Here is a 45,280-nt window from a genome sequence, read left to right as displayed (position 1 = left end):
TGCTCCACACCCATGTCGATAATGCCGCCCTCGCGGGAAATACCCTGACCATAGATGATGTCGAACTCGGCAATCTTGAAGGGCGGGGCCATCTTGTTCTTGACGATCTTCGCCTTGGTCCTATTGCCCACGGAGTCCGCGCCCTCCTTGAGAGTCTGGATACGACGCACATCGATACGCACCGAGGCGTAGAACTTCAAGGCCTTTCCACCCGTGGTGGTTTCCGGACTACCGAAGAAGACGCCGATCTTTTCACGCAACTGGTTAATGAAGATCGCCGTGGTTTTGGTCTGGTTGAGTCGTCCGGTGATTTTACGCAGTGCCTGGCTCATCAAACGAGCTTGTAGACCGACGTGACTATCACCCATCTCGCCTTCAATTTCGGCGCGGGGTACCAGTGCGGCTACCGAGTCGATCACCACGATGTCGAGCGAGCCGGAGCCGATCAGCATGTCCATGATCTCTAGAGCCTGCTCGCCGGTATCCGGCTGGGAGACCAAAAGCGAGTCCACATCGACCCCGAGTTTGGCAGCATATTCCGGATCCAAGGCATGCTCCGCGTCGATGAAGGCAGCGATGCCACCATTGCGCTGAGCGTTAGCCACCGCATGCAAAGCCACCGTGGTCTTACCGGAAGACTCCGGACCATAAATCTCCACCACGCGTCCACGCGGCAAGCCACCAATACCCAGCGCGACATCCAAGGCAATTGAACCGGTAGGAATGGTTTCGATCGGTGCCCGGACTTCATCGCCCAGCCGCATAATCGAACCCTTGCCGTACTGCTTGTCGATCTGGGCTAGCGCTGCTTCTAGCGCCTTCTCGCGATCTGGTGATGCTGCCATGCTGACACCTCAGTGCTTTCTTTTCAGTGCTCGTCTGCTTTTCCTGCGGCTCGGCTATCCGTCGAACCCGTTACCCTCGACGCTACGACCGAGCACCGACAATATTCGTTTCGTCGTCCGGAAACCGGTCGAATGTGGATAATTCGGCCTTGTCACCCAACAGCCATCCAAGTGACGAATGGAGGGCAAAACCGTACCTCAGGAGAAGCTATTTTTCTCTGCTTCAAAGCCTACAGTTATCCGAACAGATATTCGAATACTTCTTCGGCGTGTCCACGATAGAAAGCGAAGGAGCTAAGCCTTCGGTGCAACATCCTTACCCAGCCTGCGCGCCATCGGCACACCCTGAATCTCACAAACTGCATGCCAAATCGCCTTAGGCGACACCCCGGCGTCGAGCGCCTCCTTAGCACTGCGCCCACCAACTTTTGCCAATACCAAATCCTCGGCTAACGATCGCGCGTATCCCACACCAAACTCGTCATCCATCAGTCGCCAAAACTCGCTCACCCGCATTATTCGATCCTCCCACTAGAATGTTCCAATGACGACCCCGCAACCAGGACCAGCTGAGCCCGCCGCTCAGAATCGTCCCGACGAAGAGGCCATCAAAGCCGCCGAAGAACAATTGAGTCTGCTTTGGCGTCGCTCCCGTGCGGCTTCCTATCAACTTGCTCGTGCCGTACACCCAGACCTTGAGCCTTCGGCCTATGGTTTATTGGCTATTTTGTTCAATGACGGCCCCATGCGGCTGACCGATCTGGCCGCAAATATCGGAGTTGGCAAGCCCTCGGTAAGCCGCCAGATCGCTTTTCTGCAAGATATCGGTCTGGTCCACAAACTCGACGATCCACAAGACGGTCGCGCCCAGCTCATCCACCTGACGGAAAAGGGAACACATCAGGTCAAGCAGAGCCAGACCGCTCGAAAGCAAGCCCTGGATGATCGTTTGGCGGCCTGGTCCCCTGCGGATGTCCGGGAGTTTGCCCGACTATTGCGTAAATTCAGCGAGAACTATTACGAAAACTAGCCGGTAGCACTGAGTCCGGGCATGGCGATGCCCGGCACCACCGCAGTGCCGGGCATCGGTTAAGTTATTAGTTGTAGGCGGGCGACGGGAACTCTGCAGAGAATTCGTCGTCTAGCGTGCGCCCATAGCGAGCGGCGAAATCTTGCGGAACGGTGTCCGGCACTGCCAATCCTTCGGCCACTGCCAACCGGTCGCTGACCTCGCGTAGCATCATCGACAACGGGACATCAAGAGCCCCGCAGATCGATGAAAGCAGCTCGGAAGAAGCTTCCTTCTGACCACGCTCGACTTCACTCAAATAGCCCAGTGAGACCCGAGCGTTATGCGAAACTTCGCGCAAAGTACGTCCTTGACGCTGACGCAGGTCTCGCAGAACGTCCCCAATTTCATGACGGATAACTACCAGCTTCTTGCCGCTGCCGGAATCCGCCTTGGCCTCGTTTGCCAAACCCACATCACGCCAGCGCACCACGCCGTTTACGGATACGGGTTGTTTCACCATTTACTCCCTTTGGCTCTCCCCTGACGGGGAACTTATGCTTCCATCTTAGGCGGTTATCTGCCGCCCGGATATATTGACCAACTAACGATCAAATTGTTTTGTTCCCGGTTGCTTCCCGAAAGTTTGCTGTGAGGAGTTTACGACGTCGGCCAGCAGGCTCAGCGCGCTATGCCGGGCTTGCGCTCTAATCGCCTCACGGTCGCCGTCGAAGTGATATTCCCGGTATTGGGCGACACCATTTAGAGCGACTGCCAGGAACACCGTGCCAACGGCTTTACCGTCGTGGGCCTCGGGACCTGCGGCGCCGGTGGTGGCGAGCCCGACGTTCGCACCGGTGATCCGGCAAACGCCAAGGGCCATCTGCACGGCGACTTCTCCATCGACCGAGCCAACGCGTTCCAGCAGTTCCTCGGAGACACCGAGCACAGAGGCTTTGACGCTGTTCTGATAAGCCACCACTCCGCCCTGGAAGGTTGCGGAGACCCCGGGCACGCCCACCAGTTCCGTAGCCACTGCACCACCGGTGAGGGATTCCGCCGTGGCTAGGCTCAGCCCGCGTTCAATCAGCGAGGCAACCAACTCGGCGGTACTCGGCCCGGTGCTCATTCGGAGCCTGTTCCTTGTGTTCCTTGGTTTCCGGCTCGCCGCAGCCGCACTGCTTGAACAATGTAATCGAGGCCCGTGACCAGGGTGACGATCAGTGCGGCCAGCATCATGATGAGCGCCACCAAGCTAAGCCAAGGCCACTGCGGGGTAAACGGAAGAAGATACAGCAGGATGGCTGCGGTCTGCAGCACGGTCTTGATTTTGCCGCCTCGGGAAGCCGGGATGACCCCGTACCTGATCACCACGAAGCGCAACACCGTGATACCCAGTTCACGGACCAGCATCAGCACGGTGATCCACCAGGGCAACTCCCCCAGGCCGGAAAGTAGCAGCAGCGCCGCACCGATCAGTAGTTTGTCCGCAATCGGATCGGCAATCTTGCCGAAATCGGTGATCAGGCCGCGGCTGCGAGCCAGATCGCCGTCGAGCTTATCGGTGTAAATGGCTACCGCAAAGGTAAGCACACCAGCCCAGCGCCACCAGGAGTATTGGGCCGAATCGGCGAGCATAAACCACACAAAAAAGGGCACCAGCAAAATTCGCAGCACGGTCAGTACATTGGCAATATTCAGTGCCGGCACTGGCTGGGTTTCCGAATTAGTCACAACAACTACCTTAGCCCGGAGCCACCGTTAAACGTCGAGTAAACGGCGAGTGTGGAGATCTGCACCTTATTCGTGCTTCATAAGATGCAGATCTCCACACTCGAAAAGGGGAACGGTGTCCCTGAGGGGAAACGGGAGCCTCGGAGGGAAACGGCTCGAAGGCGATGCTTAGCGGCCGGTCAGACTCCAGGCGTCCTCGCCATCATCATCATCGCCGTCGTGATAATCCACTGCCTGAGCCCGTGCATCTAAGTCTTCAGCCACCAAGTCCACGCCGAAGCCCTGATTGACATTGGCGTTCGCAGCCAGCGCCTCCGTGGTCGGGCTGACCGGGGCGGCGGGTCCATCACCACGGATGGCAGCCAGGGTGGCCGCCAGATCATCGGGCTTGACCAGCACATCTCGCGCTTTGGAACCCTCAGAGGGGCCAACCACGCCACGCGATTCCAGCAGGTCCATCAGGCGACCGGCTTTAGCGAATCCGACGCGCAGCTTACGCTGCAACATCGAGGTGGAGCCGAATTGAGTGGTCACCACTAATTCGGTGGCTTGCAACAACACATCCAGATCGTCGCCGATCTCCTCGTCCACCTGTTTCTTGGGTGCTTCCACCGCGACGTCGTCGCGATAGACAGCTTGCAACTGACCCTTGACGTGCTCCACCACCTGGCGGATCTCCGACTCAGTCACCCAGGCACCCTGCACACGAATTGCCTTTGAGGCGCCCATCGGCAGGAACAAAGCATCACCCTGACCCAAGAGCTTCTCCGCACCCGGCTGGTCCAAGACCACTCGGGAATCGGTCACCGAGGAGGTGGCGAAGGCCATCCGGGAAGGCACATTGGCCTTGATTAGGCCGGTCACCACATCAACCGAAGGTCGCTGGGTAGCGAGCACCAGGTGGATACCGGCGGCACGGGCCAACTGGGTGATTCGGACAATGGAATCTTCCACGTCACGCGGCGCAACCATCATCAAATCGGCAAGCTCGTCCACAATCACCAAGAGGTACGGATAGGGCTTGAGCACCCGCTTGGAATCCACCGGCAGCTTGACCTTGCCGGCCCGCACCGCCTTATTGAAATCATCGATGTGCTTGAAACCAAAGTTGGACAGATCGTCGTAGCGAGTGTCCATCTCTCGTACCACCCACTGCAAGGCCTCGGCAGCCTTCTTGGGGTTGGTGATGATCGGCGTTATCAAGTGCGGCACACCTTCATAGGCGGTGAGCTCCACGCGCTTCGGATCGACCATCACCATCCGGACCTCATCCGGGGTGGCCCGCATCAGGATCGAGGTGATCATCGAGTTCACAAACGAGGACTTACCGGCACCGGTTGCACCGGCCACCAGCAAGTGCGGCATCTTGGCCAGGTTGGCCACCACGAAGCCGCCCTCAACATCCTTACCCACGCCCATCACCATCGGATGGTCGGTGCGTCGGGCGTTCTGCGAACGCAGCACATCGCCGAGCGAAACAATTTCCTTGTCCACATTCGGAATTTCAATGCCGATCGCACTCTTGCCGGGGATCGGCGAGAGGATCCGGACATCGGCGCTGGCCACCGCATAGGAGATGTTCTTGCTCAGCGCGGTAACCCGCTCCACCTTGGTACCCGGACCGAGTTCGATTTCATAGCGGGTCACGGTCGGTCCGCGGGAGAAACCTGTCACCTGGGCGTCGACCTTGAACTGGTCAAGCACCTCGGTCAACCGGGCCACCACGGCATCATTCGCCTCGGTACGCTCCTTCGGGGCAGATCCCGGGGTCAGTACCTCGTTATTCGGCAGGGTGTAAGTGACATCCCCGGCCAGGCTGAGTTGCTCGGAACGCTGCGGGATCGGAGTGGTCGGCGCTTGCGGAGCCACGTGATGGACGGCAATCGTTGGATTGGCCATCGGCTTCGGCGGTGCGTCCGCCAGGGCAGCCACGGTCGAAATGGCCTCGGTGACCGGTTCCGTGGGGTTCAAATCGGTGGGCAGACCCTGCGCGGATTTGAGTTCGTTGACAGCAATCTCCGCTTTGGTCGGTCGCCGTACGCCCGGCGGGATCAATGGAGTAGTCTGCGCGGCAGCAGCCGATTCATCATCGACCAAGGCGTGCTCGAAGGCCTCGTCACCGGTAAAGCCGTCAAGCAGTGAGCCGTCTTCCTCGTCCTTCTTGCGACCGAATAGACCGCGTTTGCTGTGCTCTTTTTTAGGCTTCGGGCTGCTATCCCGATCATATAAGTAGCTCTGGTCGTGGCCGTCACGATCTGCATCTGGATGCAGGTCTTGACCCATCAAATGCTCGTAGAGATGCCGAAGCCGGGAAGGGATAGCCCGGAAGGGAGTCGCCGTGACAATCAGCAGACTGATGAAAGCCACCAGCGCATAGACCAAAACAGCAAGCCAGAGGTTGAGCGCGGCAATTGGCGCGGCGGCCAGGAAACCGATCGTTCCGCCCGCGCCACTAACCCCGGCGAAGCCACTGGACAGGCTGGGCTGACCGCCCGCCAGATGCGCAATCGCAGCACCGGCAACGGTCATAATGGAAAACCCGATGGCCACCCGATTATTTGCTCGGACATTTTCGGGATAGCGGAACTGGCCTATCGAGCAAATCACCAGCATGAGCGGCAAAAGCAGCCCCATCCAACCGAAAGTTCCGGCCACAATTCCGTGCACGCCGTCGGCGAACCATCCGGTCAATCCCCACCATTCGAAGGTGGCAATGCCCACCGCGAGCAGTAGCAATAAGAACGCACTGCCGTCGCGACGTGTGGCCGGGTCCAGGCCAGAGACATCGTGGCCAATCCGGCGGAAGCCAGCGCCGATGGCATGGGCAATGCCCTGCCACAGCCCAGCGATGGCCCGAACGGGCCAGGGCTGCACCTCGGGTTCGGGTTGTTTGCGCGTGCGAGTAGAGCTAGCCGTTGTCTTACTCTTCGCCTGGGGGGCGCGACTAGCTGCGGGGCGCACGGGGGAAGTACGAGTCGCCATAGCTTCACGCTACCTGTGCAAAGGCTGTTTTCCTGGGATTTGGAGGCTTTTCCGGCCAAACAGCTTGAGAAGGACGCTTAAATGTTCGACGGCGGTGCCTCCCCTCGCTCTGTCATCCCCCGGCCCAGGCCCAGGGATCGCGTTAGTTCAATGACCTCGGGATAGCCCAATGACGAGTCAGTGGGCTATCCCGAAGCTAATGGGCTATCCCGAACAGAAAGCACCGGACAGCAAGGAAAACAGCGACGAAGGAACCGGATCGCAGAAGATGCTTAGCTATTTGAGCCCGGCCATCTTGATGTTGCCAATGATCTGCCGTTGGAAGGCTAGGAACAGGATGATCACTGGAGCCGCGGCAAGTACGGACCCTGCCATTAGCAGCCCCAACTCGGTATTGCGCTCCGATCGGAAGGTCGCCAGGTACTGCTGGACCACAAAACGCTCCGGGCTGGTAATGGTCATAATTGGCCAAACATAGGAGTTCCAGTACCCCAGAAAAGCCGCGATTCCCATCACGATGAAGGGCGGCTTCGACAGCGGCAGGAAGAGCCGCCAGAAAATCGTAAAACGACCACAGCCATCGAGCATTGCGGCCTCTTCAAGGCTGACCGGAATGTTCAGGTAGAACTGCCGGATAAAGAACACGGTGCCAGCGCTCGCGGCCCCCGGGATCACCAGCACTGCGAGGGTATCGAGCATATAAAGGTTGGTTACCACCACAAAGCTAGTGAGCAGGATCGTCATACCCGGGATAAACATGGTGGTGATCACAATTGCCCAAAGCGTGCGCTTGAACCGGAACTCCAACCGAGCGAAGGCGTAGGCGGCAACCGAGTTGACCGCGAGCGTCAGCACGGTGAACAACACCGCACCTAAGAAAGTCCAAGCCAGGGTCTGTACGAAGGTCGGGTCGCTCAGGATCTGTGCGTAGTTCTCCCATTTCCAGACCTCCGGGAAGAACTGGAAGGGCGTAGAGATCACCTCGGTCTTAGCCTTAAACCCGGCGATAACCATCCAAGCCAGCGGGAAAAGCGCAGCAATAACGAAGATCAGACCGGCCAGTATCTTTCCGATCAGCACCACCCAGCCAGCTGCCGTGCGCGGAGCAGAGCGGCGGGAGCGCAACTTGCCGGTGAGCACAGCGGGAGGAGTTTCTTGTACGGCAGTCATCTCAGTCCACCAGCCTCTCCGAGTTGACGAACTTGAACACCAGCGCGGACACCGAGCCGAGCACCACGAAAAGTAGTAGGGCAGCTGCAATCGAGTAGCCGACATCGATATCGTTCCGGAAGTGGTTGAAAATGAACAGATTTGGCAGCGTGGTCGAGTCGAGTGGGCCACCACCGGTCATCACCAGGGGTAGTTCGAACTGCTGAATGGCACCGATGAATCCGGTAATCAGCAGGTATAACACCACGTTTTTCATCTGCGGAAGCGTGATGAACCTGGTCTTCTGCCACCAGCTTGCCCCCTCCATGGCGGCGGCTTCGTAGAACTCCGAGGGAATGTCCACCATCGCGGCCACCATGATGAGCGAGGTCAGCCCCATCCCGAGCCAGATGGCTGGAACGGCGATGGAGACCAGCGCCCAGGCGGGATCCCCCAGCCAGGCGGTTGGCGCAATGCCGAAGCGCCCGAGGAACCAGTTCAGCAGGCCCCCGGAGTAGTTGTAAATAAGGGCAAAGATGATCGAGGTGATCACCCCGGAGATGATGGTCGGGATATAGATGCTGACCTTGAGCAGCCCCGCGAATCGCTTCGACACGCTCACCACGAGGCTAGAGAACAGGAACGCCAACACCAACATGATCGGCACGGTCATTGCCACGAACAAGAACCCCCGCCCCACGGAGCCCCAGAAAAGCGGGTCGCTGAGTACGTCGATAAAGTTCTTGAATCCAACGAACTCCGGATCCTTGTAGAAACTCCAGTCTTGGAAGGACAGAAACCCGGCATAGACGGTAGGCCAGATGACGAAGATCCCGAGCAACACCAACACGGGCAGCAGAAGCAGATAGGCAACTTTCCCGTCTCGGCGTCCGCTGCTAGGCGCGTCCTTGCGGCTCTTAGTACGAGTGGCCCGTGTAGCCGCCCCTTGTTCAGTGGTCATGTTCTGGATCCCGTCATCCTTGTCGAAACGTAGCGAGTGGGCGCCGAGCGAACCCCTCTTGATGAACGATTTACTTGGCTGGCGCCTTAGCGGCTAGCCCATCCTTGTCGATCACTGTCTTGATCGACTTCTCTGCAGTGCCGATGGCATCCGAGGCCGAGGCCGCCCCCTTCATCACGGATTCCATCGCGGTGCCGACGGCTAGCGAAATGTCCCAGGGGTACTTTGGCTCCGGAATGCCGGTGGGCAGAATGTCCTTCACAATGACGCTCGACCATGGTGCTTTCGCCGCGCCATCGGTAGCGGCAACCGCATCCTGCACCGACTGACGCACCGGAATCTTGGTGAACTGGGTGCCGGTAAAGAAGGGCACCAGGTTCTGCGGATCGTCGGCGAGCGCCCAGGTGATGAACTTGCCTGCCGCTTCCGAGCCCTTGCTCTTGGCGTCGATGACCCACTTGAAGTTGCCCAGGGTGGTGGCACCACGGCCTTCGGCATCGGCCGCAGAGGGGAAAGCCCCCACTCCGGTCTTTTCCAGCAGATCGGGATAGTCGGATCCAATCTCGGACATCATCCAAGAACCAGATACCTTGAACGCGACCTTCTGCTGCCCAAAGTCTTTACCCTCCACGTAGGCGGCGAGCGGCTGCTTCGGCATGTAGCCGTTGTCCCAGAGCTGCTTGTACTTGTCCATCAGTGACTTATAGCCGTCGTCGTTGATATTCGGCGACTTCCAGTCGTCGCTAAGCGCGGTGTGGCCGGAAAAGTTGTACTGCTGCCCTACCGAGGACCAAGCAAAGGTGGCACCATCGGAGGCTGGCGCAATGCAATATTGCCCATCCGCAAGGGTCGGTTTGATCTTGGCGCAGGCAGCGAGCAGTTCATCCCAGGTCTTCGGACCCTGATCGGCGTTGACACCGGCAGCCTTGAGCAGGTCTTTGTTCCAGAACAGCACCGTCTGGGGTTCAAGCAGCAGCGGATAGGCATAGAACTTTCCGCCAACTGCGGAGATGGGCTTCGCAGCATCGAGAATCTCGCCGAGTTTGTCCGCCGCGACAACCTTGTCCAATTCGTAAAATTGACCGGCATCGACCGCTTCCTGAATGCTGCCGGAGAAGGTATAGACATCGGGAGCTTTCCCGGCAGCCTGCGCCGCTTTCATCTTCTGGTCCCAGGCATCGGCTGGCACTTCGGTATCAACAACCTTGATCGCGGACTGCGATTCGTTGAATTTCTTGACAATCTCGGCGTACCACTTATTCTCAACCGGGGTGAAGGTACGGTGCCAAAACTGCAAGGTGGTGACGCCGGAGGCGGCCGAACTGCCGCCCGCCGATTCTCCGGGTTTACCCGAACCGCAGGCTGCCAGCCCGCCGAGCGCCGGCACCAGCGCCGCCAGTCCGGCCGCCCGAAGCACGTTGCGTCGACTGAAACTCGATCCTTGCGGGAAGAACTGCTGATTTGTAGATTCCACTGTGAACCCCTCACCTTGTCATCGCAGCCGACGGGAAGGTCCGCGGGCTGCATGTGTTCTCGAACCGATCACAGCGCTCAGGGACCCCCACGGTGCGAGTCGCTGTAATCGATTGCCCCCATACTAGGCATCTTCATGATTACCCCGTCAAGACATTTGAGAAATCGATTACATTTGATTAGGGTGAAGGCACGAAACTTTTCAGTCAGAGAGGACTGCCATGACTTACCTCCTGCCCACCCCCGCCAGTCGCCCGGAGGGCGAGCCTCAGCTTATCTACACGGTGGCTTCGGGTGACTTGCGGCTGAGCGCCAATCAGAAGTGCTGGTCCACTCAGCAACAGCTGGAGGCGGACTTCACCACTGCGGTAGAAAAGTTCGGTTTCCGGGTCAAACGAGCCCATGGCGTGGACGAAACAACCGGACACGGGTTCATTGACTCCCAGCGCAAGGGGATTGAGGTCTTCAAGGACATTCCGGTGGACGCCCCGCTTGTGGTGGTGGACGCCGTCTGGCAATACAGCCATCACGTATTGCCAGGACTGCGCACCCACCGCGGCCCCATCCTGGTGGTGGCCAATTGGGCCGGTGACTACCCGGGACTGGTTGGCTTGCTCAATCTAACCGGCAGCATGACCAAAGCCGGAGTGGACCATTCGGCGCTGTGGAGCGAGGACTTCAGCGATACCTGGGCACTGGGCCACCTGGAGGCCTGGCTAACCCAGGGAAAAATCATCCACGACACCTCGCATATCCGCGATTTGCCTGCGCTCCCGGCGAACGAGGAAGTGGCCTTGGGCACCGCGCTTGCCGAACAGCTCAAGGCGGATAAGGCGATCATCGGTGTCTTCGACGAGGGCTGCATGGGCATGTACAACGCCATCATCGATGATGAACTGCTCAACCCCTTGGGGATCTACAAGGAACGGCTTTCGCAGAGCGCTCTGGTGGCCGAAATGCTTAAGGTTCCGGATACAGAGGCGACGGCGGTCAAGGACTGGCTGGATCAGGCCGGCCTGCGCTTCGACTTCGGAACCGACGAGGCCACCGAGCTCACCCCTGCGCAGGTACACAGCCAGCTAAAAATGTACATCGCGGCACTTCGGATCGCCGATGACTTCGGGTTGGACGCGGTGGGCATCCAATACCAGCAGGGGCTCAAGGACACGGTGCCAGCCAGCGATCTGGCCGAGGGCTTACTCAATAATGTCGAACGCCCCCCGGTTTTCAGCCGGGATGGCTCCCGCGAGCTCTATCCGGCTCAAGCCCTGCCACATTTCAACGAGGTCGATGAAGGCGTGGCCGTTGATGCCCTGGTGACCAACCGGATCTGGACAGCGATGGGCTTTGACCCGGCCAACACCCTGCACGATATCCGCTGGGGCGAGGAATACAACGGCGAATTTGTCTGGGTCTTTGAGATCTCTGGAGCGGTACCGGCCAGCCATAATGGCGGTTATCAGAACAGTTACAGCATGCGTCAGCCACCGATGTTCTTCCCGCTCGGCGGTGGAACCCTCTCCGGAGTGTCCAAACCAGGCGAAATCGTCTGGTCCAGGGTGTTCATTATGGACGGCGTATTGCACTTGGACCTAGGTCGTGGCCATGTTGTCGGCCTGCCTGCCGAGGAGACACAACGGCGGCTGGACGCCACCGACCCACAGTGGCCCATTATGCATGCCGTGCTGGACGGGGTAAGCCGGGACCAGTTGATGGCGCGGCACAAGGCAAATCATCTACAAGTTGCCTACACTCCGGACGCGCAGAGCGCCGATAAAGCGCTGCTCGCCAAGGCCGCCATGTTCACTCAATTGGGGGTCCGGGTACACATTGCGGGTACCGTTAACATCATCTAGTCGACTAACCCAGGCAGAGGTAAGGGACCCATGGTCAAAATCAGCGACGTCGCCCGCGAGGCAGGTGTTTCTGTAGCCACGGTTTCCCGGGCTTTAAACAATCTGGACACCGTCCGGCCGGATCTGGCTGCGCAAGTCCACCAGGCCGCCTCCCGCCTCGGTTATCGACCTAATTCGCTGGCCCGCAACCTGCGCAAACAAAGCACCCAGGTCTGGGCTCTGGTCATCTCCGATATTGAGAACCCGTTTTTCACCGCGGTTGCCCGCGGGGTTGAGGATACCGCTCAGCAGAACGGCTACTCCGTGATGCTCTGTAATTCGGACGAAGATCCGGAGAAGGAAGCTCGTTACCTCTCGGTTGCCGGGCAGGACCGGGTAGCCGGGGTCATTCTCTCGCCACACAGTGCCAGCACCGACGTCTCCTCGCTCAATCACATTCCGCTTGTGGTTATCGACCGGGCGCTGAACGCGCCTTTCGATGTGGTCCTGGTGCACTCTCGGCTGGGCGCTGAACAGGCCACCCGCCATCTGCTCGAGCAGGGCTGGCAGCGTCCGGCTTGTATCACCGGTCCAGAGGACGCCGAGACCGCCGTGGAGCGTCGCGAAGGCTACCTACAGGCACTTCGGGGCACCGAGATCGAGGCGCAGGTGAAGCACCAGCCGTTCCGCAGTCCGGACGGCGCTGTGGCCACAGCGGCGCTGCTGGACGGAGATAATCCGCCGGACTCCTTTTTTGTCGGCAACGCCTCCTTAGCCCTCGGCGTGCTGGCCGAATTGTCCAGACGCGGACTCAAGCCGGGGACCGACGTCGGACTGATCAGCTTTGATGACGCACCTTGGGCCCCCTTTATTGACCCGCCCATCTCGGTGGTCGCTCAGCCTGCCTACGATATTGGTGTCCAGGCTGCCCAATTGTTGGTCGAACGGATCGCGAACACCGGACCGCGGGCACCGAGGGAAGTTAACCTGGCCACCACCCTCATTTTCCGGGAGAGTTCCCGGAAGCTCGGCTAGGCTCCAGCTTTAGGCCTCACCCTTTGGGGGCTTACGACGGCGACGCTCGGCCAGCTGCCACCGGCCGGCTGAGCGGTCTGTGCGGGTACAAAGCGAGCTTCGCCCTGCCGGACCACCACTTGACCGAGCACCTTACCCGCCACTATCGGCCAGGTTCCGTTTTGGGCGGTCACCGTAATGCTGTTCGAAGCGGCGTCGTAGACAAGTCCGCTCCAGGCGTGCAGCAGACCGAAGGAAGCCATCGAACGCGCGTAGTGGTCGCCGCATTCCATCTCATTGAAGGGGTTGCGGCGCCTTCCGGAGAAGCGCTGCCGCACCTCTTCGACCACCCGTTGTGCTGCCTCGTGGCGGCCTTCAAGAGCTAAGCCAATCGCCGCCGAATATTCGAGTCCGGTCCACACCTCATTGCAGTACGGGAAGGGCCGTAGCGGCCGCTCTCCGCGTGGGAAAGTGCAGTTCAGCAGGCCTTGTTCGTCGCCCAGCGCATAGCTGCGCAGGTGATTGAAGTGGGCGTGGAAATCGCCGCGGTGGTTCTGTTCTAAGACAGAATCGAGCGCTTTGGCAATGTGTACTGGATTTAGCCCCGTGTTAAGCCCGGAGAGCTGAGCCATCGAGTGCCCCACAAGCTGATCGCTCGTGCTGCCCGAACCAATCTGCAGCGCCGGGTTCACCAGATCATCGGACCCCTCATCGGCGCCCTCGTGGTCGTACCGAATCCGCAGCCCCTCGGCGATATTCTCCTCAAGCAGCGGCGGGATGATTTTCTGCTGATAATAGTCGCCGTTGAAGAGCAGTTCCTCGGTTCCCGCCGCGCCACTATCGAGCAGGCGGCGGCACTTGGCACCGAATTCCGCATCGTCTAACCGCTCGGCGAGTTCAACACAGGCAGCAAGCGCTGCCAGATACCAGGACTGGTTCACCCCGCTTGGCCCGTAATACTCCACATCCATGGTGTTGTGTTGGCAGCCCTCCATCACGCCGTCTTGATCGGCATCCCAGCCATTCGGGATCCAGGCGAACTCCATCGCTCGTTTCGCTCCGGGCCAGAGCCGTCGCAATCGCTCGGTATCTCCGGAAAGTTGCCAGGTCCGGAATAGCCGCATAATGGTACCCATCTGGCCGTCCGCCGCCGCTACCGGCCACTGGGTACCGTTTTCATCCAGCGGGAGGCAGGCGCGGAAACTCATTCTTCCCTGGTCATCGAGGGTGTGCAGGAACTCCACCTCGCGCATACTCCAGGCCAGCTCCGGGAAGAGTTGTTCCAGCGCGTACTGATAGTTCCACACGTGGGTGCAGGAGCCGTGGCAGCTGCCCTCATGGGGATTGCTGCCCTCCCAAGCCAGGAAGGTGCCGTCCGCGCTGCGCAGGCAGGTCTGCGATTTGAGCACCGCGAGATTGGAGAGGGCGGCGTCCACTGCGGCCGCGGGGAGATCCGAGTCGGCCAGCGCGGAGACGAAGCTTTTGGTGCGGGATTCCAGTTCGGTGAGCCTGGGGCGTAACTGCTCGACGACGTCGGCCGCGTCTCGGTATTGGCTCGCGTAGTGATTGCCAATAATAAGGTCGCCATAGACGCCTTTTTCGGTCCACGCTCGCCGGTTCGGGAAGTGCCAGGCGATCAGGAAACCAAAGTCCGCACTCTCCCCCGGCTCAAGTTCCTTGCTCACCACGAGCGAGCCGGTGGGTACCTGGGCGCTCTCCTCCGGTTCGTCGAGGAGTCCGTCCGCGGAGAAGTCATCCCAGAAGTCCAGTAGCGAATCCCCCCAAGAACGTTTTGCCCAGCTGGTCCGGCTGGAGGAGACCGGATCCAGGGCGGCCAGCGCCAGAGTGCCAAAAGCTTCGTCCTGTTCGGAAACCTCGTTTGAACTGCCACTGAGAACGGTACCGGCAGCGGTTTCCAGACGTTCGAAACGATTGCCCTTCGGCAATTGCTGATCACGATGGTGGCCAACCACATTGAGCACATTGGCTGCCACCGAAACCTGCAAGGTCTCCTGCCCGGTATTGCGCACCGTGGCCCGGTAGATCAGAGCCGGAATGCTACTCGCCGCAACATCTCCTGGAACCAGCGGATTATAGGCCTGGACCCGCACCTCAACCGGCAACTTCTGATCATGGAGTAGCACTTGTCCGAAGGGATAGGCCGCGTGAAATTCGGCGTCGCTAAAACGGGGCAGCCCGGCCAGCGGACGACGGCTGCCATCGGGGCCTTCGAATTGGTCATCGGGAATGGGACCTTCGAGCAGACGAGTATGCCGTTGATCCGCGCCGGCCAAATGCAGGGCGAAAAAGGAATCCGGTGAGAAGCCCTTGGCCGGCCGGTTGAACAGCTCCCAATCAACCAATTGCCCCGTGCCACTGAGCGAAATACAGCCGGTGCCGATGCCCCCGATGGGCATTTTCAGTCGGCTCAGTTCCGCACCAGAAAAGCAGCGGACCACGGGCCAGTCGTTGACTGGTTGGGCATTAATGCTTTGAGGGATCACGTAAAACCTGCACTTTTATTCGAGGCGACGATCAATGGGAGGTTCAGTCAAGTTCAGCTCAGCGGTTCCATGGGCTCGCCCGCAAGTTCCAGTTCATCGGCGCTGGGAAACTCCGGACGTTTCGCCGCAGGCCTATCCAGGTAGAAATAAGAGGTCGAGGCAATATCGTCGCGCAGGGGGTTATAGCGGTGCCGGGAACGCCAGCCCAGGGCCTGAATATCGACCGTGAGATCCTGCTGAAAGTGAATCGGATCGAGGATGTGCCAGCGGTACAGCCCAAAGCGCTGCTGGGAGTGATACAGCCCGTCCGGTCGGATCACCTGGGGCATTCCTAAATAGGGCGTGTTGTACTCGGTGTAACCCTGGCCAGGCACATCAAAGTTCCAAGCACCGCCGAAGTAATCCTCGGTGCCGGTACCGGCAATGGTCGGCCAGGAGCCATCGGCCTGTTCGGTATCGCCGTCCAGATAGAACTTGATCTCTCCCTCACCCCACCAGCCGGGGCTATTCACGCCCCAGGCCAGGTAGGTTCCAACGTAGTGGCCCTGGCCCTGGATACCGGTCAGAATCGGATGCGTCTGTCTGTCCGGCAGCGGATTGGAGCGGCGGTACTGGGCGTGGAAGTATCCTGCCCCGGCTACCTCTTCGGGGTTCTCATAGCTTTCGTAGCTCACCTGGTAGTAGAGCGTGGCCTGGTTCTCCACCAGGTTCTCCACGGTGATCCTGGCAGCCTGGCTAAAGGGCATCGGCCAGTAGGAGTTGAAGCCGCCATGCGGATTCGCCGCGATCATCGCCGAGGAGACCTGGGCGAAACGTCCCCAACCATTGGCGAAGAAATCCCCCAGCGGCACCTCGACGGCGGGTTCCTCCGAGCCGTCCCAGTAGGCTCTGAGCACCAGACTGCGCCAGTGATCGCGATGTGTGGTGAGCCAAATATGGGTGATCTTGCCTGGACCATCGATTTTGGCGAGTTCGAAAGTGGAACGTCCGGCAATATCGACCGAAGGTGAAACCTTCCAACCAACACCCAGATCGATAGCGCATTCGGCACCGGTGCCCTCGGTGGCCCTGCCCCCGCCGCCCTTGGAGCCATCAAAATTTTCCGGGGAAATGGAACGGCTCTGCACCTTGCGAAGCTTGGAAATATCCTGCTGGGGAAGCATCTTTGCTCAACCTCTCGACGAGTAATCGTTTACAGAAACGCTAAGGCAAGCCGCGGAGTCAAGTCAAGAGCACGGCGGTGTTCTATGAATATTTTGCTCTTCGCGCCCGGTAAACGATTTCTTAACCGTGACCAATCCTCGATAAACTCTCGGGATAGTCCACTAGCTTCGGGATAGTCCACTAGCCGTTCAATGGACTATCCCGAAGTCAATGAGCTATCGCGAAAAAGACGCCTCACTAAGTCGGGCAGAAACTGGTTACCCCGGGCACGATGACCCGGCGCTGCGGCTTAGGCTTCCAGGACCACCGGGACGATCATCGGGCGGCGACGCAAGCGCCGATTCACCCAGGTGCCCACCACCCGGCGAACCACTTGCTGCAACTGATAGGTGGTGTGATCCGTCGAAGCCGTGACAGCCTCTTCCAAAGCCGCGTTGATCTTCGGAATGATCTCGTCGAAGACCGAATCGTCCTCGGCCACGCCGCGGGCGTGAATTTCCGGACCGGAGACGATCTTGCCGGTTGTTTTATTCACCACGGTGACAATCGAAATAAAGCCTTCATCGCCCAGCACCCGGCGATCCTTCAAATCGGTTTCGGTCACCTCGCCAATGCTGGTTCCGTCCACATAGACGAAGCCGCATTCCACCTGGCCGACAATCCGGGCTTGGTGGTCCTTCAGATCCACCACGGTGCCGCCGTCGGTCAACAAGACATTCTCGGCCGGTACACCGCTGCTCTGCGCGATCCGACCATTAGCAATCAGGTGCCTGGTTTCACCGTGCACCGGCATCACGTTACGAGGTTGGATGATGTTGTAGCAGTAGAGCAGCTCGCCCGCTGCGGCGTGTCCGGAGACGTGCACCTTGGCATTGCCCTTGTGGATCACATCGGCACCTAGCTTGAGCAGGCCGTTGATCACCCGGAAGACCGCGTTTTCATTACCGGGGATCAGCGAGGAAGCCAGGATCACGGTATCCCCCTGCCCTACCTGCACCCGGTGGTCGCCGTTAGCCATCCGGGACAGGGCTGCCATTGGCTCACCCTGGGATCCGGTGCTCATCAGCACCACCTGGTTATCCGGCAGATTGTCGACATTCTTGAGATCCACCAAAATGCCCGGCGGCACCTCAAGGTAGCCCAATTGCGAGGCGATGCCCATATTGCGCACCATTGAACGCCCCACAAAGGCCACCTTGCGGCCGTGCAGCGCCGCCGCATTGAGCACTTGCTGAACCCGGTGCACATGGGAGGAGAACGAAGCCACAATGATCCGCTTCTCAGCCTGCCCGAAGAGCCGGTCCAGGGTGGGGCCGATCTCCCGCTCCGCCGTGGTGAAGCCGGGCACGTCGGCATTGGTGGAGTCCACCATGAACAGGTCTACGCCCTCTTCGCCCAGCCGAGCGAAGGCCCGCAAATCGGTGATCCGATTGTCCAGGGGCAACTGATCCATTTTGAAGTCCCCGGTGTGCAGCACATTGCCGCCCGCGGTACGAATGAAAACCGCCAGCGCATCCGGGATGGAGTGATTGACCGCGACAAACTCGCATTGGAACGGCCCGAACTGCTCGATCTGCCCCTCTTTGACCGCCATGGTGTAGGGCTTGATCCGGTGTTCTTGCAGCTTGGCTTCGATCAGCGCCAGCGTCAATTGCGAACCGATCAGTGGGATATCTTTGCGCAGTCGGAGCAGATAGGGAACGGCTCCGATATGGTCCTCGTGTCCGTGCGTGAGCACCACGGCGACCACATCGTCAAGCCGATCTTCGATATAGGAGAAATCGGGAAGGATCAGGTCCACCCCGGGTTGGGTCTCTTCGGGGAAAAGCACCCCGCAGTCCACAATGAGCAGTTTGCCGTCAATTTCGAAGACGGCCATATTCCTACCGATCTCCCCCAGCCCGCCCAAGGGAACAACCCGCAGGGTTCCCGGTTTGAGGGCAGGTGGGGTCCGTAGGCCTGGCTGAGCTACTTGGGTCATTCGCTAAATTCCATTCCGGCCTCTTCTAGATCGGCCTTAATGACGGCGATTTCAGCGCCGCTCGGTTCCACCAGTGGCAATCTGACCACTGAGTTCGGCAGGACTCCCTGCCACTTCAAAATCTGCTTGGCTGCAACGGCACCCTGGACCCGCGTCATCACGCCACGAACCAGCGGATCGAGTTCAAAGTGCAGGCCGCGCGCGGTCTGGAAGTCTCCGCTCTGCGCAGCGTCGATCAGAGCCCGGAACTTCTTGGTAGCCACATGCGTGGTCACCCCGACTAACCCGACCGCTCCGGCCACCATCCAGGGCAAGGTCAGGCCGTCGTCGCCGGAATAGACCAAGAGGTCGGTGTTCGCCAGCACCCGGGTGGTCGCCGCGAAGTCTGCTTTGGCGTCCTTGAGCGCAATGATCTGCGGGTGATCGGCTAGCCGAATCAAGGTTTCGGTGGCAATCGGGATGGCGCTGCGTCCGGGGATGTCGTACACCATCACGGGCAGTTCGGTGGAGGAGGCAATGGCCTCGAAATGCGCCTGCACCCCGGCTTGGCTGGGCTTGTTGTAGTACGGAGTGACGATGAGTAAGCCATCGACTCCCAGCTTCGCCGCCCGCTGGGAGAGCGAAACGGAATGCTTAGTGTCATTGGTCCCGGTACCGGCAATGATCGCGGCGCGGTCGCCCACCGCTTCCTTTACGGTGCGGAACATGGCGAGGTTTTCCTCGTCCGTCAGCGTGGAGGTCTCCCCCGTGGTTCCGGTCACCACCAAGCCGTCGCAACCGTCGTCTACCAGCTTGACCGCAAGCGCCGCAGCTAGCTGGTAGTCAACCTCACCTTCAGCGGTGAAAGGCGTGACCATAGCGGTCAGCAGCGTGCCGAAGGGAGACGTACCAGTTTGCAGGGCCATAGGTAAAACGTTACCCGCTCGGAGTGACAATAGTGGAAAGTCGGGAAGAAACCTCAGTTGTGCGCGGCCAGAAAGGGCTCGACGGCGGCCAGCACCTCAGCGGGTGGGAAGAGCGTGTCGCCGTGGTCCCGGCCGGGCAGCTCAAGCAACCGGGCATCCGGCATCAACTCGACAGCACGGCGCGAATCAGCCAGCCGACGGGTGTCCAAGGTGCCAGCAAGCAGCAGGGTAGGCACCGAGAAATCAGCTAGATCCTGCTCGGAAATCCCCTCGCCTGCCTCGGTCTGAGCGAAATACGCACGGAGCGCCACCGGGTCATTGGACATAAAAGCCATCCGGGTGACCGGATCCACCGGATGCCCGATCCGGGCCTCCCAGCCCGCCACGAAGCCCCTCATCCCCTCGGCGGCCAGGGCAGTATCGTAATCGGGGAAGAACAACTCCGCGATAGAACCGGCGAATATTCGGTAGGTGCCCGCCGCCGAGACAAAGGAAAGCATCCGTTCCGGAGCCGATACGCCAAGCGAGAATCCGATCCGGGCGCCAAAAGAGTAGCCGAAATAATGCGCGGCTGGCAGTTCTGCAGCATCCAGCACAGCCTGCACATCGAGCAGTACCCGTTCCATCTCGTAGTCCGTGGCTTGGCCGGGTTTGTCGCTGCGGCCATGGCCGCGCAAGTCCATGGTGATGATACGATAGTCGACCCCGAGAGCCTTGACGTAACCCATCCCGCGCCAGACCGCCTTGGAGAGGGCACTGCCGTGCACCAGCAGCAGTGGCTCCCCCGCCCGGTTGCCGTGTTCCTCCCAGGCCAGCCGTACGCCGTCGTGCGGATTAACTGCCTGCCGCATGCTGCTCCTGTCCCGGGCCTTCGGCTTCTTTGTTCCCACGGAACAAGGCGATTGCATCCCGCATTGCCGAGCGGGCACGCTTCCGGTCCCCCGCCGCGTCATAGGCGCAGGAGAGCTTGAACCAGGAGCGCCAGTTTTCCGGAGCTGCTTCGGCCTCCTTTTGATACTTGAGGAATTCCGCGTCGGCGGCTTCCCGGACAATCCTGCCGCCTGGGGTGCGGGGCAGGTCATCCACCGGCAAGCCGCCCTCGGACTCCAGAATGCCGGCCAGCTTCTCCATCCTGGCACCGAAGAGCAGTTCACGGATCATTGCCCAGGCACCGATAGGAGGCAGCACAATAAGTGCTGCGCCGAGAATCTTGGCAATCGGGTTCGGATCACTCAGCAGCAAAATCGAACGCTGCATCAGAACTACCAGGTAGAACAAGAGCAGCAGGCAGATCAGGCCGACCCAGATTTTCGTGCGCATTCAGTCAAACTCCAGTTCTTCGGAAAGTCGGCAGCCCTCAGGCGATTAGTCCAGGTCCAGGTATCCGTCGAGGCCGAAGGTCAGCCCCGGACGGCTCGTCACCGTGCGAACCCCGATCAGCACGCCAGGCATAAAAGAAGCCTGGCCAAAAGAGTCGTGCCGCAGGCTCAGTTGTTCTCCTTCGGAGCCAAACAGCACCTCTTGATGTGCGTACAGCCCGGCTAGCCGGACCGAGTGCACCGGTACGCCGTCCACGGAAGCACCCCGGGCGCCGTCGAGAGCCTTCTCGGTGCTATCCGGGGCTGCGGGCAACCCCTTCCGGGCTTGGGCAATCAGCTGCGCGGTGCGGAGCGCGGTGCCCGAGGGTGCGTCTACCTTATGCGGATGGTGCAGTTCGATGATCTCCACCGAGTCAAAGTATTTGGCGGCTTTGGCGGCGAAACTACTGGCCAGCACCGAGCCCAGGGCGAAATTGGGCGCGATCAGCACCCCAACCTCCGGATGTTCGGCCAGCAGCGCTCGCAGCGAGTCCTGTTTGGCACTGCCCCAACCGGTGGTGCCCACCACGGCGTGAATGCCATGTTCGACGGCGAAGCGGACATTGGCTTCGGAGGAGTCCGGGACGGTCAGCTCAATGAGCACCTGCGCTTCGGTTTCAAGCAGGCGTTCCAGCGGATCGGTACGGCCCAGGGCGGCGACTAGTTCAAGATCCTCCGCTTTTTCCACCGCTTGAACCGCGGCCTGGCCCATCCGGCCACCGGCTCCCAGCACCGCAACGCGCAACTTTTCCGTCATCTCTCCAGCTTAAGGGACCACAGCTTGACAGGCCGCGCGAGTTCGCGTGTCACCCACCAATTCGCCCGCAAAAACAGGCGAATCCGCGATCAAGGCACGAACTCGCGCTACCGGGGTTAGATGCCGACCCACTCGACGGTGCCATCGGTGAAGAATTGTTCCTTCCAGATCGGCACCTGCGCCTTGATTCGGTCCACCAGGGTGGAACAGACCTCGAAGGCCAGCCCCCGATGAGCCGCAGCCACCGCACAAACCAGCGCCGGGTCCCCTATTTTCAGATCACCCAAACGGTGCTCTGCCCAGATCCGCAGCCTGCCGTCCTCCGGTGCGTACTCCGCCACTATTTCCTCCAGCAAGGCTGTCAGCACGGTCTCGGCGCTAGGATGCGCCGTGTAGCTGAGCGAACTGACGTCCTTGCCGCCGTCGTGATTGCGAACCACCCCGGAGAAACCAACCACGGCGCCGCAGTCGGCAGCCTCCACGGCTTGCAAAGCCCGATCCAAGCTAATCGGTTCCGCAGCCAGCGCTGCATGGCTCTCAATGCTCATGATGACCTTCGATCTGATCCAAGGCGTGCGCCAACAAGGGTTCCAGTACGGCCAGCCCATCCTTTATGCCGCCCGTCGAGCCGGGCAGATTGACCACCAGAGTGCCACTTGCCACCCCGGCATAGCCGCGGCTGAGCGCAGCCATCGGCGTTTTCTGCAGCCCGGCGGCCCGGATCGCTTCCATTAGACCAGGGATCTCGCGGTCCAGCAGCGGCAGCGTCACCTCCGGAGTGCGATCGTCGGGCGTTAGCCCGGTGCCCCCGGTGGTCAGCACGACGGCGGCACCGGCCTGGATGAGCCCGGAGACTGCCGCCCCCACAGGTTCGCCATCGGGCACGATCCGTGGTTCAAGAACGGTGAACCCTTGTTCCGCCAACCACTTTGCCAGCACCGGAGCGCTGGTATCTGCGCGCTCGCCGCTGGCCGCCCGGGTGGAGGCCACCACGATCCCGGCAGTCCGTTTCATCGGGCGTCGCCTTCGGCGGGGTAGCCAGCGGCGCGGAAGTCGCCGCTCTTGCCACCGGACTTGCTGAGCAGCTTGACCTGGCCGATCTCCGCAGCCTTATCGACGGCTTTAATCATGTCGTAGAGGGTGAGCGCGGCGACGCTGGCAGAGGTGAGCGCCTCCATCTCCACCCCGGTCACCCCGCGAGTGCGCACCGTGGCCACGACCGTAATAGAATCCGCAGCCAGTTCGAAGTCCACACTCGCCTTGCTGAGCGCGAGCGGATGGCAGAGTGGGATCAATTCGGAGGTCTTCTTCGCCGCCATGATTCCGGCCACCCTGGCCACCGCGAGCGCATCACCCTTGGGTAGCCCGCCCTGTGTGAGCAGATTGAGCACCTCGTCCGTGGTGCTCAAGATGGCTTGAGCGCGTGCTTCACGGCTGGTTTCCGGCTTGGCTGAGACGTCGACCATCTGGGCTTCGCCGGCCGCGTTCAGATGGGTGAGCTCCCCGGTTTCGGCCGGGAGGTTTTGGCTTTGGTTCATAGCAGCCATACTTCCACTTCTTCCTCTGCTTCTAGGGCAGTCAACCCCACCGGCAGCTGTACCAGGGCATTTGCCGTCGAAAGCGCATGCAGCAGGTGAGAGCCGGGTCCGCCCAGCAGTTCCACCGTTCCCGCCTGGAAAAAACCACGGCGCACTTGGTGCTTGGCCTCCGGGCTACTCACCGCCGAGGTGATTCGCGCCCGGACCACGGTTCGTGGACCGGCCAGTAGCGGTCGCAAGAACATCTCGAAGGAAACCAGGGTGCTCACCGGATTACCCGGAAAGCCGAGGAACGGAAGCCTGACGCCAGAAGCCGTTGGCACCGCGCCGATAGCCTGCGGCCCGCCCGGCTGCATGGCTACTGAGTGGAATTCAACCTTGCCCGCGAGTGCCTGCTTCACCACTTCGTAGGCGCCCTGGCTGATCCCACCGGTGCTGATGAGCAGGTCCACATCCTCAAGGCGGTTCAGCGTGGCAGCCAATTCTGCCGGGTCATCGGGCAACGAGGGCAAGACCCTCAGCTGTGCACCCGCCTCTACCAAGGCGGTGCCCAGTAGTGTGCTGTTGGCATCGTAGATAGCTCCCGGCCGGAGCGGCTGGCCCGGCGGTAAGACCTCATCTCCGGTGCTCAGCAGCGTCACCCGGGGTCGTCGTCGGACCTGTAGTTCGGCTAAGCCCAGCGCGGCCGCCAGACCCAACTGCGCCGGTCCCAGACGGGTACCAGCCCGCAGCGCGAGCTGGCCCGCAGCGAGGTCGCTGCCCGCTCGGCGAATGAAATGGTCCGTCGGGACGGAGGGCAGCCGAACCTGCGCGCCCGGTTCCAGGAAGCGGGCGGGCTCTGCCAACTCAACCGGCACCACGGCGTCTGCTCCAGCCGGTATTTTGGCTCCCGTCATAATCGGAGCGGCCTGACCCGAGGCCAGTTCGGCTGGATTACTGCCCGCCGGGATAGTCGCAGCCACAAAAAGTGAAGCACCGCTCTCCGCGGCACGCAGCACATAGCCGTCCATCTGGGAGTTATCAAAGGGCGGTAGATCAATAGGAGCCAGCAGGTCCGCAAACAGAACCCTGTGCAGCGCCTCTCGCAGCGGCACGGTTTCGGCCTCACTGTCCAACTGTGCGAACAGCGGGGCGAGCAACTCGGCCACATCCCGTTGATGCTCGGAGACGGTTCTCATAGCCCTATTCTTACAGTTTCTTGCAGTTCTCAGCCCAGCGGTTCCCGGCCCAGCGAAGTTCAGGAGGCAGTCACGGAAATTTGATGGTACCCACTGGAACCATCGGGAGCGGGTGGTGCCGAATCTGCGCTCTGCAGCACCCCGGAGCCATCGGTGCTGCGGACCTGAACTTGATGTTGGCCGGAGGCGAGTTGGAGTTCTGCTCGCCATTGCAGCCAACTGTCCTTGGAGATCCCGGTGGCCAGTTGCGCAGGCTGCCACCCGCCGCCGTCGAGCTTGACCTCCACCTTGCTGATGCCTTTGCCTTGAGCCCAAGCCATTCCGGCGAAAACCACCTTTCCCGCACTCACCGAAGCCCCCTGCCGGGGCGTATCGATCCGGGAGGACTGCTTAATGGGTCCATGATCGGACCAGCCACGAGTGGACCAATAGGCGACGTCGGCGGCAAAGGTAGTGACCTTCAGCTCGGTCAGCCATTTGGTCGCCGAGACGTAGCCGTAGAGTCCCGGGACAATCAGCCGGGCCGGGAATCCATGTTCCAAGGGCAGGAATTCCCCGTTCATGGCCACCGCGATCAAGGCATCACGCTGATCGGTCATCGCCTCAAGCGGGGTACTCGCAGTGAAGCCATCGGTACTGCGGGAAAGCACCATATCCGCACCGGACTTCACCCCCGCCCTAGCCAGCAACTCACGCACCGGCCAGCCCAACCAGCGGGCGTTGCCGATCAGATCGCCCCCCACCTCATTGGAGACGCAGGCGATGGTGACATAGCGCTCCACCATCGGCTGGCTCAGCAACTCGCTCAGGTTCAGAGTGACCTCTCGGTCTACCAAACCGGTGACCTTGAGTTGCCAATCGTCCGGATTGACCACCGGAACCGAAAGCGCGGTATCTATCCGGTAAAACTGCTGATTCCCGGTGACCAGATCGCTGATGCCGGGTACTGGCAGCCGGGCGCTGGCCGGAATGGCGGGGGCGGGGTTCGCCGGGACGGGCAGCAATAACTTGTCCCGAGCACCCTGATAGGCGGCCTGCGAACCGCGCAGGGCTGCGGTGGCCAAGGCGGCGAGGAGCAGGCCAAGCCCGCTCCTGGTCACGGTGCGCAGGAAGGCACGGCGACCGTTGGCGGCCGCTGGCGCTGCCTGCCAGCCGCGCAATTTAGCTACCGAGATCCGCAGTAACAAGATCCCTACGACGGCGGCCACCAGCGGGGAGAGCAACGCCACCGGGGCGGCTTGCGCCCGGCTGAGCACTGCCAGTACCCCGAGCACGCCGAAGATACCGACCCCGACCTGTCCCCAGTTCTTCTTCCGCAGCTCTAGCACGCCGGCCAACCCAGCGAGCAGCACCACGATAACGCACATCGCGAGTAGGAAAACGGTCTTATCCGAGGTGCCGAAAAGAGAGATGGCCCAGTCCTTCACCCCGGGCGGAAGCGCATCGATCACCACCCCACCCACCGCTGTCAAGGCGGAAACGGAGGGGCTGAGAAAGCCCGCGACCAATTCGGAAAGCAGTAGGCCCAAGCCCACCGAAATTACTCCGCAGAGTGCGGACCACCAGTTCCAAGAGCTTTTCATCGCGGCGCCTCCTTGGCATTGCCGATCAGCAATCTTCCGGTGCTCACCCGCGCCAAGAGCAGCACAATAATGTAAATGCCAATCAGCATCAAGGAAATTCCCAAGGCCGCCTCCGGCTGGTTCGAATTCAAGCTCAATTCGATCTGCAAGGGCAGCGTTCGGGTGCGCCCGGCAATCGATCCGGCAAAGGTAATGGTGGCGCCGTACTCCCCCAGCGAGCGAGCAAAAGCCAAAAGCGAACCAACTAAGATTCCGGGCAGCGCCAATGGCACAGTGATAAAGCGCAAGATCTGGCCGGCCTTGGCCCCGCTGGTGGCGGCCACCATCTCCATTTCCGGTTCGACGGCGTTCAGGCTAGTTAGCGCGGAAATCACAAAAAAGGGCAGTGAGACGAACACCTGCACCAAGATCACGGCCCAGGGACTGAAGCCAACATCAAGGCCACCATCGGCCAATAGCGAACCAAAGAGGCCGTTGCGACCCCAGAAGTAGAGCAGGGCGATCCCGGAAACCACAGGGGAAAGCACCAGCGGGATCAGCAATAGACCACGCATCAGAGAGATCCAGAAGCCCTTGAGCTTGCTCAGGATCACCGCCAGCGGCAAGCCCAGCAGGGCACATAAAACCGTCGAAACGCAGGCCGTAAAAAGCGACAGCACCAAGGACTGCAGGGCGTCTGGGCTGCTCAGCAGGGCTGGCAATTGGGTCCAGGGCGCTTTGACTAGCAAGGCAATCAGCGGACCAGCGCAGAGGAAGAGCGCTAAACCTGCCGGTAGCCACAGCCAGCGCGGCAGGGTGGACCGGATGAAATGCGGCATTTCCTATTTCGGCCCATACGAAGCGTTAGGGGTCTTCAGGCTGGAGCCCGTCGATTCCCCTGGACCGAAGCCCGCGGCTGCCAGGATTCCGGCGGCTTCGGAGCCCGCCAGCCAATTCCGAAAGGCCAGCACTCCGGGGCTCTTGGCACCCTCGACGGTGAGCGCAACCGGGTATTTATTGGGGCTCGTATCGTTCAGCGCAATGCTGCTCACACCCTGGTTGGCGGCAGACTTGGCATCGGTGCTGTATACGAAGCCAGCGTCCACCTGTCCGGTGTAAACCTTGGTCAGCACGGCCTTGACGTCGTTCTCCTGACTCGGTGACTTCAGCGATAGCCCGGCGGCGTCCAGCACGCGCTTCGCTGCCCGGCCGCAAGGCACCTCCGGAGCGCAGACCGCGATCTTATCGCTGGCAGCGGCATCTTGCAGTGAGCTGATCTTGCCGGGATTTCCCGGAGCGAGCGCCAGCACTATTTTATTGCTGGCAATAATGGTGCTGCCGGAGGCGAGCACGGGGTCGCTGGTCTTTGCTTGCAGCCCGGCGATGGAGGCCTCGTCCGCGGTGACCAGCACATCGGCCTTCGCCCCGGCGCTGAGTTGCTGGACCAGCTGGGAGCTAGCGGCATAGCTAAGTGTGAAGTCCACCTCCGGATGCTCCTGGTGATACTTATCGGTCAGTGTCTTCATCACCTCGGTCAAAGAAGCCGCCGCGAAAACCGTCACCTGAGCCTGCTGCGCCGAACCGCTCTGGCTGCCCGCCGTCGGGCTCCCGCTCGTCGCCGAGTTTGCCCCGGAGCAGGCCACCAGCCCGGAAAGCAGCAAGGCTGCGGTGGCCGTGACGGCAAGTGTGTTCCTAAGATTCCTGCCGCCGGTGAATGATCTGAGCGAGTCCATAGCACGAGCCTATGCTTTGCAAAGCCAAGCTGCACAGCCAAGAAGGAGATTAGCCGCCTCCAAGTGGGCTCCGGTGGCGTAGCGTAGAGGTATGGTTCTTAGCTCAGCTCCTATCCCGCTCGGCATGCCCGCGCGGGCGGAAGGGCTGATGGACCGATTCGGTCGGCGGGCCACCGATCTGCGCATTTCACTCACCGATAAGTGCAATCTTCGCTGCAGCTACTGTATGCCCGCCGAGGGCCTTGACTGGCTGCGGAAGTCCCAGGTGATGACCGCCGTCGAAATTCAGCGACTAGTCCGGATCGGGGTTGCCGATTTGGGTATCCGCGAACTCCGGCTGACCGGCGGTGAACCACTGGTCAGGGCAGATCTGGTGGAAATTATCGCTGGATTACGGGCCGAGAACCCCGAACTGCCCATTTCGATGACCAGTAATGCCGTGGGTCTGAGCCGTCGCGCCGCTGCCTTGAAAGCGGCCGGGCTGAGCCGGATCAATATCTCACTGGACTCGCTGCATGCGGAGACCTTTGCGCAGCTGACTCGGCGGCCCTTCCTCGATCAGGTACTTGAAGGCATTGAGGCGGCGCTTTCCGCCGGCCTTACCCCGCTCAAGGTCAACGCGGTACTGATGCGCGGAGTGAACGATGCCGAGGCCCCAGGTTTGCTGGGTTGGTGCCTGGAACGTGGAATTGAACTGCGTTTCATTGAGCAGATGCCCTTGGACGCCGATCACGGCTGGACCAGGGAAGGCATGGTCACGGCCGCCGAGGTCCGCAGCCTGCTCTCCGAACAGTTTGAGCTTTCCACCGATCCCGGGGACCGTGATGGTGCCCCGGCCGAACGCTTCGAGGTTCGCCGGATCGGCTCCGCAGAGTTGCTTGGCACGGTGGGGATCATCGCCTCGGTTACCGAACCATTCTGTGCGGATTGCCGGCGGACCCGGATCACGGCCGAGGGTAAGGTAATGAGCTGCCTATTCTCCCGCGAGGAGGTGGACCTGCTGGATCTATTGCGCTCCGGAGCCGACGACGAGGCGATAGCCGAGCGCTGGAAGCAGGCCATGTGGGCCAAGCCCAAGGCGCACGGCATGGATCATGTGGGCCTGGATTCCGCCGACTACGTTCAGTCCGACCGCAGCATGAGCGCGATCGGCGGCTGAAGGTGATTATCAGTTACTTCGCCGCTGCGCGGGCAGCTACCGGAATCGAGCAGGAAACCCTTGATTTGCCCGCTCCGCTGCCGTTCTCCGAGCTGCTGGAGCAACTGGCTAGGAGGCACCCCTCCCCGGCTAGTGTCGGCGTCCCAGCGCTCGCCGAGCTGCTAGGACGCTGTTCTTTTCTGCGCAACGAGGTGGCGCTGCGAGAGTTGGCAACAGTGGTTCGGAACGAGGATCTGATCGACGTGCTGCCACCCTTCGCTGGCGGCTAGCACACTCCGCCTTTGGCAGTTACCCAAGGATAGTTACTCAGCCTAGCTACTCAGGGCTGTCTCGGAGCTGTCTCAGAGTTCGAAAGTCTCGGTTTCCTCGAAGGGACCGACGACGGTCACCGTACGCGGAGCGGCAGCTAGTTCTTGCGCCAGTTCTTGGACCTGCGCGGCGGTCACCGCGCGAATCCGGTCCAGGGTTTGATCGATATCCAAGAACTCGCCAGAGACCAATTCGGCCCGGCCTAATCTGGACATCCGTGATCCGGTGTCCTCCAGAGCCAGCACAATTCCACCGGACAACTGTCCAATGGCTTTCTTCAGTTCCTGATCGGTAACTCCCTCAGCGGCAAGCTTCTCCAGCTCGGCCACCAGGAGCGAAAGCACCTGTTGTACCTTTTGCGGAGCACAACCCGCGTACATGCCGAAGTAGCCTGCATCCGCGTAGGCGGAGGCGAAGGAGTAGGTGGAATAGACCAGACCGCGCTTCTCCCGGATCTCTTGGAAAAGTCGGGAGGACATGCCGCCGCCCAGAATGGCGTTCAGCAAGCTCATCACGAAGCGTCGTTCATCGGTGGCCACAATCGAGGGGCAGCCGAGGATGATATTGGCTTGCTCCACCTGGCGCGGCACCACTTGCAGGCCCGCAGAACCATTGATCGAAACGAGATTGGTGTCCCGCCGGGCTACCGGGGTTGCTTGGGGATCAAGGCTCCAGCCGGCCTTTCGCAGCGCTTCCAGCACCTGCGCACAGACATCATCATGGTCCAGTCCGCCAGCAGCGGTGATCACCAGTTCTTCGGGACGATAGTAGCGCCGGTAGTGCTCCCAGACCGAGTCTCGGGAAACTGCCCGGATAGCTTCTGGAGTGCCACCAATGGGCCTGCCTAGCGGATGGATGCCCAGCACTGCCGCGACAAATTTCTCATGTGCCACGTCTGTGGGGTCGTCGCTATCCATCGCGATTTCTTCCAGGATAACCTCACGCTCGGCTTCGAGCTCTTGAGGATCCAGCACCGCGGAGGTAACCATATCGGCAATCACTTCGATTGCCATCGAGACATCGCTGTCCAGCACCCGGGCGTAGTAGCAGGTGCTCTCTTTTGCGGTGGCCGCATTGGACTCACCGCCCACCTCGTCAAAGGCGGAGGCGATCTCCAAGGCGGTGCGCCGAGAAGTTCCTTTGAAGAGCAGATGTTCCAAAAAGTGGGTTGAGCCGTGTTGGCTCTCGGCTTCGTCCCGAGAGCCAACACCAACCCAAAAGCCGATCGTCGCGCTGCGTTGACCAGGCATCGATTCCGTCAGCACCCGCACACCGCCGGGTAGAACCGAGCGGCGCACGACGGCGCCGCCCGGTTCCCCGGAGACTAGCTGGCTGACGGGTGCCTGGCCCGGCAAGGACTGCTCGCCTTGCAAGGACTTGGCGGAGATCAGCGGTAGTTGTTCAGCCAATAGCTTAGTTAGCCGCAACTTCAGCGGTTTCGGTGGCCTCTTCAGTGGCAGCCGATTCCGTGTCAGACTCCGCGATCACCGGGGAGAGCGAAAGCTTTCCACGGTCGTCGATCTTGGTGATTTCCACCTGGATCTTCTGGCCAACGGAGACCACGTCATCGACGTTGTCCACGCGCTTGCCATCGTTGATCTTGCGCAGCTCGGTGACGTGCAGCAGCCCGTCCTTGCCCGGGGTGAGCGAGATGAAAGCACCGAAGGTCGTGGTCTTCACCACGGTGCCCAGGTAACGCTCGCCGATCTCGGGGACCTGCGGGTTGGCGATCGCGTTGATCGCGGAGCGGGCGGCATCGGCCGAAGGACCGTTGGTCGCGCCGATGTACACCGTGCCGTCATCCTCGATCGAGATGTCCGCGCCGGTGTCCTCCTGGATCTGGTTGATCATCTTGCCCTTGGGCCCAATGACCTCGCCGATCTTGTCAACCGGGATCTTGACCGCGATAACGCGAGGCGCGAACTCGGAGAGCTCGTCCGGTACGTCAATCGCGGCGTTCAGCACGCCCAGGATGTGCAAGCGGGCTTCACGAGCCTGCTTGAGCGCGGCAGCCAGCACGGAGGCCGGGATGCCGTCGAGCTTGGTGTCGAGCTGGATCGCGGTGACGAACTCGGAAGTACCGGCCACCTTGAAGTCCATGTCACCGAAAGCATCTTCGGCACCGAGGATATCGGTCAGCGCGGCGTAGCGGGTCTGGCCATCGACCTGGTCGGAGACCAAGCCCATCGCAATACCGGCCACCGGAGCCTTGAGCGGCACACCGGCGTTGAGTAGCGACAGGGTGGAAGCACAGACCGAGCCCATCGACGTCGAACCGTTGGAGCCGAGAGCCTCGGAGACCTGACGGATCGCGTAAGGGAACTCTTCACGCGAGGGCAGCACCGGAACCAGGGCGCGCTCAGCGAGAGCACCGTGGCCGATTTCGCGGCGCTTGGGCGAACCCACCCGGCCGGTTTCACCGGTGGAGTACGGCGGGAAGTTGTAGTTGTGCATGTAACGCTTGCGGGTTACCGGCGAGAGCGAATCAATCTGCTGTTCCATCTTGAGCATGTTCAAGGTGGTGACGCCCATGATCTGGGTCTCGCCACGCTCGAAGATAGCCGAGCCGTGAACCCGAGGCAGTACCTCGACCTCGGCGGTGAGCTGGCGGATGTCCGTCAGGCCACGGCCGTCGATGCGGATCTGGTCCTTGAGGATGCGCTGACGCACAACCTGCTTGGTGACCGAGCGGAAAGCAGCGGAAAGCTCCTTTTCGCGGCCTTCGAACTGACCGGCAAGGTTAGCAATGACCTCGTCCTTGAGCGCGTCGGAGGCGTTGTCGCGCTCCTGCTTATCCGCGATCTGGAAGACCTCGGTGAGCTTGGCGGCGGCAGCAGCGTCAACGGCTGCGTACACGTCATCCTGGTAATCCAGGAAGATCGGGAACTCAACGGTTGGCTTGGCGGCGCGGGCAGCCAAATCGGCCTGAGCCTCGCACAGTGCCTTGATGAACGGCTTGGCAGCTTCCAGGCCCTCGGAAACGATCTCTTCGGTCGGCGCGGTGGCACCGTTTTCCTTGATCAAGTTCCAGGAGTTGTCGGTGGCTTCGGCCTCAACCATCATGATGGCGACGTCGTCACCGGCAACCCTGCCAGCAACCACCATGTTGAAGACGGCTTTTTCCATCTCGGAGTGGCGCGGGAACGCTACCCACTGGTCTTCGATCAAAGCAACGCGAACGCCGCCGATCGGGCCGGAGAACGGCAGACCGGAAAGCTGAGTGGACATCGAGGAGGCGTTGATAGCGACCACGTCGTACAGTTCGTCCGGGTTGATCGCCAGCACGGTGACCACGATCTGGACCTCGTTGCGCAAGCCCTTCACGAAGGCCGGGCGCAGCGGGCGGTCCATCAGGCGGCAAGCCAGAATCGCTTCGGTGGAGGGGCGGCCTTCACGACGGAAGAACGATCCGGGGATGCGGCCAGCGGCGTACATCCGCTCTTCCACATCCACGGTCAGCGGGAAGAAGTCGAAGCCTTCGCGCGGCTGCTTGCCCGCAGTGGTTGCGGACAGCAAGGCGGTGTCGTCATCGATGTAAACCATCGCTGCACCGGCAGCCTGCTGCGCGAGCCGACCGGTTTCAAAGCGGATAGTGCGTTTGCCAAAGCGACCGTTATCGATCACGGCTTCGGCGAATTGGATTTCGGGACCCTCCATAGAGAGTCACCTCCGTTTCTGTTCGACGGAGGGCATACCGGCCGTTCGAGACACCCGGTCTTCGATCGAGACCCACGGAATCCTGATGTCAGGATCCGGAGGTCACTACCGAGGACCGCGAATGTTCCTGCGTCCGGCGTGCCCGCCTAATAATTTTTCTTTGATCTAAGCAGGGCCGCATTCCGTCCCCGGAATGCGGCCCTGAAAAGCATGTTATCGACGCAGGCCGAGGCGCTCGATGAGCGCACGGTAGCGAGTGATATCAGTATCTTTCAAGTAGCTCAGCAAGCGCTTGCGACGGCCAACCAGGGCCATCAGACCACGACGGGTGTGGTGATCATGCTTGTGAACCTTAAGGTGTTCGGTCAGATCGGAAATGCGCTTGGAGAGCATTGCAACCTGGACCTCCGGCGAGCCGGTGTCACCTTCGCCGGTGGCGTATTCCTTGATGATTTCTTGCTTAACAGCGGCTTCTAATGCCACAGGTAACTCCTTGAGTTGTGCCGTGAATCCCTTTTGACCCTTCGTCAACGGGTGCGAGCTGCCCGATACTGTCGTCAGCTCGCGCGGACGGCACTCGGACACCAGGAAACCCAGCCGCCACGGACTGCAGCCGGATTTACCGTTCCAGTTTACTCTGCGGGTGAAGGTTATGTCGAAACAGCGGCCCCTCCCACCGCACTGTCCCGCGAGTTCGCGTTATGCCGCGAGTTCGCGCTTGCCTCTCGGGATCGCCTGTTAAGACGGGCGAACCCGAGACTAGGAAGCGAACTCGCGCGTATCGCCGTCACGGGTGTCGCGGGAGAGCAGAGCCCGGGCTTGCTCTACGTCCTTGCACATCTGCTCAACCAGGGCTTCGGGGCCGGTGTAGGCAACCATCCCCCGCAGCCGTTCGACGAACTCGACCGTGACGAACTGTCCGTAGAGATCGAATTCCTCCACTGCCTCCTCCGGCCGGTCCAGAACATGCGCCTCGACCTGCCTGCTCACGCCCTCGAAGGTTGGATTGCTACCCACCGAGATAGCAGCAGGCCAGCGCACCCCAGCTTGATCGATCAGCCAGCCTGCGTAGATGCCGTCCGCCGGGATGAAACCGGAAGCGTCGGCGGCCAAATTGGCGGTGGGGAATCCCAGCTCGCGGCCGCGGGCAGCCCCGTGCACCACTTCTCCGCGCATATGATGCGGACGGCCCAGTACCTCTGCCGCCGTTCCCACTTCGCCACGCTGCAGAGCCTCACGGACCCAGGTGGAGGAACAACGACGGTCGTCGCCGAACTCCTTGATCACCTCGACGTGGAAACCATACTTCTCGCCTAGCTCCTGCATGGTGGAAAGATCGCCAGCATTGTCGCGGCCAAAACGTACATCGTGGCCCACCACCACAACAGCGGCTCGCAAAGCTTCCACGAAGGTGGAGCGGACGAACTCCTCAGCGCTTTGCTGGGCGAACTCCAAGGTGTAGTTCAACACCAGGACGGCGTCGAGGCCGGTTCCAGCCATAATCGCCAGCCGGTCTTGCAGACTCATGATCTGGGCTGGTGCACTCTTGGGCCGGTGCACCTGTGCGGGCGGCGGGTCAAAAGTGATCGCTACCGCCCGAGCATCCCGCTTTTGGGCGGTGAGCACCAACTGACTGAGCACTTCCTGATGACCGCGGTGGACGCCGTCGAAATTGCCAAGGGTCACCACTGAGGGGCCGAAGTCTGCAGGCACTTCGGCAAGGCCGTTGAAATATTGCACGTATCTCAGATTACTGCTTCGGCAGCGCTCCCATGCCCCGGTAGGTCTCCCGCAGCTTCTGTGTGCGGTTGATCCACAAGTACCAGACCGCGATGACCGGCGGCACCACGAGTTCGATAATCATCAGCAAGATCATCAGCACATTGGGCAGCCCGCTGATCGCCCAGGAGACCACCCGTGCCAGGCCGCCGAGGAAGATGGTGGCGCAAACGAAGATCAACACATTCGCCCACGTGAACTTGATCGCAATGGCGATGAACGCGGCACCGACGCCAACCATCAAGGCGGCCAAGAACCGGTAATTGCTTTCCAGAGTGGCGTTTTTCTCGCTGATCGCATCCGGCAGTCCGCTGGTGCCGGTGAAGAGATCGAACAGTCCGAAGCCCACGATCACCAGGCCCAGCAGGGCAACTACAAGACGGAAAACTTTCCAGTCCGCACGGGATTCGGCAGCCTCGGTGCTGCTGGTTTCGTCTGGGGCGGGTTCGATCGAGCTGGCATCCGCAGCCGATGCATCCTCGGAGGGGGTTTCCTCGGGAAATACTGATTCGCTCATCTGCTGGTCCTTCCACAATCGGCTAGTCAAGCTATGTTCTCATGAATCCCACAGATTTCCGGGGCGGAACGGCTGTGGCACTCGGTGCAAGCGAACGTAGACTGGCGATGAAACGCCGATTGGTCCCGATCTCCTCAGAAGGAGCAGCCGTGAGTAGCACCCCGATCAAAGTAGCCGTCACCGGAGCTGCCGGTCAGATCGGTTACAGCTTGCTGTTCCGGATTGCCAGCGGTGACCTATTTGGTCCACACACTCCCGTGGAGCTGAGGCTGCTGGAGATCGCACCCGCACTGCCGGCCCTGGAGGGCGTGGTGATGGAATTGCTGGATGGCGCCTTCCCCTTGCTGGATTCCGTGCAGATCGGGGATAACCCAGAGAAAGTGTTCGACGGCGTAAATGCGGCTCTGTTGGTTGGCGCCAGGCCGCGCGGGCCAGGAATGGAACGCAGAGACCTCTTGGAAGCCAATGGGGCGATCTTCTCCGCGCAGGGTAAGGCCTTGAACAATGGCGCTGCCGAGGATCTTCGGGTTGTGGTGACTGGCAATCCAGCCAATACGAACGCCCTGATCGCGCTGAGCAACGCCCCGGATATCCCGGCCAGTCGCTTCACCGCTTTGACCCGCCTGGACCATAATCGGGCGCTCGCTCAGTTGGCCGCAAAGTTGCATTGCCCAGTGCGTGAGTTGAACCGGATGACGATCTGGGGGAATCATTCGGCCAGCCAGTACCCCGATATCTTTTCTGCTCGTCGCGGCGAGCAGAGCATCTCGGACTTAATTGATGATCAGCACTGGCTTGAGCAGGAATTCATTCCTACCGTGGCGAACCGTGGGGCTGCGATTATTGCCGCGCGAGGTTCATCCAGTGCAGCCTCGGCAGCCAGCGCGACGATCGATCATCTACGAGATTGGGTCTTAGGCACCCCGAACCAGGATTGGGTCTCGATGGCGGTACCGAGCGATGGCAGCTACGGCGTAGCGGAAGGGATTGTCAGTTCTTTCCCCTGCACCGCACAGGACGGCGAGTATCGCATTGTTCCGGACTTGGAGCTGAATGACTTTTCTAGGGCTCGGATCGACGCCTCGGTATCAGAACTTCTTGAAGAACGTGAGGCAGTTACCCAGTTGGGTTTCCTGGGCTAGTCGTTTTCATAACCTAGGTTCGGGCTGCACCGGCCCAGCCCATTCTTCCTGCGGTTCACCTTGCTCTCCGCTGGCCAACGAGAGTAGCCACATGTCCACCGCTTCACCTTTGTTCTCGCCAAAGGATCGCAGTGTTGCCTCCAGCCGGAAGCCTGCCTTCCAAGCGAGCTTCCGGCTAGCCCAGTTGGGCACCTCGGCCCGCCAGTACAGGTGTTGGAGGTTCAGGCCGTTGAAGGCGTAATCAACCAGCACCTGGACGGCCCGCAGTGCTGTCCCGCTCCCCCGGGCGCCCGGCCCGATATTGATGCCCAGCTCGGCGGTGCTGGCGCGGAAGAGGTGTAAGTCAATGGTGCCGATAAAGTTTCCACTCGCGTTATCCGCTACCGCAAAGGTCTGCCGCTCTCCATTCAGCCATCCCGCCTGGGCGAAGTCCTTGATGAAGGTTTGCGCGTCCTGGAGAGTATAGGGATTCGGCAGCGCGGGCAGCCAGCGCTGCGCTGCCGGGTCCTGGCAGTTGGCAGCCACCTGCTCCGCGTCGGCAAGCTCCAATCCACGCAACGTGATTACTCCGTCGCTCAGCTTGGGCACCACCGGAGCTATCGTTGCTTCGGCAGCGTGCTGCTGGCTGTTCTGCTCGGTCATCTTCTCCCCTACTACGTCTTCTCGGTGACGGCTAAAAATCCAGCCATCGGCGCGTTCTCCACCGGCTCGATTCTGGCCCCGGATCGTTCCATCCAACCGGAAGCCCGATCGCTCGGCAAGCCGACGACTCGGTTCATTGCCGACGGCGGCGGGCCAGTGCAGTAGTTCGAAGTCAGCCTCGTCGAAAGCCCACTCAATGAGTTCTGCCACGGCTCTGGTTGCCAGACCTCGTCCCCGTGCCTCGGCTGCCAGTTTGATACTCAGTGAGCCGGTCCGGTCATTGACCGTGCGTAAGGAAAGAACTCCGAGTAATGCTTGGGTATCCGGTAGATAAATCGCCCAGCGCGGGACTCCTCGATCGAGGATCAGCTCGACAGCTTGATCTACGCCGATACGCGGATCGGAACCGGTCCAATAGACCACCTCTGGGTCTCTGAGTAGTCGCGCGTAAGCCTCGGCGTCCGAGACTTCGAGCGGGCGCAGCACCTGGTCACTCAGCACTAGCAACCGCGGATGGCCGCTTCCGGTACAGCCAGATCAGCCCCAATACGGGCAGCAGCAAGGGTACGAAGCCGTAGCCCCGGCCGAAAACGCTCCACACCGTATCGTGCGGAAAAGCTTTGGCGTCTAGCAGGCTGAGTGCGCCCACCACGAGCACGCCCAGCAGCTCCACCGAGACCGCAATCACTGAAGCCCAGTACCAGCGCAGCCCACGCTTGGCCAAAGAGATAGTCGCCGCGACATAGACCACCGCTGCCAGTGCAGAGAGGAGATAGGCGGTGGGTGCTTCGGAGAACTTAGTGGCAATCTGATAGCCAGCCCGCGCCGTCGCGGCCAGTGCAAACACCCCGTACACCGCAATCAAGATCCGGCCCGGACCGCTCGCCCGGCTGCTCGTCGAATCGCTCATCTTTTGTCCTGTTCGCTACTCAAGTCCGCCATTAGCCGAACCAAATCTGATTCATCCGGTACATCATCACGATCGCGATCAACCCCACGGAGCCCAACACCACATTGCTCCAGCGACTGCGCTCCAACAAGGACCACCAGACTCCGCCAATCGGGATCACCACGGCGGTGATCAAATAACCCCAGAACTCCCAAGGCTCGCCCTGAATCTGCTCGCCGCCGCCCTGCCGGACAATGCTCGCCACCAGGAAAACCAGCAGAAACAACTCCACGGCAGCCACCGAGAGGATGGTCACATCGTTTGGCCCTTTTTTGAGCGCTGCCGCACCGAAACAGATCACCGTGGAAGCCAAGCCGACGACCAGGGAGGCAATGAACCAGCCATCCACGATCATGCTTTCCCTCCCACCGCGTTCTCGGCCGGAGCGAAAACCAAAACCGCCTTGGCGTTTTTCCCCGCCTGACCCGGATCCTCTAAAAGCGCCACCAAGGTGCCGTCGGGGGCGAAGGCGGCGACCGGCTGGCTAGGTGGCGGCAATTCGCCTGCCGGAATCCGGCGACCAAAGGACAGCTCGATGGTTTCTTCTTGGCTCAACTCGCGCACCGGCATGAGCGCCCTGGCAGCCTGTCCCATTTCCAGCACACCGAGGTCCTCTTCGAGCTGTTCCAGGCTCCTGGCCTGATCAATTGAATAGGGCCCGACGGCGGTCCGGCGCAGAGCCGTCAGATGCCCGCCAACGCTGAGCTGCTGGCCGAGGTCGCGGGCCAAGGCACGAATATAGGTGCCCGAGGAACATTCCACCGTGGCGTCGAGATCGACGAACTCCATCCCCTCGGCCTGGCCTCTGCGCAGTTCATGCAGTTCGAACCGTTCGATGGTCACGGCGCGGGCTGCCAGTTCCACCTCTTCCCCGGCACGGACCCGAGCATAGGAGCGTTCGCCATTGACCTTAATGGCGCTCACGCTGCTGGGCACCTGCTGGATTTCGCCGGTGAGTCCCGCTATCGCCTGCCGGATCTGCTGCTCGGTGAGCGCCGTCGTCGTACTGATGCTTGTTGTTTCCCCTTCGGCATCGTCGGTGACCGTGGATTGCCCTAGCCGAATCGTGGTGGTGTAGGTCTTGGAGGTGCCGACGATATAGGTAAGCAATCGGGTGGCCTTATTGATCCCGATCACCAACACACCGGTGGCCATTGGGTCCAAGGTGCCGGCGTGGCCGACCTTGCGGGTACCTGCGAGCCTCCGCATTTTGGCCACCACATCGTGACTGGTCCAGCCCTGGGGTTTATCGACGATCACGAGTCCTGAAAGCACGCCTTTCAGTATATGTTGGCTCTATGCCTTCGCTCGCCGCCCATATCAACGCACTGCCCGCCAATCAGATCAGAGAGATCACCGAAGCGGCCTGGGCACGGCCGGATTCATTGGTGCTCAGCATTGGTGAACCGGGCTTTGAGGTGCCGATGCATATCCGGCAGGCCGGCATCGATTGTCTACTGCGGGATGAGACCAACTACACGCCCAACGGCGGCCTTCCGGCGCTACGCGAAGCTTTTGCGGCCCGGCTACTCGCCGATCAGGGGGTGCGCGTGGAGCCGAGCCGGATCTTTGTCACGGCCGGTGCGCAACAGGGTCTGCATCTCGCGCTCAGCCTGCTGCTCTCCCCCGGGGACGAGGTGTTGATCCCGAATCCGGGCTATCCGACTTTCGGCATGACCAGTCGCTTATTGGGAGCGGCACCGGTGGGCTATCCGCTGCATGCCGAGCACGGTTTCCAACCGCAGGTGGCCGATGTGGAGGCTCAGATCACCTCACGCACCAAGGTCTTGGTACTCAATTCGCCCTCGAATCCGCTGGGTGCGGTGCTCAGTGCCGAACTCACCGAGGCGCTGGTTGAGCTGGCGCGCAAACACGATCTATGGCTGGTTTCTGATGAATGCTACGAGGCTTTCACCTTTGATTTGCCCCATATTAGCCCGGTCCGCTTCGATACCGACGGACGGGTTTTGGTTTCCTGGACGGCGTCGAAGACCTATGGTCTGACCGGCATTCGGGTGGGTGCGCTCCTCACCCCACCCGAGATGGCGGGCACCGTGGCCAGCACGGTGGAATCGACCTTTTCCTGTGTCAGCACTCCCGCTCAGTATGCTGCCCTGGCCGCTTTGACCGGGCCCCAGGACTATGTCGATGCCGCGCGCGAACACTATCGCGCCAATCGAGACGCGGCGGAAGCCGCACTTCGATCCCGCGGTATCCGCTTTTTGGAGGCGCAGGGAGCGTTCTACCTCTGGGCTGATGTCTCCCATGTCAGCGGCGGAGATGTGCGAAAGTGGGTGCACGGATTCTTAGCGTCCGACGGCGTGGCGTTGGCACCGGGAACAGCCTTCGGCAGCCAGGGCGAAGGTTGGGTTCGGATCGCGCTCTGCGGCGATACCGCCGAGTTGCTGGAGGGCATCTCCAGGATTCCCCAGCCCTGATCCAGCTGTCCCACCCAATCCAGCTGCTCTAGCAAACCCAGCGGACCCAGTTGTCCCACTGAGTGTTACCAGAGTTACAGATGTGGCAAAATTTGCCGAACTTCTGCAACTTCCGTACCAACGAGTGGGACAACTGGGTTCCAAAGGCGCGGGAGGTTTACTCCTCTTCGGAATCCTCAGATTCTTCGACCGGCTTCTTATAGGGATCGGCTTCCCCAGCAAAGTTAGCCTTGGCAGCCTGAGCGGCCGTCTCGGCGTCGCGCACCTTGGCTTCGCGGATCAGTTCCTCCAGATGCGTCGCCGTCTCCGGAATCTCATCCGCGATGAACTCCAGGGTTGGCGTGAGCCGGATGGTGAGGTTCTTACCCACCTCACGACGCAAGATGCCCCTGGATTTCTCCAAAGATGCGGTGGCTTCAGCCTTAGCTTCCGCATCACCAAAAATTGTGTAATACAGCGTGGCGTGCTGCAAGTCATTGGTAACCCGAGCCTCGGTGAGCGTGATGTTCTCCACGCCGGGTTCTTTCACCTGCTTGCGCAGTGCCTCCGCGACGATCACTTTGATACGTTGGGCCAATCGTGCAGCCCGTGCGGGATCAACCATAGTGTTCCTCCTACAATCTTGTAGCGGTCCGGGCCAGATGTGGGGTCAGGGTGTGGTGGGCACCGCGGAGCGGGCAGGACCCCACATCTGGTTGGACTGCGAGATGATTTAGACGCGTGGCTTTTCGCGCATTTCGAAGGTCTCGATAATGTCCTCGAGCTGCAGATCGTTGAACGATCCCAGGCCGATACCGCATTCGAAGCCCTCGCGGACCTCGGTAGCATCGTCCTTGAACCGCTTGAGCGAATCCACGGTGAGGTTTTCCCCGATAACGTTGCCGTTGCGGAGCACCCGAGCCTTGGCATTGCGTCGAATCAAGCCGCTGCGCACAATCGAGCCTGCGATATTGCCGAACTTGGAGGAGCGGAAGATCTCGCGGATTTCCGCGGTTCCCAACTGGACCTCTTCGTATTCCGGCTTGAGCATGCCCTTGAGAGCCAGCTCGATATCGTCGATCGCTGCGTAGATGACCGAGTAGAAGCGCATATCGACGCCTTCGCGGTCGGCCAGTTCAGCCACCCGCTCGGCAGGCTTGACGTTGAAGCCAATGATGATCGCGTTGTCCACGGTCGCCAGGTTGACGTCGTTCTGGGTGATCGCACCAACACCACGGTGGATAACGCGCAACTGCACGCCTTCGCCCACATCGATCTTGAGCAAGGAATCCTCAAGCGCTTCAACAGCACCGGAGACATCGCCCTTGAGGATGAGGTTGAGGGTATCCACCTTGCCGTCGGCAACGGCCTGATCGAAGTCCTCGAGGCTGATCCTCTTACGACGCTTGGCCAGCGCTGCGTTACGGTCGGCAGCTTCACGCTTCTCGGCAATCTGACGTGCGGTCCGCTCGTCGCTGGTGACGAAGAAAGTGTCGCCGGCGCTGGGCACCGAGGACAGGCCAAGCACCTGCACAGGCCGCGAGGGGCCTGCCTCTTCAACGGCCACGCCGTCCTCGTCGAACATCGCACGAACGCGACCATGAGCGGTACCCGCCACGATGGTGTCGCCAACCTTCAGCGTGCCGGACTGCACCAGCACCGTAGCCACCGAGCCACGACCCTTATCAAGGTTCGCTTCGATCGCGATGCCGCGGGCGTCCTTATCCGGGTTTGCCCGCAGATCGAGGGCTGCATCGGCCGTAAGCATGACGGCTTCAAGCAGGTTGTCGATATTCAGGTTCTGCCGCGCGGAGACGTCCACGAACATGGTGTCTCCACCATAATCTTCGGGAACCAGTCCGTATTCGGTGAGCTGGCCACGGATCTTCTCCGGGTTCGCGCCTTCCTTATCGATCTTGTTCACTGCGACCACGATCGGCACATTGGCTGCCTGGGCGTGGTTGAGCGCCTCAACGGTCTGCGGCATCACGCCGTCGTCCGCTGCGACCACCAAGATGGCGATATCGGTAACCCGAGCGCCACGGGCACGCATGGCGGTGAACGCCTCGTGACCCGGGGTATCGATGAAGGTGATCTTACGGAGTTCACCTTCGTGCTCGTGGTTGACCTGGTAGGCACCGATGTGCTGGGTGATGCCACCGTGTTCGTCGGCCATTACGTCCGAGTTACGGATCGCATCGAGCAAGCGAGTCTTACCGTGGTCAACGTGACCCATCACGGTAACAACCGGCGGACGAGCCTGTAGATCCTCGTCGCCTTCGGCGTCCAGTTCGGCCTCGAAGTCGATGTCGAAGCTGGAAAGCAGCTCGCGCTCTTCGTCCTCGGGGGAAACCACCTGCAACTTGTAACCAAGTTCTTCACCAAGCAGGGCAAAGGTGTCTTCATCGAGCGACTGTGTGGCGGTTGCCATCTCACCCAAGTGGAAGAGCACGGTTACCAGTGCTGCCGGATTCGCCTCGATCTTATCGGCGAAATCGGTGATCGAGGAGCCACGGCGCAAGCGGACCACGGTGTTGCCATCGCCTCTGGGTACGGACACGCCGCCCAGCGACGGAGCACTCATCTGCTCCAGCTCTTGCCGCTTCGCCCGCTTCGACTTGCGCTGCTTACCGCGACCGGCGCCTCCCTTACCGAAGGCACCCTGAGTGCCGCCGCGACCGCGACCGCCCTTACCGAAGCCACCGCCTGCGGGAGCGCCACCCGGTGCGCCACCTGGGGCTCCACCGGGGCGGGCACCGCCGCCACGACCTGGGCCGCCGGCACCAGCCGCGCCGCCACGAGCACCCGCTGCGGGACGCTCGGTGCGGTTCGGCATCATGCCGGGAGTTGGCCGGTTGCCACCACCGGGACGCGGACCACCGGAGCCGCCTGGACGGGGACCTGCGGAAGCACCCGGACGGGGGCTACCGGCACCGGGGCGCGGGCCACCGGGGCGTTCGCCATCCGGACGGGCACCGGCACGCGGCATGCCCTGCGAGGAGGCAAAGGGGTTGTTACCCGGGCGCGGACCACCGGAGCCACCGGGACGCGGAGCACGCTGATCGCCCGGACGGGGACCAGCGGTACCACCGGGACGCGGTGCAGCCGGGGCGGCAGGTCGTTCGCCTTCAGCGGGCGCACCGGCACGCGGCATGCCCTGAGAAGTTGCGAAGGGATTATTACCGGGACGCGGAGCGCCGTTCGGCTGAGCCGCGGGCGTAGCACTCGGGCGCTGGCTGGGAGCCGGTGCTGGTGCCGTTTCCGCGACGACGGGCGCCTCGGTCTTGACCTCCGGTGCAACCGGTGTTTCGACAGCTTTAACCGGCGCTTTAGGAGCCGGTTTGGCTGCTGCTTTAGGAGCCTCTTCCTTGGCGGCTGGTGCCACGTTCGGGAAGGCTTCGCGAAGTTTCTTCACCACCGGCGCTTCAATGGTCGATGATGCTGAGCGAACGAATTCGCCCAGTTCTTGCAGCTTCGCTACTGCGTCTTTGGAACTGATTCCGAGCTCTTTGGCGAGCTCATGTACACGGGCCTTGGCCACGCTTTACTCCTGTCTCGGCTCGCACCGAGTCAGGCACGAACCATCTAATTCTTAGGTTGGGTTTCCACCGGGGAATGGCCAACTTTTGAGCGCAATAAAATTCTCATTGCTTAGCTCGCAGTTCGGCACTCATCGCTGGGTACTCATCGGGTTTCCATCAGTTTTCTGACCCGCTTTCAGGTTGGATTAGTTCGTGTCGTGCTATTGCTTCGGTTAGTTGCTTTTCAATCGGCCCGGTATCGACCGGACCTCTAAAAGTCCGGGCGAAGCCACGCCGTTTGAGTGCCAGTTCAAGGCAGTCCTTCTTAGGGTGCAACCAAGCACCCCGGCCTGCCAAGCGCCGTTGAGGATCTGTTTCGAGTGAACCGATCGAGGTCCTCACCACCCGTAGCAAATTCGGCTGGATATCACGACGACGGCATCCCACGCAGGTGCGCATCGGTGTGTTAGACACTATGGAACCTTCTACTACACCTTGGTTGCTATACCTGAGGGGAAATGCTGCGGTCGAAAGACCCGGCCGCATCCATTCTAGCCCTCCGGCTGGCACCAATCCCAATCCCGCTCCGGCCCAAGTGCCGGTTTTGGCTCAGTCCTGTGGAACGCCGGCCGAGGGTTCTAGCTAGGATCGGAGGATTCGCTAGCAGCCGCATCGGAAAGAATGTCGATCCGCCAACCGGTCAGTTTCGCCGCCAGCCGGGCATTCTGACCTTCCTTGCCGATGGCCAAGGAGAGCTGATAATCCGGCACCACAACACGGGCGGAGCGGGCGGATTCATCGACAATGGTCACCGAATTGACCCTCGAGGGTGAAAGCGAGCTCGCGATGAAAGTCGCGGGATCATCACTGAAATCAACGATATCGATCTTCTCGTCGTTCAATTCGTTCATCACCGCACGCACTCGGGCGCCCATTTCTCCGATGCAGGCACCCTTGGCATTAATACCCGGCTGATTAGCCTTGACAGCAATTTTGGTGCGGTGACCTGCTTCACGGGCCAGCGCAACGATCTCCACGGACTTATCTGCGATTTCCGGGACTTCCAACTCGAAGAGCTTGCGCACCAGACCCGGGTGCGAACGAGACAGCGTAATGGACGGTCCCTTCGGTCCACGGCGCACATCGATCACAAAAGCACGCAGCCGGTTTCCGTGCAGGTAACGCTCCCCAGGTGATTGCTCGGTGGGCGGCAGCACAGCCTCAACGGTGCCCAAGTTCACCTGAACCATATGCGGGTTGTGGCCCTGCTGGATCTGCCCGGAGACTAGCTCTCCTTCTTTGCCGCGGAACTCACCCAGCACGTTATCGTCTTCAACATCACGGAGTCTTTGCAGGATGATCTGCCGCGCAGTACTGGCGGCAATCCGTCCAAAGCCCTCTGGGGTGTCGTCAAATTCGCCGACCGTGGCGCCGTCGTCGTCCAGTTCGGCAGCCCAGATGGTGACGTGGCCGCTCTTCCTATCCAGTTCTGCCCGCGCCTGATCA

Annotated in this window: 43 protein-coding genes (1 of these 43 cut by a window edge); 7 read left to right on the top strand and 36 right to left on the bottom strand. The window is 60.9% G+C overall.

All coding sequences use genetic code 11. The features are described from left to right. On the bottom strand, positions 1 to 845 hold an 845-nt coding region (gene recA / locus FHU41_RS14815; protein WP_179390365.1), incomplete at its 3' end, for a recombinase RecA. Between the two features lie 294 nt (positions 846 to 1,139). Then, the gene (locus FHU41_RS14810; protein ID WP_179390364.1) at positions 1,140 to 1,361 is read right to left on the bottom strand and encodes a DUF3046 domain-containing protein; all 222 of its coding nucleotides are present in this window, start codon (positions 1,359 to 1,361) and stop codon (positions 1,140 to 1,142) included. Positions 1,362 to 1,389: 28 nt separating this feature from the next. On the opposite strand from FHU41_RS14810, the gene FHU41_RS14805 reads away from it, so the two are divergent. Continuing rightward, a complete protein-coding gene (locus FHU41_RS14805; RefSeq protein ID WP_179390363.1) occupies positions 1,390 to 1,875 on the top strand; it encodes a MarR family winged helix-turn-helix transcriptional regulator in 486 nt (161 codons plus the stop codon). A 67-nt stretch (positions 1,876 to 1,942) separates the two neighbouring features. On the opposite strand, the gene FHU41_RS14800 is transcribed toward FHU41_RS14805, so the two are convergent. The 7 genes from FHU41_RS14800 to FHU41_RS14770 all read right to left on the bottom strand — a co-directional run bounded on the left by FHU41_RS14800 (position 1,943) and on the right by FHU41_RS14770 (position 10,154). Next, entirely contained in the window at positions 1,943 to 2,377 is a 435-nt protein-coding gene (locus FHU41_RS14800) for a helix-turn-helix domain-containing protein (RefSeq protein ID WP_179390362.1), read from the bottom strand. Between the two features lie 81 nt (positions 2,378 to 2,458). Then, positions 2,459 to 2,983: a CinA family protein gene (locus tag FHU41_RS14795; RefSeq protein ID WP_179390361.1), complete on the bottom strand. Its 525-nt coding sequence runs from the start codon at positions 2,981 to 2,983 to the stop codon at positions 2,459 to 2,461. After that, positions 2,980 to 3,588 (bottom strand): CDP-diacylglycerol--glycerol-3-phosphate 3-phosphatidyltransferase, encoded by a 609-nt coding sequence (gene pgsA, locus FHU41_RS14790; protein WP_179390360.1) that lies wholly within the window; start codon positions 3,586 to 3,588, stop codon positions 2,980 to 2,982. Before pgsA ends, FHU41_RS14795 begins: the two co-directional genes overlap by 4 nt. Before the next feature lie 168 nt (positions 3,589 to 3,756). After that, a complete protein-coding gene (locus FHU41_RS14785) occupies positions 3,757 to 6,570 on the bottom strand; it encodes an FtsK/SpoIIIE family DNA translocase (protein WP_179390359.1) in 2,814 nt (937 codons plus the stop codon). A gap of 276 nt (positions 6,571 to 6,846) precedes the next feature. Continuing rightward, positions 6,847 to 7,740, bottom strand: coding sequence for a carbohydrate ABC transporter permease (locus FHU41_RS14780; RefSeq protein WP_179390358.1), 894 nt, complete (start codon positions 7,738 to 7,740; stop codon positions 6,847 to 6,849). A gap of 1 nt (position 7,741) precedes the next feature. After that, entirely contained in the window at positions 7,742 to 8,680 is a 939-nt protein-coding gene (locus FHU41_RS14775) for a carbohydrate ABC transporter permease (RefSeq protein WP_179390357.1), read from the bottom strand. A 70-nt stretch (positions 8,681 to 8,750) separates the two neighbouring features. Beyond that, positions 8,751 to 10,154: an extracellular solute-binding protein gene (locus FHU41_RS14770; protein ID WP_179390356.1), complete on the bottom strand. Its 1,404-nt coding sequence runs from the start codon at positions 10,152 to 10,154 to the stop codon at positions 8,751 to 8,753. A 220-nt stretch (positions 10,155 to 10,374) separates the two neighbouring features. Here FHU41_RS14770 and FHU41_RS14765 point away from each other — a divergent pair, with 220 nt between their 5' ends. Both FHU41_RS14765 and FHU41_RS14760 read left to right on the top strand, forming a co-directional pair. Continuing rightward, positions 10,375 to 12,009 carry a fucose isomerase gene (locus tag FHU41_RS14765; protein WP_179390355.1) on the top strand — a complete coding sequence of 545 codons (1,635 nt, stop codon included), beginning with the start codon at positions 10,375 to 10,377 and terminating at the stop codon, positions 12,007 to 12,009. A 30-nt stretch (positions 12,010 to 12,039) separates the two neighbouring features. Further along, on the top strand, positions 12,040 to 13,023 hold the full coding sequence (locus FHU41_RS14760; RefSeq protein WP_179390354.1) for a LacI family DNA-binding transcriptional regulator: 984 nt from the start codon (positions 12,040 to 12,042) through the stop codon (positions 13,021 to 13,023). On the opposite strand, the gene FHU41_RS14755 is transcribed toward FHU41_RS14760, so the two are convergent. The 14 genes from FHU41_RS14755 to modA all read right to left on the bottom strand — a co-directional run bounded on the left by FHU41_RS14755 (position 13,020) and on the right by modA (position 27,682). Further along, positions 13,020 to 15,506: a GH116 family glycosyl-hydrolase gene (locus FHU41_RS14755; protein WP_218847236.1), complete on the bottom strand. Its 2,487-nt coding sequence runs from the start codon at positions 15,504 to 15,506 to the stop codon at positions 13,020 to 13,022. The two genes, FHU41_RS14760 and FHU41_RS14755, sit on opposite strands and share 4 nt — an antisense overlap. A gap of 53 nt (positions 15,507 to 15,559) precedes the next feature. After that, positions 15,560 to 16,669, bottom strand: a complete 1,110-nt coding sequence (locus tag FHU41_RS14750) for a glycoside hydrolase family 172 protein (protein ID WP_179390353.1) — start codon at positions 16,667 to 16,669, stop codon at positions 15,560 to 15,562. 290 nt (positions 16,670 to 16,959) lie between these two features. Then, entirely contained in the window at positions 16,960 to 18,651 is a 1,692-nt protein-coding gene (locus tag FHU41_RS14745; protein ID WP_179390352.1) for a ribonuclease J, read from the bottom strand. Next, positions 18,648 to 19,556: a 4-hydroxy-tetrahydrodipicolinate synthase gene (gene dapA, locus FHU41_RS14740; RefSeq protein WP_179390351.1), complete on the bottom strand. Its 909-nt coding sequence runs from the start codon at positions 19,554 to 19,556 to the stop codon at positions 18,648 to 18,650. Before dapA ends, FHU41_RS14745 begins: the two co-directional genes overlap by 4 nt. Positions 19,557 to 19,609: 53 nt before the next feature. After that, the gene (locus FHU41_RS14735; RefSeq protein ID WP_179390350.1) at positions 19,610 to 20,407 is read right to left on the bottom strand and encodes an alpha/beta fold hydrolase; all 798 of its coding nucleotides are present in this window, start codon (positions 20,405 to 20,407) and stop codon (positions 19,610 to 19,612) included. Beyond that, entirely contained in the window at positions 20,391 to 20,876 is a 486-nt protein-coding gene (locus FHU41_RS14730; protein WP_179390349.1) for a hypothetical protein, read from the bottom strand. Before FHU41_RS14730 ends, FHU41_RS14735 begins: the two co-directional genes overlap by 17 nt. 45 nt (positions 20,877 to 20,921) lie before the next feature. Further along, positions 20,922 to 21,671, bottom strand: coding sequence for a 4-hydroxy-tetrahydrodipicolinate reductase (gene dapB / locus FHU41_RS14725; RefSeq protein ID WP_179390348.1), 750 nt, complete (start codon positions 21,669 to 21,671; stop codon positions 20,922 to 20,924). A 116-nt stretch (positions 21,672 to 21,787) separates the two neighbouring features. Continuing rightward, complete coding sequence (locus FHU41_RS14720) at positions 21,788 to 22,219, bottom strand: molybdenum cofactor biosynthesis protein MoaE (protein WP_179390347.1); 432 nt, start codon at positions 22,217 to 22,219, stop codon at positions 21,788 to 21,790. Further along, positions 22,209 to 22,685, bottom strand: a complete 477-nt coding sequence (locus FHU41_RS14715) for a MogA/MoaB family molybdenum cofactor biosynthesis protein (RefSeq protein WP_179390346.1) — start codon at positions 22,683 to 22,685, stop codon at positions 22,209 to 22,211. Before FHU41_RS14715 ends, FHU41_RS14720 begins: the two co-directional genes overlap by 11 nt. Next, positions 22,682 to 23,218 carry a cyclic pyranopterin monophosphate synthase MoaC gene (gene moaC / locus FHU41_RS14710; protein WP_179390345.1) on the bottom strand — a complete coding sequence of 179 codons (537 nt, stop codon included), beginning with the start codon at positions 23,216 to 23,218 and terminating at the stop codon, positions 22,682 to 22,684. Before moaC ends, FHU41_RS14715 begins: the two co-directional genes overlap by 4 nt. Next, entirely contained in the window at positions 23,206 to 24,387 is a 1,182-nt protein-coding gene (locus FHU41_RS14705; protein ID WP_179390344.1) for a molybdopterin molybdotransferase MoeA, read from the bottom strand. The genes moaC and FHU41_RS14705 overlap by 13 nt, the downstream gene beginning before the upstream one ends. A 59-nt stretch (positions 24,388 to 24,446) precedes the next feature. Beyond that, positions 24,447 to 25,970 (bottom strand): molybdopterin-dependent oxidoreductase, encoded by a 1,524-nt coding sequence (locus FHU41_RS14700; RefSeq protein ID WP_179390343.1) that lies wholly within the window; start codon positions 25,968 to 25,970, stop codon positions 24,447 to 24,449. Next, positions 25,967 to 26,788, bottom strand: a complete 822-nt coding sequence (locus FHU41_RS14695) for a molybdate ABC transporter permease subunit (protein ID WP_179390342.1) — start codon at positions 26,786 to 26,788, stop codon at positions 25,967 to 25,969. Before FHU41_RS14695 ends, FHU41_RS14700 begins: the two co-directional genes overlap by 4 nt. A gap of 3 nt (positions 26,789 to 26,791) precedes the next feature. After that, positions 26,792 to 27,682, bottom strand: a complete 891-nt coding sequence (gene modA / locus FHU41_RS14690) for a molybdate ABC transporter substrate-binding protein (RefSeq protein ID WP_179390341.1) — start codon at positions 27,680 to 27,682, stop codon at positions 26,792 to 26,794. 91 nt (positions 27,683 to 27,773) lie between these two features. Here modA and moaA point away from each other — a divergent pair, with 91 nt between their 5' ends. Further along, the gene (gene moaA, locus FHU41_RS14685; protein ID WP_179390340.1) at positions 27,774 to 28,841 is read left to right on the top strand and encodes a GTP 3',8-cyclase MoaA; all 1,068 of its coding nucleotides are present in this window, start codon (positions 27,774 to 27,776) and stop codon (positions 28,839 to 28,841) included. Between the two features lie 2 nt (positions 28,842 to 28,843). Further along, complete coding sequence (locus tag FHU41_RS14680; protein ID WP_179390339.1) at positions 28,844 to 29,110, top strand: MoaD/ThiS family protein; 267 nt, start codon at positions 28,844 to 28,846, stop codon at positions 29,108 to 29,110. A 72-nt stretch (positions 29,111 to 29,182) separates the two neighbouring features. Here the strand turns inward: FHU41_RS14680 and FHU41_RS14675 are convergent, their stop codons facing one another. The 5 genes from FHU41_RS14675 to FHU41_RS14655 all read right to left on the bottom strand — a co-directional run bounded on the left by FHU41_RS14675 (position 29,183) and on the right by FHU41_RS14655 (position 35,103). Continuing rightward, positions 29,183 to 30,538, bottom strand: a complete 1,356-nt coding sequence (locus tag FHU41_RS14675; protein ID WP_179390496.1) for an insulinase family protein — start codon at positions 30,536 to 30,538, stop codon at positions 29,183 to 29,185. Positions 30,539 to 30,563: 25 nt separating this feature from the next. Then, complete coding sequence (locus FHU41_RS14670; protein ID WP_179390338.1) at positions 30,564 to 32,807, bottom strand: polyribonucleotide nucleotidyltransferase; 2,244 nt, start codon at positions 32,805 to 32,807, stop codon at positions 30,564 to 30,566. A gap of 213 nt (positions 32,808 to 33,020) precedes the next feature. Beyond that, a complete protein-coding gene (rpsO, locus tag FHU41_RS14665) occupies positions 33,021 to 33,290 on the bottom strand; it encodes a 30S ribosomal protein S15 (RefSeq protein WP_179390337.1) in 270 nt (89 codons plus the stop codon). Between the two features lie 276 nt (positions 33,291 to 33,566). Next, entirely contained in the window at positions 33,567 to 34,547 is a 981-nt protein-coding gene (locus FHU41_RS14660; protein WP_179390336.1) for a bifunctional riboflavin kinase/FAD synthetase, read from the bottom strand. Positions 34,548 to 34,557: 10 nt separating this feature from the next. Then, positions 34,558 to 35,103 (bottom strand): DUF4345 domain-containing protein, encoded by a 546-nt coding sequence (locus FHU41_RS14655; protein ID WP_179390335.1) that lies wholly within the window; start codon positions 35,101 to 35,103, stop codon positions 34,558 to 34,560. A 149-nt stretch (positions 35,104 to 35,252) separates the two neighbouring features. On the opposite strand from FHU41_RS14655, the gene FHU41_RS14650 reads away from it, so the two are divergent. Continuing rightward, positions 35,253 to 36,245, top strand: a complete 993-nt coding sequence (locus FHU41_RS14650) for a malate dehydrogenase (protein ID WP_179390334.1) — start codon at positions 35,253 to 35,255, stop codon at positions 36,243 to 36,245. A gap of 6 nt (positions 36,246 to 36,251) precedes the next feature. Here the strand turns inward: FHU41_RS14650 and FHU41_RS14645 are convergent, their stop codons facing one another. Genes FHU41_RS14645 through truB form a run of 4 tightly spaced genes read right to left on the bottom strand, consistent with a single transcriptional unit; the run spans position 36,252 to position 39,111 of the window. Beyond that, on the bottom strand, positions 36,252 to 37,373 hold the full coding sequence (locus FHU41_RS14645; RefSeq protein ID WP_179390333.1) for a GNAT family N-acetyltransferase: 1,122 nt from the start codon (positions 37,371 to 37,373) through the stop codon (positions 36,252 to 36,254). Between the two features lie 4 nt (positions 37,374 to 37,377). After that, positions 37,378 to 37,797: a hypothetical protein gene (locus FHU41_RS14640; RefSeq protein ID WP_179390332.1), complete on the bottom strand. Its 420-nt coding sequence runs from the start codon at positions 37,795 to 37,797 to the stop codon at positions 37,378 to 37,380. A gap of 31 nt (positions 37,798 to 37,828) precedes the next feature. Beyond that, positions 37,829 to 38,191: a hypothetical protein gene (locus FHU41_RS14635; protein ID WP_218847235.1), complete on the bottom strand. Its 363-nt coding sequence runs from the start codon at positions 38,189 to 38,191 to the stop codon at positions 37,829 to 37,831. Next, complete coding sequence (gene truB, locus FHU41_RS14630) at positions 38,188 to 39,111, bottom strand: tRNA pseudouridine(55) synthase TruB (RefSeq protein WP_179390331.1); 924 nt, start codon at positions 39,109 to 39,111, stop codon at positions 38,188 to 38,190. The genes FHU41_RS14635 and truB overlap by 4 nt, the downstream gene beginning before the upstream one ends. Positions 39,112 to 39,134: 23 nt before the next feature. Here truB and FHU41_RS14625 point away from each other — a divergent pair, with 23 nt between their 5' ends. Beyond that, the gene (locus FHU41_RS14625) at positions 39,135 to 40,274 is read left to right on the top strand and encodes a pyridoxal phosphate-dependent aminotransferase (RefSeq protein ID WP_179390330.1); all 1,140 of its coding nucleotides are present in this window, start codon (positions 39,135 to 39,137) and stop codon (positions 40,272 to 40,274) included. A 157-nt stretch (positions 40,275 to 40,431) separates the two neighbouring features. On the opposite strand, the gene rbfA is transcribed toward FHU41_RS14625, so the two are convergent. The 4 genes from rbfA to nusA form a co-directional block, all read right to left on the bottom strand. Beyond that, entirely contained in the window at positions 40,432 to 40,878 is a 447-nt protein-coding gene (rbfA, locus tag FHU41_RS14620; protein ID WP_179390329.1) for a 30S ribosome-binding factor RbfA, read from the bottom strand. Positions 40,879 to 40,986: 108 nt separating this feature from the next. Further along, positions 40,987 to 43,794 carry a translation initiation factor IF-2 gene (gene infB, locus FHU41_RS14615; RefSeq protein ID WP_179390328.1) on the bottom strand — a complete coding sequence of 936 codons (2,808 nt, stop codon included), beginning with the start codon at positions 43,792 to 43,794 and terminating at the stop codon, positions 40,987 to 40,989. A 157-nt stretch (positions 43,795 to 43,951) separates the two neighbouring features. After that, on the bottom strand, positions 43,952 to 44,233 hold the full coding sequence (locus FHU41_RS14610; protein WP_246279733.1) for a YlxR family protein: 282 nt from the start codon (positions 44,231 to 44,233) through the stop codon (positions 43,952 to 43,954). Between the two features lie 179 nt (positions 44,234 to 44,412). Then, positions 44,413 to 45,280: the 3' portion of a transcription termination factor NusA gene (nusA, locus tag FHU41_RS14605; protein WP_179390326.1), read on the bottom strand. It continues 122 nt past the right edge of the window; the window shows 868 of its 990 coding nt (coding positions 123-990); the start codon falls outside the window, past its right edge; the stop codon is at positions 44,413 to 44,415.

The organism is Psychromicrobium silvestre, from assembly GCF_013408295.1.
In the GTDB taxonomy this organism is placed as follows: Bacteria; Actinomycetota; Actinomycetes; order Actinomycetales; family Micrococcaceae; genus Renibacterium; species Renibacterium silvestre.
Note: the sequence above shows the minus strand (reverse complement) of the source record. Positions and strands in the feature narration are given on the sequence as shown.

Coding starts and splice junctions, on each gene's coding strand:
- FHU41_RS14760 (WP_179390354.1), top strand. CDS start 12,040: ATGGTCAAAATCAGCGACGTCGCCCGCGAGGCAGGTGTTTCTGTAGCC.
- FHU41_RS14720 (WP_179390347.1), bottom strand. CDS start 22,219: ATGAGCATTGAGAGCCATGCAGCGCTGGCTGCGGAACCGATTAGCTTG.
- FHU41_RS14805 (WP_179390363.1), top strand. CDS start 1,390: ATGACGACCCCGCAACCAGGACCAGCTGAGCCCGCCGCTCAGAATCGT.
- FHU41_RS14640 (WP_179390332.1), bottom strand. CDS start 37,797: ATGAGCGATTCGACGAGCAGCCGGGCGAGCGGTCCGGGCCGGATCTTG.
- moaA (WP_179390340.1), top strand. CDS start 27,774: ATGGTTCTTAGCTCAGCTCCTATCCCGCTCGGCATGCCCGCGCGGGCG.
- FHU41_RS14730 (WP_179390349.1), bottom strand. CDS start 20,876: ATGCGCACGAAAATCTGGGTCGGCCTGATCTGCCTGCTGCTCTTGTTC.
- FHU41_RS14695 (WP_179390342.1), bottom strand. CDS start 26,788: ATGCCGCATTTCATCCGGTCCACCCTGCCGCGCTGGCTGTGGCTACCG.
- FHU41_RS14735 (WP_179390350.1), bottom strand. CDS start 20,407: ATGCGGCAGGCAGTTAATCCGCACGACGGCGTACGGCTGGCCTGGGAG.
- modA (WP_179390341.1), bottom strand. CDS start 27,682: ATGGACTCGCTCAGATCATTCACCGGCGGCAGGAATCTTAGGAACACA.
- FHU41_RS14810 (WP_179390364.1), bottom strand. CDS start 1,361: ATGCGGGTGAGCGAGTTTTGGCGACTGATGGATGACGAGTTTGGTGTG.
- FHU41_RS14780 (WP_179390358.1), bottom strand. CDS start 7,740: ATGACTGCCGTACAAGAAACTCCTCCCGCTGTGCTCACCGGCAAGTTG.
- FHU41_RS14750 (WP_179390353.1), bottom strand. CDS start 16,669: ATGCTTCCCCAGCAGGATATTTCCAAGCTTCGCAAGGTGCAGAGCCGT.
- rbfA (WP_179390329.1), bottom strand. CDS start 40,878: ATGGTTGATCCCGCACGGGCTGCACGATTGGCCCAACGTATCAAAGTG.
- FHU41_RS14715 (WP_179390346.1), bottom strand. CDS start 22,685: ATGAAACGGACTGCCGGGATCGTGGTGGCCTCCACCCGGGCGGCCAGC.
- FHU41_RS14635 (WP_218847235.1), bottom strand. CDS start 38,191: ATGATCGTGGATGGCTGGTTCATTGCCTCCCTGGTCGTCGGCTTGGCT.
- FHU41_RS14745 (WP_179390352.1), bottom strand. CDS start 18,651: ATGACCCAAGTAGCTCAGCCAGGCCTACGGACCCCACCTGCCCTCAAA.
- FHU41_RS14785 (WP_179390359.1), bottom strand. CDS start 6,570: ATGGCGACTCGTACTTCCCCCGTGCGCCCCGCAGCTAGTCGCGCCCCC.
- FHU41_RS14795 (WP_179390361.1), bottom strand. CDS start 2,983: ATGAGCACCGGGCCGAGTACCGCCGAGTTGGTTGCCTCGCTGATTGAA.
- FHU41_RS14670 (WP_179390338.1), bottom strand. CDS start 32,807: ATGGAGGGTCCCGAAATCCAATTCGCCGAAGCCGTGATCGATAACGGT.
- dapB (WP_179390348.1), bottom strand. CDS start 21,671: ATGACGGAAAAGTTGCGCGTTGCGGTGCTGGGAGCCGGTGGCCGGATG.
- FHU41_RS14655 (WP_179390335.1), bottom strand. CDS start 35,103: ATGAGCGAATCAGTATTTCCCGAGGAAACCCCCTCCGAGGATGCATCG.
- FHU41_RS14775 (WP_179390357.1), bottom strand. CDS start 8,680: ATGACCACTGAACAAGGGGCGGCTACACGGGCCACTCGTACTAAGAGC.
- FHU41_RS14705 (WP_179390344.1), bottom strand. CDS start 24,387: ATGAGAACCGTCTCCGAGCATCAACGGGATGTGGCCGAGTTGCTCGCC.
- FHU41_RS14625 (WP_179390330.1), top strand. CDS start 39,135: ATGCCTTCGCTCGCCGCCCATATCAACGCACTGCCCGCCAATCAGATC.
- FHU41_RS14765 (WP_179390355.1), top strand. CDS start 10,375: ATGACTTACCTCCTGCCCACCCCCGCCAGTCGCCCGGAGGGCGAGCCT.
- FHU41_RS14700 (WP_179390343.1), bottom strand. CDS start 25,970: ATGAAAAGCTCTTGGAACTGGTGGTCCGCACTCTGCGGAGTAATTTCG.
- FHU41_RS14800 (WP_179390362.1), bottom strand. CDS start 2,377: ATGGTGAAACAACCCGTATCCGTAAACGGCGTGGTGCGCTGGCGTGAT.
- moaC (WP_179390345.1), bottom strand. CDS start 23,218: ATGGCTGCTATGAACCAAAGCCAAAACCTCCCGGCCGAAACCGGGGAG.
- dapA (WP_179390351.1), bottom strand. CDS start 19,556: ATGGCCCTGCAAACTGGTACGTCTCCCTTCGGCACGCTGCTGACCGCT.
- FHU41_RS14610 (WP_246279733.1), bottom strand. CDS start 44,233: ATGCGCACCTGCGTGGGATGCCGTCGTCGTGATATCCAGCCGAATTTG.